The 54,768-nt window shown below is 65.5% G+C and carries 55 protein-coding genes, 1 tRNA gene, 1 pseudogene and 1 other annotated feature (2 of these 58 running past the window's edge); of the genes and pseudogenes, 22 read left to right on the top strand and 35 right to left on the bottom strand.

Going from position 1 to position 54,768, the window contains the following annotated elements:
• Nucleotides 1-328, bottom strand: the 5' portion of a protein-coding gene (locus tag K225_RS0108550) for a pseudouridine synthase (protein ID WP_026436002.1). It extends 473 nt beyond the left edge of the window; 328 of the gene's 801 nt are visible here — the first part of the coding sequence; the start codon lies at nucleotides 326-328; the stop codon falls past the left edge of the window.
• Nucleotides 329-432: 104 nt separating this feature from the next.
• On the opposite strand from K225_RS0108550, the gene K225_RS0108545 reads away from it, so the two are divergent.
• Nucleotides 433-1,362: a DHH family phosphoesterase gene (locus K225_RS0108545; protein ID WP_026436001.1), complete on the top strand. Its 930-nt coding sequence runs from the start codon at nucleotides 433-435 to the stop codon at nucleotides 1,360-1,362.
• 29 nt (nucleotides 1,363-1,391) lie between these two features.
• Here K225_RS0108545 and K225_RS0108540 read toward each other — a convergent pair whose 3' ends face one another.
• The 3 genes from K225_RS0108540 to K225_RS0108530 form a co-directional block, all read right to left on the bottom strand.
• Complete coding sequence (locus tag K225_RS0108540) at nucleotides 1,392-1,826, bottom strand: thermonuclease family protein (protein ID WP_034712144.1); 435 nt, start codon at nucleotides 1,824-1,826, stop codon at nucleotides 1,392-1,394.
• 83 nt (nucleotides 1,827-1,909) lie between these two features.
• Nucleotides 1,910-2,317 (bottom strand): VanZ family protein, encoded by a 408-nt coding sequence (locus tag K225_RS20620; protein WP_202900035.1) that lies wholly within the window; start codon nucleotides 2,315-2,317, stop codon nucleotides 1,910-1,912.
• Entirely contained in the window at nucleotides 2,314-3,411 is a 1,098-nt protein-coding gene (locus K225_RS0108530; RefSeq protein ID WP_369794847.1) for a ketopantoate reductase family protein, read from the bottom strand. Before K225_RS0108530 ends, K225_RS20620 begins: the two co-directional genes overlap by 4 nt.
• 122 nt (nucleotides 3,412-3,533) lie before the next feature.
• Between K225_RS0108530 and K225_RS0108525 the strand changes: the two genes are divergently transcribed.
• Complete coding sequence (locus K225_RS0108525) at nucleotides 3,534-4,061, top strand: DUF2242 domain-containing protein (RefSeq protein WP_034712177.1); 528 nt, start codon at nucleotides 3,534-3,536, stop codon at nucleotides 4,059-4,061.
• Nucleotides 4,062-4,181: 120 nt separating this feature from the next.
• On the opposite strand, the gene K225_RS0108520 is transcribed toward K225_RS0108525, so the two are convergent.
• Nucleotides 4,182-4,766, bottom strand: a complete 585-nt coding sequence (locus K225_RS0108520; protein ID WP_051248807.1) for a pseudouridine synthase — start codon at nucleotides 4,764-4,766, stop codon at nucleotides 4,182-4,184.
• Nucleotides 4,767-4,976: 210 nt separating this feature from the next.
• Between K225_RS0108520 and gltS the strand changes: the two genes are divergently transcribed.
• The gene (gltS, locus tag K225_RS0108515) at nucleotides 4,977-6,173 is read left to right on the top strand and encodes a sodium/glutamate symporter (RefSeq protein ID WP_026435996.1); all 1,197 of its coding nucleotides are present in this window, start codon (nucleotides 4,977-4,979) and stop codon (nucleotides 6,171-6,173) included.
• 79 nt (nucleotides 6,174-6,252) lie between these two features.
• Here the strand turns inward: gltS and K225_RS0108505 are convergent, their stop codons facing one another.
• The 10 genes from K225_RS0108505 to K225_RS0108460 form a co-directional block, all read right to left on the bottom strand.
• Nucleotides 6,253-7,161, bottom strand: a complete 909-nt coding sequence (locus K225_RS0108505; RefSeq protein WP_081679631.1) for a M23 family metallopeptidase — start codon at nucleotides 7,159-7,161, stop codon at nucleotides 6,253-6,255.
• A gap of 283 nt (nucleotides 7,162-7,444) precedes the next feature.
• Complete coding sequence (locus tag K225_RS0108500; RefSeq protein WP_026435994.1) at nucleotides 7,445-7,867, bottom strand: DUF6691 family protein; 423 nt, start codon at nucleotides 7,865-7,867, stop codon at nucleotides 7,445-7,447.
• Nucleotides 7,864-8,337 (bottom strand): YeeE/YedE family protein, encoded by a 474-nt coding sequence (locus K225_RS0108495; protein WP_026435993.1) that lies wholly within the window; start codon nucleotides 8,335-8,337, stop codon nucleotides 7,864-7,866. Before K225_RS0108495 ends, K225_RS0108500 begins: the two co-directional genes overlap by 4 nt.
• A gap of 77 nt (nucleotides 8,338-8,414) precedes the next feature.
• On the bottom strand, nucleotides 8,415-9,686 hold the full coding sequence (locus K225_RS0108490; RefSeq protein WP_034712139.1) for an OmpP1/FadL family transporter: 1,272 nt from the start codon (nucleotides 9,684-9,686) through the stop codon (nucleotides 8,415-8,417).
• 224 nt (nucleotides 9,687-9,910) lie between these two features.
• Entirely contained in the window at nucleotides 9,911-10,159 is a 249-nt protein-coding gene (locus K225_RS0108485) for a hypothetical protein (RefSeq protein ID WP_026435991.1), read from the bottom strand.
• Nucleotides 10,160-10,356: 197 nt separating this feature from the next.
• Entirely contained in the window at nucleotides 10,357-10,674 is a 318-nt protein-coding gene (locus K225_RS0108480) for a DUF2322 family protein (RefSeq protein ID WP_026435990.1), read from the bottom strand.
• Nucleotides 10,675-11,087: 413 nt separating this feature from the next.
• Nucleotides 11,088-12,194 carry a lactonase family protein gene (locus K225_RS20615; RefSeq protein ID WP_051248804.1) on the bottom strand — a complete coding sequence of 369 codons (1,107 nt, stop codon included), beginning with the start codon at nucleotides 12,192-12,194 and terminating at the stop codon, nucleotides 11,088-11,090.
• 9 nt (nucleotides 12,195-12,203) lie between these two features.
• Nucleotides 12,204-12,947, bottom strand: a complete 744-nt coding sequence (locus tag K225_RS0108470; RefSeq protein ID WP_026435989.1) for an ABC transporter substrate-binding protein — start codon at nucleotides 12,945-12,947, stop codon at nucleotides 12,204-12,206.
• A gap of 26 nt (nucleotides 12,948-12,973) precedes the next feature.
• Nucleotides 12,974-13,954: a GntR family transcriptional regulator gene (locus K225_RS20610; protein ID WP_081679630.1), complete on the bottom strand. Its 981-nt coding sequence runs from the start codon at nucleotides 13,952-13,954 to the stop codon at nucleotides 12,974-12,976.
• Nucleotides 13,955-14,001: 47 nt separating this feature from the next.
• Entirely contained in the window at nucleotides 14,002-16,656 is a 2,655-nt protein-coding gene (locus K225_RS0108460; RefSeq protein WP_081679629.1) for an aconitate hydratase AcnA, read from the bottom strand.
• 150 nt (nucleotides 16,657-16,806) lie between these two features.
• Between K225_RS0108460 and K225_RS0108455 the strand changes: the two genes are divergently transcribed.
• Nucleotides 16,807-17,841: a tripartite tricarboxylate transporter substrate binding protein gene (locus K225_RS0108455; RefSeq protein ID WP_051248818.1), complete on the top strand. Its 1,035-nt coding sequence runs from the start codon at nucleotides 16,807-16,809 to the stop codon at nucleotides 17,839-17,841.
• Nucleotides 17,842-17,997: 156 nt separating this feature from the next.
• Nucleotides 17,998-18,912: a tripartite tricarboxylate transporter substrate binding protein gene (locus tag K225_RS0108450; RefSeq protein ID WP_238323209.1), complete on the top strand. Its 915-nt coding sequence runs from the start codon at nucleotides 17,998-18,000 to the stop codon at nucleotides 18,910-18,912.
• Nucleotides 18,910-19,007, bottom strand: a sequence feature (AL1L pseudoknot). (Overlaps the previous gene by 3 nt.)
• On the opposite strand, the pseudogene K225_RS20605 reads toward K225_RS0108450, so the two are convergent.
• The 4 genes and pseudogenes from K225_RS20605 to K225_RS0108430 all read right to left on the bottom strand — a co-directional run.
• Nucleotides 18,939-19,280 (bottom strand): annotated as a pseudogene (locus tag K225_RS20605) (transposase); the annotation flags it as partial. Its footprint overlaps the feature before it by 69 nt.
• A gap of 118 nt (nucleotides 19,281-19,398) precedes the next feature.
• A complete protein-coding gene (locus tag K225_RS0108440) occupies nucleotides 19,399-20,115 on the bottom strand; it encodes a phospholipase D family protein (RefSeq protein ID WP_026435985.1) in 717 nt (238 codons plus the stop codon).
• A 37-nt stretch (nucleotides 20,116-20,152) separates the two neighbouring features.
• Entirely contained in the window at nucleotides 20,153-21,034 is an 882-nt protein-coding gene (locus K225_RS0108435; RefSeq protein ID WP_034712136.1) for a GIY-YIG nuclease family protein, read from the bottom strand.
• Nucleotides 21,034-22,857, bottom strand: a complete 1,824-nt coding sequence (locus K225_RS0108430) for a glutamine--tRNA ligase/YqeY domain fusion protein (RefSeq protein ID WP_026435983.1) — start codon at nucleotides 22,855-22,857, stop codon at nucleotides 21,034-21,036. The genes K225_RS0108435 and K225_RS0108430 overlap by 1 nt, the downstream gene beginning before the upstream one ends.
• Nucleotides 22,858-23,030: 173 nt before the next feature.
• On the opposite strand from K225_RS0108430, the gene K225_RS0108425 reads away from it, so the two are divergent.
• The 6 genes from K225_RS0108425 to K225_RS0108400 all read left to right on the top strand — a co-directional run bounded on the left by K225_RS0108425 (nucleotide 23,031) and on the right by K225_RS0108400 (nucleotide 27,091).
• Nucleotides 23,031-23,396 carry a hypothetical protein gene (locus K225_RS0108425; protein ID WP_026435982.1) on the top strand — a complete coding sequence of 122 codons (366 nt, stop codon included), beginning with the start codon at nucleotides 23,031-23,033 and terminating at the stop codon, nucleotides 23,394-23,396.
• Between the two features lie 104 nt (nucleotides 23,397-23,500).
• Nucleotides 23,501-23,950 (top strand): type II 3-dehydroquinate dehydratase, encoded by a 450-nt coding sequence (aroQ, locus tag K225_RS0108420; RefSeq protein WP_034712134.1) that lies wholly within the window; start codon nucleotides 23,501-23,503, stop codon nucleotides 23,948-23,950.
• 17 nt (nucleotides 23,951-23,967) lie between these two features.
• Nucleotides 23,968-24,822, top strand: a complete 855-nt coding sequence (locus K225_RS0108415; protein WP_026435980.1) for an alpha/beta fold hydrolase — start codon at nucleotides 23,968-23,970, stop codon at nucleotides 24,820-24,822.
• Between the two features lie 28 nt (nucleotides 24,823-24,850).
• Nucleotides 24,851-25,258, top strand: a complete 408-nt coding sequence (gene arfB, locus K225_RS0108410; protein WP_026435979.1) for an alternative ribosome rescue aminoacyl-tRNA hydrolase ArfB — start codon at nucleotides 24,851-24,853, stop codon at nucleotides 25,256-25,258.
• Nucleotides 25,259-25,531: 273 nt separating this feature from the next.
• Nucleotides 25,532-26,368 carry a class III extradiol ring-cleavage dioxygenase gene (locus K225_RS0108405; RefSeq protein ID WP_026435978.1) on the top strand — a complete coding sequence of 279 codons (837 nt, stop codon included), beginning with the start codon at nucleotides 25,532-25,534 and terminating at the stop codon, nucleotides 26,366-26,368.
• Nucleotides 26,369-26,419: 51 nt separating this feature from the next.
• Nucleotides 26,420-27,091 carry an alpha/beta hydrolase gene (locus tag K225_RS0108400; protein WP_026435977.1) on the top strand — a complete coding sequence of 224 codons (672 nt, stop codon included), beginning with the start codon at nucleotides 26,420-26,422 and terminating at the stop codon, nucleotides 27,089-27,091.
• A 377-nt stretch (nucleotides 27,092-27,468) separates the two neighbouring features.
• On the opposite strand, the gene K225_RS0108390 is transcribed toward K225_RS0108400, so the two are convergent.
• The 5 genes from K225_RS0108390 to K225_RS0108370 all read right to left on the bottom strand — a co-directional run bounded on the left by K225_RS0108390 (nucleotide 27,469) and on the right by K225_RS0108370 (nucleotide 31,154).
• The gene (locus tag K225_RS0108390) at nucleotides 27,469-28,302 is read right to left on the bottom strand and encodes a zinc-dependent peptidase (protein WP_026435976.1); all 834 of its coding nucleotides are present in this window, start codon (nucleotides 28,300-28,302) and stop codon (nucleotides 27,469-27,471) included.
• A 42-nt stretch (nucleotides 28,303-28,344) separates the two neighbouring features.
• Nucleotides 28,345-29,151, bottom strand: coding sequence for a UDP-2,3-diacylglucosamine diphosphatase (locus K225_RS0108385; RefSeq protein WP_051248800.1), 807 nt, complete (start codon nucleotides 29,149-29,151; stop codon nucleotides 28,345-28,347).
• A gap of 163 nt (nucleotides 29,152-29,314) precedes the next feature.
• On the bottom strand, nucleotides 29,315-29,842 hold the full coding sequence (locus tag K225_RS0108380; protein WP_026435974.1) for a peptidylprolyl isomerase: 528 nt from the start codon (nucleotides 29,840-29,842) through the stop codon (nucleotides 29,315-29,317).
• A 23-nt stretch (nucleotides 29,843-29,865) separates the two neighbouring features.
• A complete protein-coding gene (locus K225_RS0108375; protein WP_026435973.1) occupies nucleotides 29,866-30,450 on the bottom strand; it encodes a peptidylprolyl isomerase in 585 nt (194 codons plus the stop codon).
• 140 nt (nucleotides 30,451-30,590) lie between these two features.
• A complete protein-coding gene (locus K225_RS0108370) occupies nucleotides 30,591-31,154 on the bottom strand; it encodes a tetratricopeptide repeat protein (protein ID WP_026435972.1) in 564 nt (187 codons plus the stop codon).
• Nucleotides 31,155-31,368: 214 nt separating this feature from the next.
• Between K225_RS0108370 and cysS the strand changes: the two genes are divergently transcribed.
• The 7 genes from cysS (at nucleotide 31,369) to K225_RS21635 (ending at nucleotide 37,703) form a co-directional block, all read left to right on the top strand.
• The gene (gene cysS, locus K225_RS0108365) at nucleotides 31,369-32,745 is read left to right on the top strand and encodes a cysteine--tRNA ligase (protein ID WP_026435971.1); all 1,377 of its coding nucleotides are present in this window, start codon (nucleotides 31,369-31,371) and stop codon (nucleotides 32,743-32,745) included.
• Nucleotides 32,746-32,763: 18 nt separating this feature from the next.
• Entirely contained in the window at nucleotides 32,764-33,465 is a 702-nt protein-coding gene (locus K225_RS0108360; protein WP_369794845.1) for a DNA-3-methyladenine glycosylase, read from the top strand.
• Nucleotides 33,466-33,547: 82 nt separating this feature from the next.
• Nucleotides 33,548-34,525: an acetyl-CoA carboxylase carboxyltransferase subunit alpha gene (locus tag K225_RS0108355; protein ID WP_026435969.1), complete on the top strand. Its 978-nt coding sequence runs from the start codon at nucleotides 33,548-33,550 to the stop codon at nucleotides 34,523-34,525.
• 135 nt (nucleotides 34,526-34,660) lie between these two features.
• Complete coding sequence (gene tilS, locus K225_RS0108350) at nucleotides 34,661-35,599, top strand: tRNA lysidine(34) synthetase TilS (RefSeq protein WP_155885244.1); 939 nt, start codon at nucleotides 34,661-34,663, stop codon at nucleotides 35,597-35,599.
• An 80-nt stretch (nucleotides 35,600-35,679) separates the two neighbouring features.
• Nucleotides 35,680-36,948, top strand: a complete 1,269-nt coding sequence (locus K225_RS0108345; protein WP_026435967.1) for an aspartate kinase — start codon at nucleotides 35,680-35,682, stop codon at nucleotides 36,946-36,948.
• A 43-nt stretch (nucleotides 36,949-36,991) separates the two neighbouring features.
• A tRNA-Ser gene (locus K225_RS0108340) sits at nucleotides 36,992-37,084 on the top strand.
• Nucleotides 37,085-37,541: 457 nt separating this feature from the next.
• Complete coding sequence (locus K225_RS21635; protein WP_202900034.1) at nucleotides 37,542-37,703, top strand: hypothetical protein; 162 nt, start codon at nucleotides 37,542-37,544, stop codon at nucleotides 37,701-37,703.
• 60 nt (nucleotides 37,704-37,763) lie between these two features.
• Here K225_RS21635 and K225_RS20595 read toward each other — a convergent pair whose 3' ends face one another.
• The 11 genes from K225_RS20595 to K225_RS0108285 all read right to left on the bottom strand — a co-directional run bounded on the left by K225_RS20595 (nucleotide 37,764) and on the right by K225_RS0108285 (nucleotide 50,337).
• Nucleotides 37,764-40,220 (bottom strand): tetratricopeptide repeat protein, encoded by a 2,457-nt coding sequence (locus K225_RS20595; protein WP_051248796.1) that lies wholly within the window; start codon nucleotides 40,218-40,220, stop codon nucleotides 37,764-37,766.
• Between the two features lie 30 nt (nucleotides 40,221-40,250).
• A complete protein-coding gene (locus K225_RS0108325) occupies nucleotides 40,251-40,688 on the bottom strand; it encodes a spore coat protein U domain-containing protein (RefSeq protein ID WP_026435966.1) in 438 nt (145 codons plus the stop codon).
• A gap of 44 nt (nucleotides 40,689-40,732) precedes the next feature.
• Nucleotides 40,733-43,393, bottom strand: coding sequence for a fimbria/pilus outer membrane usher protein (locus K225_RS0108320; RefSeq protein WP_162143891.1), 2,661 nt, complete (start codon nucleotides 43,391-43,393; stop codon nucleotides 40,733-40,735).
• Nucleotides 43,368-43,532, bottom strand: a complete 165-nt coding sequence (locus K225_RS22375) for a hypothetical protein (RefSeq protein WP_162143890.1) — start codon at nucleotides 43,530-43,532, stop codon at nucleotides 43,368-43,370. The genes K225_RS0108320 and K225_RS22375 overlap by 26 nt, the downstream gene beginning before the upstream one ends.
• 73 nt (nucleotides 43,533-43,605) lie before the next feature.
• The gene (locus K225_RS0108315; protein WP_155885243.1) at nucleotides 43,606-44,334 is read right to left on the bottom strand and encodes a molecular chaperone; all 729 of its coding nucleotides are present in this window, start codon (nucleotides 44,332-44,334) and stop codon (nucleotides 43,606-43,608) included.
• A complete protein-coding gene (locus K225_RS0108310; RefSeq protein WP_026435963.1) occupies nucleotides 44,331-44,825 on the bottom strand; it encodes a spore coat protein U domain-containing protein in 495 nt (164 codons plus the stop codon). The genes K225_RS0108315 and K225_RS0108310 overlap by 4 nt, the downstream gene beginning before the upstream one ends.
• Nucleotides 44,826-45,084: 259 nt before the next feature.
• Nucleotides 45,085-45,741, bottom strand: a complete 657-nt coding sequence (locus tag K225_RS0108305) for a response regulator (RefSeq protein WP_369794844.1) — start codon at nucleotides 45,739-45,741, stop codon at nucleotides 45,085-45,087.
• Nucleotides 45,738-47,483: an ATP-binding protein gene (locus K225_RS21455; RefSeq protein ID WP_162143889.1), complete on the bottom strand. Its 1,746-nt coding sequence runs from the start codon at nucleotides 47,481-47,483 to the stop codon at nucleotides 45,738-45,740. The genes K225_RS0108305 and K225_RS21455 overlap by 4 nt, the downstream gene beginning before the upstream one ends.
• Nucleotides 47,484-47,789: 306 nt before the next feature.
• Nucleotides 47,790-48,200, bottom strand: a complete 411-nt coding sequence (locus K225_RS0108295; RefSeq protein ID WP_026435961.1) for an RNA-binding S4 domain-containing protein — start codon at nucleotides 48,198-48,200, stop codon at nucleotides 47,790-47,792.
• Between the two features lie 11 nt (nucleotides 48,201-48,211).
• Nucleotides 48,212-49,657, bottom strand: a complete 1,446-nt coding sequence (locus K225_RS0108290) for a sensor histidine kinase (protein WP_238323208.1) — start codon at nucleotides 49,655-49,657, stop codon at nucleotides 48,212-48,214.
• Nucleotides 49,654-50,337, bottom strand: coding sequence for a response regulator transcription factor (locus tag K225_RS0108285; RefSeq protein WP_238323207.1), 684 nt, complete (start codon nucleotides 50,335-50,337; stop codon nucleotides 49,654-49,656). The genes K225_RS0108290 and K225_RS0108285 overlap by 4 nt, the downstream gene beginning before the upstream one ends.
• Nucleotides 50,338-50,463: 126 nt before the next feature.
• Here K225_RS0108285 and K225_RS0108280 point away from each other — a divergent pair, with 126 nt between their 5' ends.
• The 4 genes from K225_RS0108280 to K225_RS0108265 form a co-directional block, all read left to right on the top strand.
• Nucleotides 50,464-51,423, top strand: a complete 960-nt coding sequence (locus K225_RS0108280) for a tripartite tricarboxylate transporter substrate binding protein (RefSeq protein ID WP_026435958.1) — start codon at nucleotides 50,464-50,466, stop codon at nucleotides 51,421-51,423.
• Nucleotides 51,424-51,551: 128 nt separating this feature from the next.
• Nucleotides 51,552-52,115, top strand: coding sequence for a tripartite tricarboxylate transporter TctB family protein (locus tag K225_RS0108275; protein ID WP_026435957.1), 564 nt, complete (start codon nucleotides 51,552-51,554; stop codon nucleotides 52,113-52,115).
• A complete protein-coding gene (locus K225_RS0108270) occupies nucleotides 52,115-53,635 on the top strand; it encodes a tripartite tricarboxylate transporter permease (protein ID WP_026435956.1) in 1,521 nt (506 codons plus the stop codon). The genes K225_RS0108275 and K225_RS0108270 overlap by 1 nt, the downstream gene beginning before the upstream one ends.
• A gap of 155 nt (nucleotides 53,636-53,790) precedes the next feature.
• Nucleotides 53,791-54,768, top strand: partial view of a sigma-54-dependent Fis family transcriptional regulator gene (locus K225_RS0108265; protein WP_026435955.1) — the 5' portion only. 525 nt of this gene lie beyond the right edge of the window; 978 of the gene's 1,503 nt are visible here — the first part of the coding sequence; its start codon is at nucleotides 53,791-53,793; its stop codon lies beyond the right edge, outside the window.

Below are 54,768 nucleotides of genomic sequence, written 5' to 3'. Positions count from 1 at the left end.
CGGGCTTGAGCGCGTGGTCCACTTCGATGGCTTCAGGAGCCCAGCCACGCACCAGGGCCAGGTAGCGCTTGGTGGTGGCCCCGTGCTCGAAGGCCTGCGACAGTGCGCGGGCCGCATCGCTGTGCAGTGCCATCACCAGCACGCCGCAGGTGCCCTTGTCGAGCCGGTGCACGGGGTACACATGCTGACCCAGCTGGTCGCGCAGGGTCTGCATCACAAAGCGTGTCTCGCCCGCGTCCAGCCCCGTGCGGTGCACCAGCCAGCCCGCGGGCTTGTAGACGGCCACCAGGTGGGCGTCGCGCCAGAGGATGTGCAAGAGGGGTGTCATGGGGACTGTCATGGTGGCAAGGCTGTGGCTGGGCATTGTGCTGCCAGCGTGGCGTGCATTCGGGTCATGGCGCTTTCGCCACGCACGCGACAATCGCAGGCACCATGAAAACCATTCTCCCCCTGCAACTGCTGGTTGCCCCCGACAAGAACGACCCCGCGCCCCTGGTCCTGTACCACGGCCGCAATTGCCCCGATGGTTTTGGCGCCGCGCTGGCCGCATGGCTGTACTACGGCGAGGGCGCTGAATACCGGGGGCTGGACCATGGCGAGGTCCAGTCGGTGCAGGACCTGCCGGCCCTGGACGGGCGTGCTGTCTACATCCTCGATTTTTCATTCGAGGCCGGCATCCTGCGCGCCATCGAAGCGCGTGCCGCCAAGCTGGTGATGCTGGACCACCACAAAAGCGCCGCCGAAAAACTCACCGGTTTTGCCTGCCGCTGCGGCGTGGTGCACTTTGACATGGGCAAGTCGGGCGCACGCCTGGCGTGGGAGTTCTTCCACCCCGACCAGCCGGTTCCGGAGCTGCTGAAATACATCGAGGACCGCGACATCTGGAAATGGGAGTTCCCCGAAAGCGCGGCCTTTCTGTCGGCCCTCGACATGGAACCCCAGAGCTTTGCGCGCTGGCGCGAGATTGCGGCCTTCACCCCCGACCAGGTCGCGGCCTTCATGGCGCGGGGTGCGGCCATGGATGAAAAATACCGCAAGCTCGCCGCTGACCTGGCAGAGGGCGCGCAGCCCCTGGTGTTCAACGGCATCGAGGGCCTGATGGTCAACGCGCCCGGCATGTTCCACAGCCTGGTGGGCGACATGCTGTCGGCCAAGACGGGCACCTTTGCGCTGATGTGGAGCGCGGGCGCCAAGGGCGTGAAGGTGGGGCTGCGTGCGCAGCGCAATTTCGACTGCATTGCGCTGGCCGAAAGCATGGGTGGCGGTGGCCATGCACAGGCCTGCGGTTTCAAGATGGGGGCCGAGCGGCTCACCGAACTGCTCAGCGGCGTGTTCAACGCCCAGCCTGGGGCCATCGACTGAAACCTGCCCGAGGGCATGGCGCAGCGTGCTCAGCGCTGGTGCCGGTGCCGATAGGCCCACGGTGCCTGCGGGCGTGGCTGCGCCCACAGGCCCCTGCGGCTGGCGCGGGCCTGCTGCTGCAATGGCGCCAGGTGCGGGTGCTGGTCGGCATAGGGCGTGTACACCCACGCCAGGCCGGCGCTGACCTGCGCCGCCGCGGCATCGGTGGTGCCGCAGCGCACGTTGGCCACGGTGCGGCCATAGGCGTCGTGTGACAGGCGGTGCAGCGTGGCGCGCTGCCGAAAGCAGATCTGCGCCAGGTGCTGCCGTGAGGTCTGGCCAAAGGCTTGTTTGCGCTCAGGGGCGTCGATGGCCGCGATGCGTACCTTCACCTGGTGGTAGGCACCGGGCGCGCCGCAGCGCGCGGTGAGGGTATCGCCGTCGCTGATGGCGACGACCAGGCAGAGCAGGACAGAAACGGGCACGGGTACTGGGGATGGAGCAAATCAGGCCCATGGCGATGGGCGCGTGGCGGCCGGCGCAGGCAGTGCGCGCAGCGAGCAGGCGACTATAAACCCCTCGTACCGCCCCGTGGTGATGCCGCAGGCGGGGCCCTCCGGTGCCAGGGGCGCCAGGCCAGCGCGCTTCCCGCCGCCAGGCCCAGGGCGTCGGCCAGCCAGTCGCCCCATTCGCCATAGCGCCAGCCGGTGGCGGCCTGCGCCAGTTCGATGGCGCCGCCAAAAGCCAGCAGGCCCACGGCCAGGCGCCAGGGCCGGCGCGGATAGGCCAGCAGGCCCAGTGCGGCCAGCGCGGTAAATGCCAGGGCGTGCTGGGCCTTGTCCCACAGGCTGAAGACCGGCGGTGGCAGGTAGGCAACGGGCATCAGTGACAGCACCGCAACGCACAGCGCCAGGGCCCAGAACCCCACCACCAGCGCGCGCTGCAGCCAGCGCGGATTGCCGGTGTGGCCCCTCACGCGGCACCGCCTTGCGCAGCGGGCAGGTTTTTCTCCAGCAGCCGCACCAGCGTGTGCAGCAGCCGGTTGACGGGCGTGGCAATGCCCAGCGCCTCGCCCCGGCGCACGATGAAGCCGTTGAGGTGGTCGATCTCGCTGCGCTTGCCGCGCGCCAGGTCCTGCGCGGTGGAGGACATCTGCGCGGGCATGGTGGCCGCAAGTTGCAGCACGGCATCTTCGGTGCCCGCCGGCAGCGTGACGCCGCTGGCCTGCGCCACCTGGCGGCATTCGCGCACGATGTCCTGCATCACCTGGGGCACGGCCAGGCCGGGGCTGTCCATGATTTCGCCATAGGTCAGCCGGGTGATGGCCGACAAGGCGTTGTAGGCGCAGTTGAGCACCAGCTTGGCCCACAGTGCGCCCGCCACGTCGTCGGAAATCTGCACCGGCACGCCCGCTGCGCCCAGGGTGGTGGCGATGTCCGCGCTGGCGGGCGAGGGGGCGATGACCAGCTCGCCGCGCCCATGGTGGCGCACATGGCCGGGGCCGGCCATTTCCGTGGCCACGTACACCACGGCCGGGATGACGGGGCGCCCAATAACCGCCTGCAGCCGATCGGCGTTGTCCACGCCGTTTTGCAGGCTGAGCACCACCGCGCCCTCGGCCAGGTGCGGGGCCAGGGCGCGGCCCGCGCTTTCGGTGTCGGTGGACTTGACGCACACCAGCACCCACTGCGCGCCGCGCGCGGCGCTGGCATCGGTGCCGGCTGCCACACGCACCCGCTGCGCAAAGGCCTGCGTTTCGAGCAGCAGGCCCTGGGCGTTCACGGCCTCGGCGTGGTGCGCGCGGGCAATCAAGGTGACCTCATGGCCTGCGCGCGCCAGCATGCCGCCGTAGTAGCAGCCCACGGCGCCTGCGCCCATTACCGCAATCTTCATGGAACCCCCTCTGTCTGAAGCCCGGCGGGCGCTGGTGGCGGCATCCTGCGACGCTGCACCAGCCCGCCCGGGCACAATCGCCATTGTGCGATGCCGTTGGCCCGGACCTGGTTTCGGGGAACCGGAGCCCCGCTTGCTGTCTGAACAGGTTTTGCGCAGCGGGGTGGCATGATCCATGATTCCGCGATGCCCGAGACAATTTTCATCCCGAGGAGTGCCCGATTTTGAGTCTGCCCTGGATGCCCCAACGCACCCCTTTTCACACTGCCGCCCATGTGCCCTTGGCGCGCTGGAGCCAGATGATTGCTCTGTGCCTTGTGGCCCTGTCGACCCTGCTGGCCGGGTGCGCCGCACCGTCCAAGGTGTTCTCGCCGCAGGAAAGCTTTGATTCGGTGGCCACCTATTCGCGCCTGTTCGACGCCTCGCCCGCGCAGACCTGCGAGGCCGCCCGGCGCGCCCTTCTGAGCCAGGGCTACATCATCAACACCCATGTGGCCGAGATGGTGGAGGGGAAGAAGAACTTTCAGCCCGAGGCCGACGCTCACCTGCAGATGATGATCCGTGTGGTGTGCGTTCCCGAAAGCGCCCAGGGCAAGGTCAGCCTGGGGTTTGTGACTGCCGTGCAGGAGCAGTACACCCTCAAGAAGAGCAACAACTCCGCCAGCCTGGGCGTGGGGGGCGTGGGCTCGGTGTCGCTGCCGCTGCTGTCCAGCGACGAAGCCTTGGTCAAGGTGGGCAGCGAAACCATTGCCTCGGACACCTTCTACGACAGTTTTTTTGACCTCATCAAGCGCTACCTGGTCCTGGGCGAGCCTTTGGTGGAATAGTGCGGTAAGTCCATCTGGTTTTTCATGGTGCGCTGCGCCACCCGCGCCCCATGAAACGGGCGTGGCCCAGGCCAGGGCAGCCAAGCAAGGGCCGCAAAGCCGCGCAGGGGGGGTATCACGTCATTCTGCCCAGGTGCCCGGCGCCAGCCCCTGCAGCGTGTAGGGCCCGATGGCCGCGCGGATCAGCCGCAGCGTGGGGTGGCCCACGGCGGCCGTCATGCGGCGCACCTGGCGGTTGCGCCCCTCGCGGATGACGAGCTCGATCCACGCGGTGGGAATGGCCTTGCGCTCGCGGATGGGCGGGTTGCGCGTCCACACCGCCGGCGGTGGCTCCAGCAGGCGCGCCTTGGCGGGCAGGGTGGAGCCATCGTTGAGCTGCACCCCGCTGCGCAGTGCGGCCAGCGCGGCTTCATCCGGCACGCCCTCCACCTGCACCCAGTAGGTTTTCTCCATCTTGAAGCGCGGGTCGGCAATGCGGGCCTGCAGCTTGCCGTCGTCGGTCAGCAGCAGCAAGCCCTCGCTGTCGGCATCCAGCCGCCCGGCCACGTACACGCCGGGCAGGGCGATGTAGTCCTTGAGCCCCTGCCATTTGCCCTCGGCCGTGAACTGGCTCAGCACGCCATAGGGTTTGTTGAAACGGATCAGGCGGACAGTCATGAACGGGGCTCTGTGGCGCGGTGGTGCGGTGACGGGGTGGCCGAGCATAGCGCGCTGCGCCGGTGCGGGTGCCGCCAGGCCCGCACGCTGCAGGCGGGCGGATTGCCCGCGCCAGGTCGGAGCGGAGGGCTGATTCTTGAAGGTTAAAATCGCCAGGTTGCGCTACTGTTGTTTGCGCTATTTGCTATTTAATCAGTAGCAAAATCATCTGGGCAAGTGTTGCCTGACCCCCCATCAAGGAATCAAGGAGGCACCGCCATGGTCACCATTCAACTCGATATCGCCCAGACCGTCGGCATCGCCGCCGTGTTGCTGGTGGTCGGCGAGTTCGTCAAAAAGCGCGTGGACATGCTCTCGCGTTACTTCATCCCCGGCCCCATCATCGGTGGGCTGGTGTTCTCGGTCATTGCGTTGATCGGGCACCAGACAGACCTGTTCGCATTCCAGTTTTACGACAACATGCGCGCGTTTTTGCTGCTGGTGTTTTTCACCACCATCGGCTTTTCCGCCAGTTTTGAGCTGCTCAAAAAAGGCGGCGTGGGTGTGGCGCTGTTTCTTGCGGCAGCGGTAGGGCTGGTGGTGCTGCAGAACCTGCTGGGCGCCGGGCTGGCTGCAGCGCTGGGCGTGCATCCGCTGATTGGTGTGGCGGCGGGGTCCATCTCGCTCACGGGCGGGCATGGCACGTCCGCCGCGTTTGGTCCGCTGCTGGAGCAGGCCGGTGCCGCTGGCGCGCTGCCCGCCGCCATTGCGGCGGCCACCTATGGCCTGGTATCTGGCTGTGTGATTGGTGGCCCGCTGGGCACCCTGCTCATGCGCCGCAATGGGCTGCGCCCCAGCGGGGCGGTCGCGGGCGCAACACCTGCGGTATCCATCCTGCCAACACCCGCCTCCGCCCTCACCGGTGATGCGGTGATGTACGCCAGCATCCTGATCACCGTGTGCATCGGCGCGGGTACGTTGCTGGTCAACTGGCTCAAGGGCATGGGCATCACGCTGCCCTCGTACCTGGGGCCCATGCTGGTGGCGGCTGTGGTGCGCAACATCATTGACTGGCGCCAGACCGAGCTGCCGCTGCGCCAGTTCGAGGTGGTGGGCAATGTCTCGCTGGCGTTCTTTCTGGCCATGGCGCTCATGTCGATGAAACTGTGGGAGCTGGCCGAGGTGGCCGGGCCGCTGCTGGTGATCCTGCTGGCGCAGACCGTGCTGATGTTTGCGTATGCCTACTTCATCACCTTCCGCATGGTGGGGGGGGACTACGACGCGGCCGTCATCGCCGCTGGCCACTGCGGCTTTGGCATGGGCGCCACACCCAACGCCATGGCCAACATGCAGGCGTTCACCGCAGTCAATGGCCCGTCGGTGAAGGCGTTTTTTGTGATCCCGCTGGTGGGTTCGCTGTTCATCGACTTCTTCAACGCGGTGATCATCACCGGCTTCATGAATTACTTGAAGTAGCCCGCCGAGGCGCTGTGCGGCGTGGCGGGCTGCTGGGGTTCATGGCACTGCGCGCCACCCACCACCGTGAATGCCGTAATCACGCGGGAATGAACAGTGACGGGTCCACCATGGTGCGGTTGAGCATCACGCCCCAGTGCAGGTGCGGGCCGGTCACGCGGCCGGTGGCGCCCACCTGGCAAAACGCTTCACCCGCCTGCAGCACATCGCCTACACGCGCATCCATGCTGCTCAGGTGGCAGTACATGCTGAGCAGGCCCTGGCCGTGGTCCAGCCACACCGTGCCGCCGTTGAAGAAATAGTCGCCCACATCAATCACCCGCGCAGGCAGCGGCGCCACCACGGGTGTTCCGGTGGCGGCGGCAATGTCCATGCCGCTGTGCGGATTGCGCGGCTGGCCGTTAAACACGCGCCGCAGCCCGAACGAACTGGACCGCCGCCCCGGCACCGGCACCTGCATGCGCAGCGACTGCAGGGTGCCGCCTGCTGGTTCGGAGAAGGTGGCCATCACCACGGCCTGGTGGTCGCGTTCACGCTCGTAGCGGGCCTGGTCTTCGGGCGACAGGTCTACGGTGCGCGGCGACACCTTCAGCTGCTGCTCGGCATAACGCTTGGAGGCCACGGCGTAGGGCACCCGCCGCGCGCTGCTGCCATCGGCCTGCACCACTGTGATGTGTGCTTCGCCCAGCGCCGCTGCCAGCGGTATGCCGACCAGGGCCGTCCATTCGATGGCATCGCCCACCACCAGAACGGGCACATCTGCATCGCCCTGGCGCACATGCGCCAGCGGGCGCTTGGCCGCCGGGCCCAGCGACAGGCGTGCCACCCCCCCCGGCACGGCCAGCGCCTGGGGCCACACTGTGGGGGCTGCTGGCTGCGCAGCGTGGCCCAGGGCAGGCAGTGCAAGCAGGCCGCCCGTGCCCAGCAATGCGGCACGGCGGGTCAAAAGGGGTAGGGCGGTGGGGACGGGCAAGGCGGGGAGAGACATCGGTGAAGCGAACAAAAAAACAGACAGGGCCGTGGCACTTGCGCACTTCGGCGCTGGGGCATGGAGGCGGCCCGCCATTGTGCCGCTGCTGCGGGCTGGTGCCCCGGCCCCGCGACGCCAGCCCGACGCAGAGGGCCGCAAAATCGCGGCGGTAAAGCCCGGCTCGCCGGGCCGGGGTGCACCTGCGCGGGCTTGGCTGCGCTCAGGGCTTCGTGCTCTCAAGCGGCTTCTGCAGCGGGTCATCGATGGTGCACCGCTGCGCGCCATCGGATGGCGCCAGTACTTACCTGGCGCGCAGCCCCTGTACCAGTGCGCCCAGCGCGATGCCGCCCAGCGCCCACAGCAGGCTCCAGTTGCCCAGGCCCAGGCTGGCAATGGCCGGGCCGGGGCACACGCCGCACAGGCCCCAGCCCACGCCAAACAGCGCCGCGCCCAAGGCGGTGTCGCGGTTCCAGGCGCTGGCGTGGTGGTGAAAGCGCTCGCCCAGCAGGGGGCGGCCCAGCAGCCGGGGCAGCAGCCCGTAGGCCAGCATCGTCACCGCCACGGCGCCGCCCATCACCAGCATCAGGCCAAAGTTCTGAAAACGCAGAAAGCCCAGCACCACCTCGGGCCGCACCATGGTGGACAGCGCCAGGCCAAAACCAAACAGCGCGCCGGCCAGCAGCACTGCGGCAAAGCGCGGCAGGGTCATGCGCTCGGCGCTCATGCCAGCCACCTTGCCACGAGGTTGGCCGTGAGGAAGGCCGTTGCCATGAAGGTCAGCACCGCCAGCAGCGAAGGCCATTGCAGCGAGCCCAGCCCGCAGATGCCGTGGCCCGACGTGCAGCCGTTGCCCAGCCGCGCGCCATAGCCCACGAAAAAGCCGCCCACCAGCAACTGCCACACCGGCACGCTGGTGGATTGCGGGGCGCCGTCCGCAAAGCCCAGCCACCACACCAGCGCGCCCAGGATCAGTCCCAGCGCATACACCAGCCGCCAACCGCGCGAATCGGTGAAGCGCGCTTGTTGAAAGAATGGCCGCCGCACCACGAACGACCAGGTGCTGGAGAACACCGTGCTCATGCCACCCACCAGGCCTGTCAGCACAAACAGCAGCGCCACTCCAGCGCCTATGAACACCCCGCCGAGCAGATAGTGCTGCCAGCCGAGGGGAAAGAGGGAAAGGGTCAGATTCATGGCAGCGGATTATCCCTGCGCGGAGCGCAGTCGTCGGGCGCGGGCTTCAGGAAGTGGCAAGGCTGGTGTGCCGGCCTTTACAGCCGCCAGCCATACGACACACCGATCACCGTCTGCTTCATGTGCAGGTTGGCGTTGCCCCCGCCCAGGCCGCCCGGCGGTGTGCCCGGCGGGATGGAGCCTGATCCCTGCACCGTCTGGCCGAACGCGTGGGCGACAAAACCCGTCAGCTCGCCGCCGCCGGGCCGCGCCCAGGTGGCGCCGAGGGTGAGGTGGTTGCGCACCACACCCGGCGCCAGGATGTTGAAAAAGGTTTCGCCCGAAGGCACGGCCTGGGTGGCAAAGCTCACGCCGCCGCGCAGCGTCAGGTCGGGGCGTGTCTGGTGCACGAAACCGAGCTTGAGCACATGGACATCCTTCCAGCCAAAGCCGGGGCCATGGGCCGCCCCCAGGGGCTGGCCGGCAAACAGGCTGGCAGCCGAGTTGCCTACAGCGCCCACCCGGCTGTAGCGGATGCTCTGCACATCGGCGGCCAGCGTCAGGGCTGGCGTGGCCTCGAGGGCCAGGCCCACGCCATAGTTTTCCGGAACATTGAAGCCGCCGCCATCGGCAAACAGGCCCTGGTATTTGTCAAAGCGGCCATGGATGCGCGACGCCCAGGTGGCGCCCAGCGTGACGCCGGGGGCCAGCTTGCCCGTCCAGCCCAGCCGCAGGCCCGCACCCACGGTGCTGTCCGTGCCCTGGTCGCTGACGTTGGCAGGCGCGTTGGAGAAGCCGCTGAATAGGCCGATGCCCTTGGCCGAAAAGCGCTGGTAGGCCACATTCAGCGCCACGCCCACCGTGTGGACGTCATTGATGCGGTGCGCCACCGAGGGGCTGATGAACAACTGCTCCAGGTTCACGCCCGCAGAGCCGCTGGCGCCGAAGCGCGCGTAGGGGTTGCTGGCGTAGTCGGTGTTCATGCCGCCATTGCCATACACGGCCAGGCCGACCGAGGTGGTCGGAGTCACCTTGCGCGTGTAGCCCAGGTCGGGGATGAAGAAGTGCTTCTTGCCGTCGCCGCTGTAGTGGGCGTCCGCGCCAAAAGCGTTGCCGGCAATTTCTGCCTCGCGGCGCGGTGCAAACCAGGTCAGGCCCAGGTCGGCACGATCACCCACCAGGGCCGTGCCTGCGGGGTTGGTGGCGGCGGCCAGCGCATCCTGCGACAGCGCAATGCCCACGCCGGCCACACCCTGGGACTTGGCCCCATAACCGGCAGAAAAATAGCCGTTGGTTGCCAGGGCCAGCATGGGCGACCACAAGATAACGGCCAGGGGCAGATGGCGGATCGGGAGCAGAGATTTTTTCATGTGCGATGACGAGGTAAGACGGCGACGGACCGCCCCTCGAAAAGGGACGGAGCGTGCAGTTTCCCGGCGTCAGCCGCGCAGTGCAACGAAGAAAAACAATTTTGCTTATAGGGTGCGCGTGGCCTATGCACAGACCCTGGGCACCGAGCCCGGCCTTTCGTTGGCTCGGGGGGCAGACCGCATCGCCCGGGGGGGCACGGTGTGCCCTACCGGCGCGCGCAGGCTCAGTGGGTAATGAACTCGTAAGTCACGGCCTCGCTCTCCACCATGTCCAGAATGTCGTTGAGCACATTGTCGTCATCGGTGCTGCTCCAGGTTTCCTCGGGGTCGCTGGCAAACAGCGGCTCAATGGCAACGTCCATGAACACCCCATTGGGCAGCCGGAGCACCGGTGTTCCTTCGGATGTTTCCACCAGCTCCCAATCGTCCGGCACGGACATTTCAAGCTCGATGGTGACGTTGAGTTTTTTCATGGTGGGCTCCTTGGTGATAAGGCGGCGAGGGTAACCCAATTTGGTGACAAGCGGGCATTTTGCACAGCAGGGGTAAGCGCTATTTGCTATTAAAAGAATAGCATATGACGACCGCTCAATGGGATACGGATGCATGGCCCGGCCTGCCATTGCCATGTTCGACGCGCGCAACGAACAAGAGACCAGTCGCTGAACCGTTATGCAGCGATGGAGACGGCCCGGTAGCTTTCACTGCCCTCGGCCCAGGCCAGCAGCCGGTCGATATTGGGGTGCTTGCCCGGAAACGCCCTTGCATCCGCCACATGTTCGGCATACCACTCCAGCCCCAGGCCGGCCGCCGCAGGCGTGATGCTGCCGCCATACAGCGCAGCCAGCGCGGCATACACCACCAGAGAACCGGTCTGGCCGGGCTTGTTCTCGATGGTGGCCAGCACCTGGCCATCGGCATCCTGCAGCTGCAGGGCGGCGAGGTGGCTGGCGGAGGGGAGTTGTTTCAGTCGGTCTGCGAAGTTCATGGAAAAGTCAATGTGAATGAAATAGCCTGATTAGCGACACTCAGATAAAGCCCGTTCGCCCTGCGAGGTCGTAAACAGGCTCTGAGCCCGTCGCAGGGCTGTATCCGGTGCGTGCAAGGCTTCGACAAGCTCAGCCCGAACGGATGGGCAGCAATGTATCTGAGGTAAGTAGCTAATCAGGTGACATAGGTCATCAGCGCTTGATGGATAAGCGCTAGCAGCTATGAAAACAGGAATTTGATTGTACTTTCCGTTGCCCGTGCAACAGGTGCCCGCCTGGTGCTTGTCAAACCGCACGTCCGGGGCCAGGCCTTCATGCCCACCTGCACGCAGGGCTTGCGGTCGATGTAGCCCGGGCTGTCCTTGCGAAAGCGGGGCCCGGTCAGCGTGTCTTGGGAGGGTTCGATGACAAGTCAGGATCCGGATCGGCCCTCGCCATATTCCGTTGGCGACAACGGCAGAAATACCATGCACACGGGGCTGCCGCAAGACACCGCCCGACCCGTGGGTTGAGGCAGGCCCGAGTCGCGATCCACCTGCCAGCACTCAATGGCGTCGCTGTCTTCGTTGAGTACATACATCCAAGGCGCTAGCGGCGCGAGCGTGAAGAACCGCGGCGTCTTTCCCTGACTGGCTGTGGTGCCCTGCAGTGCGATGCGACCTGTGTTGGCGTCGATGCGGAAGGTTGCGATGCTGTCGTGCCCTCGGTTGGATGCATACACATGGCGGCCAGTGGGCGCCATCTGGATGCCCGCTGCGCGGCTGTGGCCCACATAGTCGTCGGGCAGGCAAGGCACGATCTGGAAGGGATGCAGCGCACCGGTGGTGGTGTCCACGTGGCAGGCGGTCACGGTATTGTCCAGTTCGTTGACCACATACACCCAGGGCTGGTGCGGGTGCAAAGCCAGGTGGCGAGGGCCTGCATTTTCGCGAGTGGTGTACCAAGACTGAGGTTTCGCCAACGCCGGAAGCCCACCATTCCAATCGACGCTGAAAACGCGGTCCAGCCCCTTGTCGGGCACCAGCACAAAGCGGCCGTCTGGCGTGAAGGGGTTGAAATGCGGTTTGGAAAACGGCTGCTCCTTGCGGTGTGGGCCGGGTTCACCTGGAAAGGCCACCGTGCGGCTGACCGGGGCCAGCGTGCCATCGGGCAGCACGGGCAGCACGGCCAGTTGGCCGCTGAGGTGGTTGGAGACCACGAGGTGTGTTTCACCCGGAGACAGGGCCAGGTGCACGGGGTTGCGCCCGCCGCAGGAGATGGTTTGCAGCCGTGTAAGGTGGCCCGTGGCGGCGTCCACCGCCAGCACGCTCACCTCGGTCTGGTCGCCGTGCACGGTATAGAGCCGGTCGCCGCGCTGGTTGAGCACCTGGTAAGAGGGGTTGACCAGATCGCCCACCACCTGCTCCAGCGTGAGCTGGCCGGTGCCGGCATCCACCGCAAACACGCTGATGCCGTCGCCGCGCGCATTGCGTTCGCGCGTGGTGCGGCTGCCCACATAGGCCATCCATCGCGTTGCCATGCCGTGCCTTCAGTTCGACAAGGTTTGCGCGGGGGCCACGGATGCACCGTGGATGCCGTGGCGCGCCAGGGCATCGGCCACAAAGCCACTGGCCTTCATGTCTTCCACAAACTGGGCCAGTGCGACCTGTGCGGCTGTGCCCCGGCTCTTGGGTGTGCCCATGGCCTGCTGAATAACCATGAAGCGCCCCGGCAGCAGGCGCAGACCGGCGATGCGCTGCGCATCGGCTTCGAGCTGCTGCTTCACGCCCGCCGCTACGTCGTGACCTTGGGCCACAAAGGTGTCCACCACGGCGGGCGATGTGGGCGCGCGTTCGATGGAGGCCTGTTTCAGCTCACGGGTCAGGAACAGGTCGTAGGCACTTCCCTTGCCCACCGTGACGGTGCGGCCGTGTTGGTCTACTTCGTCGTTCGATTGCAGTGGAGAATCGGCCCGCACCAGATAGCTGCCTTCGATCAGAACATAAGGTGCCGTGAAAGAGATGCCCTCGCCGCGCAGCGGATCGATGGCAAAGAAGCCAATGTCGGCCTGTTCGGCGCGTACGGCCTCTACAGATTTTCCCGCCGCATCAAAAACCACCAGCTCCAGCTCCACGCCCAGGCGCTGGGCAAAGCCACGGGCCAGGTCCACTGAAACGCCTTGGGGCGCGCCCTGGGCGTCCACACCGGCGAGGATGGGGTTGCCCAGGTTGATGGAGGCGCGCAGGACGCCCTGGGGGGTCAGGGCGCGGGTGGCTTCGGCGTAGACAGTCATGACAGTAAGGAAAGAAAGGTGACGCGCTAACGGGCACGGGTCCGCCGGGTCGTCCGGGGGGAGGGGGAAATGGGGGGCGTTTTCCCGGTGGCAGTCGGTGTTGCGGCTGGCGCACCTTGCAGCAAGCCCGCAATCTGCTCCAGGTTGCGCAGCGTGCTTTGAAGATGGGTACGTAGCGCCTCGGCCGCCTCTGTCTGGCGCTCGCGTTCGATCAAGCCCAGGATCTCCAGGTGTTGGTTGCAGTGCTCACGGTATCGCTGGCGGTTCTTCATGGAGCGGTACGACAGCAGCCGTCGTACACGGTTGACACGCCGGATGGTGTCAATGAAAAACGGATTGCCCGAGGCCTCGACCAGCGACTCGTGAAAACGCACACCCCGCTCGTGCAACTGGTCGGCTGTGTCGGTCTCAATGCCTCCGTCCAGCAAATGCTGCTCTGCCGCGCGGCAACGCGCAATCACTTGCGGGTCGAGCCGGTAACCTGGTTCCATCAGTGCGGCGGGCTCCAGCGCCAGGCGCAGACGGTACGACTGCAGCAGGCTGTCCGAGGTGGTGAGCATGGATGAGAACGCCCAGCCGTAGCCGGGTCGCTTCTCGATCCAGCCCTCGTTGGCCATGCGCGAGAGCAGGGTGTTGAGCTGCGCGGGTGTGAGGCGGTAGCGCTGCTTGATCAAGGTCTCGGTAAATTCATCGGGCAGTTGGCCGCGCAGGCGGTCGTCGGCCAGCTCGAAGTACACGGCAGTCACCTGGTCTTCGGCCTCCAGGCCCAGCGATTCGGCCAAAGCGGCCACGGGCTTGTCCACCGGCCGGGCCAGGAAGTAGCCCCGGTTGGGCTCGCGCACCAGCACGCCCTTGTCGTGCAGAAGGGCCAGGGCGTCGTTGACGGGGGAGCGCGAGACGCGCAGCTGGTCGGCCAGCCTTTGCGCGCCCAGGTGGGTGCCCGCAGGCCATTGCTGGCTGTGCGCCATCTCCAGCAGTTGCAAAGGAATAGGTTTTTCCGGTGTCATCTGCCAAGTATGCATGGCGCTTGGACGCTCCATGGCGGTGGCATTGCTCAGGCGGCGAAGGCCAGGCGCTCGCGCGTCTGGTGCAGGATGCGGGGCATCACGCCACCCTGGCGCAGCAGCTCCACCTCCAGCCGTGTCTCCACCGCCGCCGTACAGGGCAGGGGGTCGATGCGCCCATCGGCGCGCAGTACGCGCACGGTGATGGCGCCACGCGGCAGCAGTGCAGCGGGGTCCGCATGAATCTCTAGCCGGTCTCCGGCCTGCAGGGCCAGCGTATCGGGGTGCACGCCAGGCGGCAGCTTCACGGGCAGGATGCCCATGCCAATCAGGTTGGAGCGGTGGATGCGCTCAAAGCTGCACGCCACCACGGCGCGGATGCCCAAGAGCCGTTGGCCCTTGGCCGCCCAGTCGCGCGAGGAGCCCGTGCCGTAGCGCTCGCCTGCCAGCACTACCACCGACTCCCCTGCATCGCGGTAGCGCTGCGCCACCTCCCAGATGGGTTGCACCTCGCCGCTGGGCACATGGAGCGTGTGGGCCACTGGCAAGTTCGGGTGCAGGCGATTACCCACGGTCTTGCTGTGGAAGGCGGCGCGCACCATGACCTCCCAGTTGCCACGGCGCGAGGCGAACACGTTGAGGTCGTTGCGCGACTCGCCGCGCGCCACCAGGTAGTCGGCCACCAGGCTGTCGGGCGGGATGGCGCTGGCGGGCGAGAGATGGTCGGTGGTGATGTCGTCGCCCAGCAGCATGAGCGGCCAGGCCGTGAAGGTGCCCAGCTGGCTGCCTTCGCTGAACGATGCAAACGGCGGGCGGCGCAGCGCGTTGGAGGCCGCATCCCATGGAAAACGTGGCGTGCGCGGGGCCTCCAGCGCGTGCCACAGCGGGTTTTGGCTGGCGATGGCGAAGTCGCGCCGGTAGTCGGCGGGCTCGGCCGATTGCGCCAGGTGCTGCGCAATCTCGGCATCGGTGGGCCACAGGTCGCGTAGGTAGACGGTGCGGCCCTCGGGCGTGGTCTGCACGGGCTCTTTGCGGAGGTTCACATCGGCACGGCCCGCCAGGCCAAAGGCGATGACCAGCGGCGGCGACATGATGAAGCTCAGCTCCAGATCGGGGTGCACGCGGCCGGGAAAGTTGCGGTTGCCCGAGAGGATGGCCACGGGCAGGCTCTCGCCCGCCGCAATGGCCTCGCGCACGGGGGTTGTGAGCGGGCCGGGGTTGCCGATGCAGGTGGTGCAGCCAAAGCCCACGATGCCAAAGCCCACGGCGGCCAGGTCGTCCACCAGGCCCGCGCGCTGCAGGTAGCTGGCGGCGGCGGGCGAGCCGGGCGCCATCGAGGTCTTGACCCAGGCCGGCGCCTTCAGCCCCAGCGCGCGTGCCTTGCGCGCCAGCAGGCCTGCGGCAATCAGCAGCTTGGGGTCTGATGTATTCGTGCAGCTGGTGATGGCCGCGATGGCCACGGCATGCCGAGGCAGGGCGCCTTCGCACACCGCGCGGGGCACAAAGCCCACGGCCGCCAGCGCCTTGGCGGTGTCGCCATGGTCCATCTGGTCTTGTGGGCGGCGCGGGCCGGCCACATGGTGGCCGATGGTGGACAAATCCACCGTGATGCTGCGCGTGTAGCGCGGTGTGGCGGTGGGGTCAAACCACAGGCCCAGGGCGTGGGCACCGACCTCCACCAGGGCCACCTGCTCATTGCTGCGGCCCGTGGCGCGCAGATAGTCCAGTGTGGCCGCATCGATGGGAAAGAAGCCGGTCGTAGCGCCATATTCCGGTGCCATGTTGGCCACTACGGCACGGTCACCTGCCGTGAGCGTGGCCACCCCGGGGCCATAGAACTCCACAAACTCGCCGGAGACGCCGATCTCGCGCAGGCGACGCGTCACCGTCAGGGCCAAGTCCGTCGCCAGCACCGCAGGTGGTAACGCACCAATGAGCTGCACGCCAATCACGTCGGGAATGCGCAGCATGGTGGGCATGCCAAACATTACGGTCTGGGCCTCAAGACCGCCCACGCCCCAGCCCAATACGCCGATGCCATTGATCATGGGAGTGTGGCTGTCGGTGCCGATCAGCGTGTCGGGCACCAGCCAGCGGTCACCACCGCGTTCTTCGGTCGTGATCACCGTGGCCAACTGCTCCAGGTTGAGCGTGTGCATGATGCCCGTGCCCGGCGGGTGGATACGCACGCCCTTGAGCATCTGAGAGGCCCAGCGCAGAAAGCGGTAGCGCTCGCCATTGCGGCGGATCTCATGCTGCATGTTCCGCTGCGGTGCATCGGGCTGTGCATACACCTCCACCGCGAGCGAATGATCCACTGACACATCCACGGGCAAACCAGGGTTGAGCACCGTGGGGTCTATACCTGCTTCCGCCAGTGCGTCGCGCATGCCCGCAATGTCCACCAGCGCCGGGGTGCTGGTGGTGTCGTGCATCAGCACGCGGCCCGGCTGAAAGGCCACTTCGGCCTCACTGCATCCCGTCTCCATCCAATCGACCAAGGCCTGAGCGGCGGCGGCCCGCTCATCGCCCTGCAGGTGGCGCAAGGCGTTCTCCAGCAGCAAGCGCAACACCGCAGGCCAGCGCTGCAAATTACCCCCCAACAAAGCGGGCAAGTTCACAAAACGAAGCGGCTGCCCCTGCAGCGACAGGCTGCCGGTGGAGTGCTCCAAATTCAGTTGCGGTGTAGGTGCTGGGGAATTCATGCTTGCATTATTGCATTTGTTGTTTATAAAATGCAATACAAGTCGACGCCATTCTCAGTGAATTCAGGACAGATCGATGCGGACCAAAGCCCTGTACGGGCGGCGGTGATCACCCAACCAAAGGGGCCTTTGCGGCCCATGGAAGAGACCATGCCTTTCGCTTTTCAAGCCCGCTACCAATCCCTCAACGAGTCATCGCGCTCACGCCGCGCATTCACGGGCCTGGCTGCCGCGCTGGCGTTGTGCGCCCCGGTGCTGGCCCAGCCCAGTACCCCGCCTTATCCCACCAAAACCATCACCATCGTGGTGCCCTTTTCGGCCGGCGGTGGGGTGGATTCCGTGGCCCGCATGCTTGCCGACAAGCTACGCGTCAGCCTGGGCCAGGCCGTGGTGGTGGACAACAAGCCTGGCGCCAGTGCCATGCTGGGTGCGCAAGCCGTGGTGAAGGCGCCCCCAGACGGGCACACGCTGCTGTTGGGCACGGCGGGAGAAACCGCCATCAATCCCCATGTCTACAAGGAGCGGATGGCCTACAAGCCTGAGCGGGACCTGGCTCCCGTCTCACTCGTGGTGCGGGTGCCCAATGTGCTGGTGGCCCAACCGGGCCTGCCGGTCAAGTCGGTGGAAGAGCTGGTGGCCTACGCCAAGAAAAACCCGGGAAAACTCAGTTACGGCACCAGTGGTGTGGGAAACCCCCAGCACCTCAACGGCGAACTGCTGGGCTTGCTGGCGGGCGTGAAGTTGAACCATGTGCCGTACCGGGGCGCGTCCAATCAGCTGGTGGACGTGGCTGCGGGGAATGTGGATCTGACCTTTGTGAGTCTGGCCGGAGCGCAGGCCTTCATCAAGGCGGGGCGGGTCAAGCCGCTGGGCATCACGTCTGCCAAGCGCTTGCCGTTTGCGCCCGACCTGCCTGCCATTGCGGAAACGCCCACCCTATCAGCCTACACGCTGGAGAACTGGTTTGGCCTGTTCGCCCCAGCGGCAACGCCAGAGCCGGTGGTGCGCAAGCTGCACGAGGCCGTGAGCGCCGCGCTCAAAGACCCCACCCTTCAGGCCCGTCTGCGTGAGCAAGGCGCTGAACCGGCCGCGATGGAGCCTGCTGCTTTCCGCGAATTCGTGCGCACCGAGTCAGCCAGGTTCGCCAAGATCGTGGCGGCGGCGGGTATCACGCCCGACAACTGAGCCCAGCAGCGCGCCGTTATGCAGAGAGCGCCGTCAAAACCTGTTTCACCTCGTCAACCACCCTCACTACCGAGAAAAAGAGAGACAAATATGAACCCTCGCCACCTCATTGCGTGCACTGCCGCGCTGGCTGCTGTCTTGTCCGCACCCGCGGCCGTGCAAGCCCAGGCCACGGACTATCCGGCCAAGCCCATCACGATCATTGTTCCATTTGCAGCCGGTGGCAACACCGATGTGAAAACACGCCTCGTGGCGCTGCAGTTGAGCAAGCTGCTGGGTCAGCCCGTCATCATCGACAACAAGCCCGGGGCGAGCGGCAATATCGGCATGGAGTTGCTGGCCAAGGCTCCGGCCGACGGCTACACCATCGGAATGGGTAGCTTCGGGCCGCTGGCGGTGAACCCTTCGATCTACCCAAAGATCAACTTCGACCCGAAGGGCATGGTGCCCATCTACTTGCTGGAGAAAAGCCCGCTGGTGCTGGTGACCCCGGCCGACCGGCCGTTTCGAGCTGTAAAAGACGTAGTGGCCGCTGCAAAGCAAAAGCCCGGCGTGCTGAGCATTGCCAACGCAGGCCCCGGTGGCGCGCACCACTTGTCGGCGGAGCTGTTTGAACAATCAGCTGGCGTCGAAATGCTGGGGGTGCCTTACAAGGGCGGTGGTCCTGCATCAACCGCTCTCCTGGCAGGTCAGGTGGACTTGATGTTCGAGCAGACCGGCGCAGCATTGCCTTCCATCCAAGCCGGCAAGATACGGCCCCTGGCCGTGACATCTCCAAAGCGTTTGAGCAGCCTTCCCGACGTGCCCACATTCACTGAACTGGGCTTCCCGCAGGTGCAGGTCTCCAACTGGATGGGCTATGTGGCACCGAGAGGTACTCCCAAGTCCGTCATCGACAAATTGAGCGGGGCCTTTGTGCAGGCTGCAGCGCACTCAGAGGTGAAAGATCGCATCCTCTCTCAAAGTAACGAGCTGGGAGGCGGTACACCTGCTGACTTTGCGGCGTTCATCGACGCTGAGAGCCAGAAGTGGTCGCGGTTGGTGAAAGAGCGCAATATCCGTATTGAATGATTCGAGTCGGCGCAAAATCAGGTAGCGCGATGCTTGTCGATGAAGTCCTTCAGGACTTGAGTCGGCGGTCAAGCTCCGCCTGAGCGAAAAACGCGCTGGCCAGCTGCAATATCTCGTTGGCTCGGCGCAGTTCCTTGACCTCGCGCTCCAGTTGCTTGAGGCGTTCGCGCTCGCTGCTGCTCAACCCCTCACGCTTGTCGGCATCGACTTCCTTGCGCTTGACCCAGTCGAGCAACGTCTGCGGCACGCAGCCAATCTTGGGTGCAATCGATTCGACGGCTGCCCACAGCGACGGGTAGTCGCCCCGGTGCTCTGCACCATGCGCACAGCTCGCGCACCTCGGGTGAGAACTTTGTTGACTTGTTCATGGCTCCATCTTCTCAAATGTTGGAGCCTCCTTAAAACCCAGTGCCGTTCAAACAGGTGCCGTACGTGCCGCACGCACAGCGTCATGTTTGGGCAGGTGCCATGCGCAACGCGGACGTATCAAACTGGGTGGAAATCCAGTGGCCAAAGGAAATAGGGCCCAAATCGTCCTTTGGCTACGTATTCGATTCCCGCTTGCTCGCCTTTGCCTGTCAGCACGTGCTTGTCTCCGTTGAGCGCAAGATAACCCTGCTCTGTAGCGCGACTTAATAGGTCTCCAGTCTTCATTCCCAACTTTTGCGCCAGCTTGCCGGATGGTAATTTGCTACCTGGCTGTTCAGCCTCTTCGGAAGGATCCGAAGAGGAGGCGACCTCGTTTGGCGGATCGACTACACGTTCCATCGAAATGCGGATCTCCTCACTGATGCGAATAATTCGCTGCGCCTCTTCGTAGGCATCTTTATAGAGTTGGCCGTCTTCGCTGCGCTTAATCAAGATGCCCATCTCGTTGTTGTTCACTTGGCTGAACTCGTACAGATTCAGGCTGGTGATGATGCACATCTCTTCATTCATGTAGCATTTTGCGTGCAAGTTCCTGCAGAAGCTGGTGCGTATGTAGGTTAGGCCGCGCAGCCACTCAATCTCTTGCGGCTGTAACTCGCTTTTGCCGTAGACGATGCGGACGTCAATTTTCAGGCGATTCTTGTCTGCCAGCAGCTCCTTCATCCGGTCGTTCAGCTTGAGGAAAGGGCTGATAAGAATCAGGCGATCTGACGCTCCCTTAATTAACTCTTCAAGGTGGTAGTTGGTACCAGTGGTGGATAGAAACTTTGCCATTTTCGTTCTGCCTGGAGGAGTATCGGGGCGCTCGCTTTTAGTTCACCGCATTCATCACTTGACGCTTAGCGCCATCAAGCGTTTGTCCCTGTTCTGTTTTCCATTCCATCCAGCCGTTGGCCGAACGACCCAGCACGGCAATCGCTGCCATGCTAGGGCTGGAGAACAAGTAGTCGCGAGTGAAAACATACTGCGTGCCTTGCAGTTTAAGCACGCCATCCGTTACCAATTGCTCGCGGAAGCGTTCCTGTGATGTGCCTTGAATGGAGGCCACGTTACCAATGCGCGCCGTCGAACCCTTGTGCACTACAAAGCCTTCAGGGGTGTATTCACCCACACCGCTGGCATCGGGGCCTTTGCAATAGAACAACTCTGTCGGCTGCGGTTCGCCGTTGCTGGCACTTGCGTTCTGGGTCAGCGGCTCAAAAATCGGGTGCCCCAAAGTCGCCAGCAGTGTGGCTGAGGTTTCGTGGACCTCGTGGCAATCAGCTTGCAGTGGCGCAGGTGTGTAGGGCTGAGAACCCGTATTGCCATTTTCCAGGCTGTAGCGCCCAGCCTTGATTGCCTCGGCGATGGCAAACCATTCTAAAAACAGCGCGTGCGTTTGCGTCATGCTGTTCGTGAGCGATATCACCACCAGCGCCCGGTTCCAGAAATCCTTGTTCAGGTTGTGCTGGGCCAGGCGGCTGCCTACGTTGCCAGACTGGCCGATGTACGCGCGGGGCAAACCGGCTTCGGACAAGTCACCCACCAAGAAGTACACACCCACTTGTTGTGCTTCGGGCATTTTCAGAAAATCTGCCAACTGGCTGCGAGGCACTTCTACCACCCGAACAATACGGGTCGTAATTTCTGCAGTGCGCATGCCACGCGGATCACCGGTCGGCAGAAAAATCTGAATGGTCTGCGGGCGAAGCATTACTTGCCCCAGCTGTCCTTCAGCCCCACCGCCAGGTTAAACACCGGCTTCCCCGCCGCGTGGTCCACCCGGTCCGCCACAAAGTACCCATGCCGCTCGAACTGGAACTTGTCGTCCGGCTTGGCATTGGCCAATGACGGCTCCACGATGGCCGTCACCACCTTCAGGCTGTTCGGGTTCAGGCTTTCGATGAAGTCCTTGCCGCCCGCGTCGGGCTGCGCGTCGAGGAACAGGCGGTCGTACATGCGCACTTCGGCGTTCACGCCGTCGGCCACGCCCACCCAGGTGATGGCGGCTTTCACCTTGACGCTGTCGGCGCCGGGGGTGCCGCTCTTGGTGCCCTCCACCACGGTGGCCAGCACTTCGGTGATGTTGCCGTCAGCGTCGCGGGTAGCACCGGTGCACTCGATGACGTAGCCGCCCTTCAGGCGCACCTTGTTGCCCGGGAACAAGCGCTTGTAGCCCTTGGGCGGCACTTCTTCGAAGTCTTCGCGCTCAATCCATACTTCCTTGCCGATGGTGAAGTGGCGCACGGGGCTTTCTGTGCCTTCGGGTGGGTGGGGCAGGGCGGGCAGGCTGCAAGGCTCCAGGTGGCCGGCGCCCATCACCTCGTCCCAGTTGGTCAGCACCAGCTTGACGGGGTGGAGCACGGCCATGCCGCGGTGGGCTTTCAACTCCAGGTCTTCGCGCAGGCAGCCTTCCAGGGTGCTGTAGTCGATCCAGCTGTCGCTCTTGGTCACGCCAATGCGTTCGGCAAAGGTCTGGATGGCGGCGGGGGTGTAGCCACGGCGGCGCAGGCCCACGATGGTGGGCATGCGCGGGTCGTCCCAGCCGCTGACCTTGTGGTCGTACACCAGTTGGGCGAGCTTGCGCTTGCTGGTGATGACGTAGGTGAGGTTCAGGCGCGCAAATTCGTACTGGCGGGGGGGCGGGGCGGTGAGCAGGCCACCTTCGGCCAGGCGCTCCAGCAGCCAGTCATAAAACGGGCGCTGGTCTTCAAACTCCAGCGTGCACAGGCTGTGGGTGATCTGCTCCAGCGCGTCCTCGATGGGGTGCGCGTAGGTGTACATGGGGTAGATGCACCAGGTGTCGCCCGTGTTGTGGTGCGTGGCGCGGCGGATGCGGTAGATGGCCGGGTCGCGCATGTTGATGTTGGGGCTGGCCATGTCGATCCTGGCGCGCAGCACCATGGAGCCATCCTCATGCTGGCCGTCGCGCATCTCGCGGAAGATGCGCAGGTTGTCGGCCGGGGTGCGGCTGCGGAAGGGGCTGTCCACGCCGGGTTTGCCGAAGTCGCCGCGGTTCACGCGCATCTGCTCGGCGGTCTGTTCGTCCACGTAGGCGTGGCCGGCTTCGATCAGGGTTTCGGCCGCGCGGTACATGAAGTCGAAGTAGTCGCTGGCCTGGTAGGGCTTGTCGTTGCCGGGCTGGCTCCAGTCAAAACCCAGCCATTTCACGGCGTCGATGATGCTGTTGACGTATTCGGTGTCTTCTTTTTCGGGGTTGGTGTCGTCAAAGCGCAGGTGGCACACACCGCCGTAGTCGCGTGCCAGGCCAAAGTTGATGCAGATGCTCTTGGCGTGGCCCACGTGCAGGTAGCCGTTGGGCTCGGGCGGGAAACGGGTGCGGATCTTGGCGGGGTCGGGCTGGCCGGCCGCGTGGTGGGCGGCATCGCCGGGGCTGCCGGCCCAGCGGCGGGTGGCGTAGGTGCCTTTGTCGAGGTCGCTCTCGATGATCTGGCGCAAAAAGTTGCTGGGGCGGGCGGCTTCGGTGGCGGCGGTGCTGGTTGCGGGCGTGGTGTTGGCAGGGGTGGGGGTGCTCATGCGGCCATTTTAGGGGGCGGCTTGTGGCTGCGATGCGCGGGCGCAGATGGGGGGTGTACGTCCAGAAACAATATCGGGCGCGTTTCATGACATCCTTTGGGGGGTGTGGTGCGTTGTGTACCTGTGAGGCCTGTCCAATGGGTTGGTGGCCTCTGTTCCCCAAGGAGATTTCCATGACGAAAACCCGTTCTATCTATGCCATGGCTGCTGCTGCCGGTGTGGCGCTGGCCCTGCTTGCGGGCGCTGGCACTGCCCAGGCGCGCGACGTGTATTGGTCGGTGGGCGTGAATTCGCCAGGCGTGGCGTTGGGCGTCAGCAATGGCGGCTATCCCGTTTACGTGGCCCCCGCGCCGGTGTATGTGGCGCCAAGGCCTATTTATTACCAGCCACCGCCTCCGGTCTATTACGCACCGCCGCGGCCCGTGTATTACGCCCCTCCGGCCTACTATGCGCAGCCACCGGGCTATTACTACCGTGATCGCGGACACCGCCATGGGCACCGCGGCCGTGGTGATTGGGGCGACCGCTGGGATCGATGATGCGGCTTCAGCGGTGCGGTCACTGCTGACTGCGACCACTTGGTCGGGCACCGCATAATCCGGCGTCTGGCCTGCCGGTGTGGCAGGCGGACCGCCCGGAGTGCATGCCTGTGAAAACCGTTTTTGTCCTGAATGGCCCCAACCTGAACCTGCTGGGCACGCGCGAACCTGCCATGTATGGCGCCCAGACGCTGGCCGATGTAGAGCAACTGTGCGCCGCCGCCTGCGCCCGCCACGGGTTTGCGCTGCGCTTTCACCAAAGCAACCACGAGGGCGCGCTGGTGGACTGGATCCACGAGGCGGGCCGCCTGCACGCTGCGGGCGAATTGGCGGGCGTGGTGCTCAATGCCGGGGCCTACACCCACACCAGCGTGGCGCTGCTCGATGCCATCAAGGGCACGGGCGTTGCGCTGATCGAGTTGCACATCAGCAACGTGCATGCGCGCGAGAGCTTCCGCCACCACTCCTATATTGCCGCTGCCGCCAAGGCGGTAATGTGCGGTTTTGGCGTCAAGGGCTACGGCCTCGCCATTGACGGCCTGGCCGGACTGTGAGGGAGCGGGTTTCTCGCATGACCGATTTGTCTCTTCCCCCCGAGGTGCAGCGCCTGGCTGCGCAAGCCGAGTGCCACACCACACCCTGCGGCGAGGGCAACATCCTCTGGCATGTCTGGGGCCAGGCCCGCCCGGATGCGCGCCCGCTGGTGCTGCTGCATGGCGGCAGCGGCAGCTGGACGCATTGGGTGCGCAACATCGACGCGCTGCTGGCTGCCGGGCGCCAATTGTGGGTGCCCGACCTGCCCGGTTTTGGTGAATCCGCCGCGCCGCTGTCGGGTGGTGATGCCGATGCGCTGGTGGCGCCGTTGTGCGCGGGGCTGCACGCTTTGCTGGGCAACGCACCCTGTGATCTGGTGGGGTTCTCGTTTGGCGGTTTGACGGCCGGCCTGCTGCTGGCGGCCCACCCCGAACTGGCCGAACGGCTGGTGCTGGTGGGGGCGCCGGCCATGGGCGTGGTGCCCCACCGGCAGTTCGAGCTGAAAGCCTGGCGCCACCTGACCGACCTGGACGAGCAGCTGGCCATTCACCGCTACAACCTGGCCGCGCTGATGTTGCATGACACGCGCCTCATCGACGGCCTGGCCCTGCAGACCCATGTGGCCAACGTGCTGCGCGATCGCATGCCCCGCCGCCGCCTGGCGCACACCGACATCCTGGCGCGCTCGCTGCCCCAGGTGGCTTGCCCGGTGCATGCCATTTATGGCGAGTACGATGCGCTGTACAAAAGCTGGATCCACCAGCTCGAAGACGCCTTTGCCGCGGCTGCTCCTGATTTCCGGGGCATGCACCTGGTGCCCGATGCCGGCCACTGGGTGCAGTTCGAGCAGCCCGAGGCGTTTGATGCGGCGCTGCTGGCGGCGCTGGCCTGAAAGCCTGCGCGATGCCGCAGGGTGTTCCATGAGCGCCGCCCTGCTGCAGGTGGCCGAAGCCGAGGTGGAATTCACGGCCATGCGCGCCCAGGGCGCCGGCGGCCAGAACGTCAACAAGGTTTCGAGCGCAGTGCACCTGCGCTTTGCCGTGGGCGCCTCCTCGCTGCCTGAAGATGTCAAAGAGCGCCTGCTGGCCCTGCGCGACAGCCGCATCACGCAGGACGGTGTGGTCGTCATCAAGGCCCAGCAATACCGCAGCCAGGAGCAAAACCGGGCCGACGCGCTGGCGCGGCTGAACGCGCTGGTGCAATCGGTGGCGCAGCCACCCCGCACGCGCCGCGCCACCAAACCCACCTATGGCTCCAGACAGCGGCGATTGGAGTCCAAAACCCAGCGCGGTGAAACCAAGGCATTGCGCGGCAAGGTGCGTGACTGAGAGCCTGAGAGCCTTTCGTCCATGCCCGCTCAACACGCCAAAACGCCCCCGCGCGTTGTTGCAAATGCTCGCCATAGCCCGAGCTATGGCTGCGCTTTGCGCCTAGATCGGGGGCGTTTTGACGCGCTGCACGGACACGGCCAAAAAACGCTCAGGCTCTGAGCGGTGCGGCAGTGCCATTGGTAAGGTTTTTGGAACGATATGTCGGATGGCAGGGGAATTGAATCGCTGCTTATTAGCTACTACATTCTGGGTATTCACTGAAAGACTGCCATGTCCACTTCTGCTCCTGTCTCCAGCCACGTTCACAACCCCGCCCTCGTTCCGTCTCTCTATGTTTCGCATGGCGCGCCCCTGTTTGCGCTGGATGCGGGCGAAACCGGTCCTGCGCTCACCCGCTGGGGGCAGGCGTTGCGTGCGCAGTTTCCGGCCTTGCGCGGGGTGGTCGTCATGTCGCCGCACTGGATGGCCCGCACGCCGCAGGTCATGACGGGCCCGCAGCCTGCCACCTGGCACGACTTTGGCGGCTTCCCGCCCGCGCTGTACCAGTTGCAATACCCCGCGCCCGGCGCACCCGCGCTGGCGCAAGAGGTACTGGCCCTGCTGCAGGCGGCCGGTGTGCCTGCCCAGGGCGATGCCCAGCGCCCGTTTGACCATGGCGCCTGGGTACCGCTGATGCACCTGTTCCCCGAGGCCGACCTGCCCGTGGTGCAGGTGGCGTTGCCCGTGGGCGCAGGCCCCGCCGAGGTCTATGCCATGGGCGCGGCGCTGCGCGGCCTGCGCAGCCAGGGCGTGCTGGTGCTGGGTTCGGGCAGCATGACGCACAACCTGGGGGAATTCTTTGGTGGGGCGCGCGAGCCTGCGCCTTATGTGATCGAATTCAGCCGCTGGGTCGAATCGGCCCTGGAGCGGGGCGACCTCAAGGCCTTGCTCAACTACCGCAGCCTGGCGCCGCACGCCGAGCGCGCCCATCCCACGGATGACCATTTCTTGCCGCTGTTTTTTGCGCTGGGTGCCGCGGGTGACGATTTGCACGCAAACTACCTCAGCCGCGAGGTGATGTACAGCATGCTGGCGATGGATGCCCTTGCTCTGCAGCCCGCAGCATGACCGTGCCCATCTACTCCGTTTTTTAACCAAAACCGCCTCTGGGGATTGACCATGCTTGACCTACCGCTCACTTTTTTGCAGCGTCCTGCCGCTGCGGGTATTCCCAAGCCCTGGCTGCTGGTGCTGATGCATGGCGTGGGCAGCAACGAGCAGGATCTTTTCAGCCTGGCTTCGCAGCTTCCCGAGCGCTTTCATGTGCTGAGCCTGCGCGCACCCCACCGCATGGGCCCGGGCTCGCACGCCTGGTTTGATTTCTCGGTGGAGCCCAGTGGCGCCCGCAGCATCAACGAGGCGCAGGAGGCCCACAGCCGTGCCCTGTTGGCGCAGACCGTCGAGGCGGCCTCGGCCCAGCTGGGTATTGCACCCGAGCGTGTGGTGGTGGGGGGCTTCAGCCAGGGCGGCATCATGGCCTTGTCGCTGCTGCTGACGCGGCCCGAGCTGCTGCATGCCGCCATGGTCTGGCACAGCCGCCTGCTGGCCGAGGTGGTGCCGCTGCAGGCCTCGCACGAGGCATTGCACGGCAGGAAGCTGTGGCTGAGCCACGGCACGCACGACAACGTGATTCCGCTCGCCAATGCCCAGGCCATTGCGCACCACATGGCAACGCTGCCCGTGTCGGTGACCTACCGCGAGTTTCCGGGCGCGCACGAGATCCGCCCGTCCGAGCTGGCCGCCACGGTGGCGTGGCTGGAGTCACTCTCGACCACGCCCGTGCCCTATTGAGGTATTGGGGTTGCCATTTAAGATCCTGTTGACGATCTCGCAGGGGATCGCGTTGGAGCGCCATCGGGATGGGTGGATGCTTCGGGTGCGCCGCATGGGCTGGTGCCCATGCCAGCAGCCGGGGCGCCAACACTCCAAGTACATCGGCCCGATTTCGCTCCAACCCTTGGGGCAGCGGTCTTTGCGGGCGGTCTGCGGCGTTGCGGCGCTGGTGGATAGCCGGGCTATCCACTGCGCACCGCGCCTTGCATCCCATCGCGCAAAGACCGCTGCGCGACCCCTGGGAGATCGTCAACAGGCTCTAAGGAGATAGCTATTGGCGCTTGCTGGTAAGGCGCTAGACGGTTATTTCTTGCGAATCATCGGATCGGGCGGAGTCATTCTGGCAATGACAGCCCCGGCAGGAAGAACGCATCGAGCACCGGCATCAGCGCCGGAAATTCCTGCGCAAACTGCGCCCGGTTCACAAAATACGCCTCGCATGCCACCGCAAAAAACTCGGCCGGTGCCGTGGCGCCATAGGCATCGAGCCAGGGTTGGGGGGCGCCAAAGCGCTCGGCCATGATCACGCGCTCGCGAAAATCCGCATAGGCTGGCTCCCACGCCGCCCACCAGGCCTCGTGGGCAGCGCGGGCCGTGCGGGTGCCCATGAAGCCTGCTGGCAGGGGCGGGCAGCCGTTGGGGGCACCGCTGCGCATGTCGAGCTTGTGCACGAACTCGTGCACCACCACGTTGGTGCCGCGCGCCGTGTTGTGGCTGGCATCCGCCACATGCCGCCAGCTGAGCATGATGGGGCCGTGTTCCATGGCCTCGCCCAGCAGCACCTCGGTGTGCTCGTGCACCACGCCGGCTTCGTCCATCGTCTGGCGGCGCGCCACTGCTTCGCCCGGGTGCACCACAATGCCCACGAAGTCGTCATACCAACCCAAGGCTGCGGCCGCATCGCCCCAGTGCAGCAGTGGCAGGCAGGCCTGTGCGGCGATGTCGATGGCCATGGCATCGGTCACCACCAGACCATGGGCGCCATGGAACTGCTTGTGGTGCAAAAAGAGGGCGCTGAGCGCGCGCAACTTGGCCTGGTCGTGCAGAGGCAGGGCCGCCAGAAACGGGTAGCGCTGCAGGGTTTGCAGCCACAGCGCGGCCGAGATGTCAGGCACGGGCGCCACCGTGGCGCGAACGCGGCTCCAGAGCCGGTCAAGAAAGGGGGGCATGGCGATCGGGCAGGGGGAGGTCGAGCCCCGCACAATTCAGGATCACTCGCACCTGGGGGTCAAAGCCACGCGTTCCAGGCCCGCGTTAGACAAACGCAGTGTTTCCAGGCGCGGGGGTTGTGCGGCGGCGTCCCAGTCGCTCAGCACCACCCGCTGCAGGCCCGGTGCCAGAGTGTGGTTCGCCGGCTTGTGGGTGTGTCCGTGGATCAGGGTGTGCGCCTGGGCGGCGGTGAGCCAGTCGATGGCGGCGGGGCCGTCCACATCGGCGTAGATGGCGCCCGATTGCTTGTGCGCCTCGCTCTCCTGGCGGATGCCGCGTGCCTGCGCCCGGCGCGTGGCCAGGGGCTGGGCCAGAAATTGCGCTTGCCACTGGGCACTGCGCGCCTGCACGCGAAAGCGCTGGTAGTCCACATCGTCCAGGCACAGCAGGTCGCCATGGCTGAGCACGAAGCGCTGCTCAGCAAAGACCAGCACGGTGGGGTCGGCCAGGCCGGTGATGCCGCAATGCGCAAGAAACGCCGGCCCCGCCAGAAAGTCGCGGTTGCCGTGCATGAAGTAAAGGGGCAGGCGCTGCGCGGCCTCGCGCAGCGTGGCGCAGGCTTGCGCTTCAAAGCTGCCGGGCTCCTGCAGGGCATCGTCGCCCACCCATACCTCGAACAGGTCGCCCAGAATGAAGAGAGCATCGGCTGGCGTGGTCTGCAGGTAGTGCCGCCAGGCGGCCACGGTAGCGGGCTCGCTGGCCTGCAGGTGCAGGTCGGAAATGAAATCGACCGTGCGCCAGTGCGAGGGAGCGGCAAGCTCCTCGAACCGGGGCACGGTCGGGGTCACGGTGTGACCGGGATCGTTCATCCCTAGCGCTGAGATTTGGGCATGGAGCATGAATTTTGCACGGCCTCAGCGCGGGACGGCGAGCCAGGGCCACCCCGCAGCGAGGGCGTCGTCCCCCTTCCCGCAACGCGCAGCGATGCGAGAGAAGGGGGAAGGCGCGCAGCGCCACAGGGGGGTGTCATGCTCAAACTGCAACCGCCTTGTCGATCACCACAGCGTCAAAAGGCACGTCGTCGTGGAAGCCCTTGCGCGTGGTGCGGACGGCCTTGATGGCGTCCACGACATCCTGCCCCTTCACGACCTTGCCGAACACGGCATAGCCCCAGCCCTGGGGGGTGGGAGAGCTGTGGTTCAGGAAGGCGTTGTCCACCGTGTTGATGAAGAACTGTGCCGTGGCCGAGTGCGGGTCGCCCGTGCGCGCCATGGCCACGGTGTACTTGTCGTTCTTCAGGCCGTTCTTGGCTTCGTTCTCGATCGGGGCCTGGGTTTCCTTTTGCTTCATGTCGGCCGTCATGCCGCCGCCCTGGACCATGAAGTTCTTGATCACGCGGTGGAACACGGTGCCGTTGTAGAAGCCGCTGTTCACGTAGCTCAGGAAGTTGGCGGTGGACTTGGGGGCTTTCTCGGCGTCCAGTTCGATGGTGATCACGCCTTGGGTGGCCGTTTCAGCCACGTTGATGGTGACGTGGAGTTCAACTTGTGGATTGCTCATTGCAGTGCTTTCTTCAAAAAAATTCACTTCACCACGGTGGCGGAGTGGATGGTGACGGGGGTGGTGGGCACGTTCTGGTGGCCGCCCTTGTTGCCGGTGGCGACCATCTTGATCTTGTCCACCACGGCGGTGCCTTCGATCACCTTGCCGAACACGGCATAGCCGTGGCCGTCAGGCTGGGGGGCGTTGAGCATGGCGTTGGCCTTCACGTTGATGAAGAACTGCGCGGTGGCCGAGTTGGGGTTGGCCGTGCGGGCCATGGCGATGGTATAGGTGTCGTTCTTGAGGCCATTGGCCGCTTCGAGCGGGATGGGAGCCTTGGTGGGCTTTTGCACCATGTCGGCCGTGAAGCCGCCGCCCTGGATCATGAAGCCGTCGATGACGCGGTGGAATACCGTGCCGTCGTAGTGCTTGTCGTTCACATACGCCAGGAAGTTCTCGACCGTCCTGGGCGCCTTGGCGGGATCGAGCTGCAGCACGATGTCGCCCATCGAGGTGGCCAGCTTGACCTTGGGGGCATCCTGCGCCTGCACTGGGGTAGCTATCGAAAACATGGCTGACAGTGCAATACCAGCAAGCACAGCGGTCGATTTTCTTTTGGAAATCATGCAGAACTCCTTGGTTGGATCAGAACCGCAGACCATGGAAGCTTGGGCGCTGCGGTGATGAAAAAGTTGGCGCTGAAGTTACCACCGGCCCGCCAGCGAGGCTGGCGGCATGGCCACAAGCCCCTGCCCGCGAACGGTTGTCAGGGGCGTGAAGCCGCGGGCTTGGCCGCTGCGCGGGCAGCGGCGGGCTGGAACAGCTCGCGCAGCTGGGCCTGCTTCAATTTGACGGTGGGGTTGTTGGCCTCCATCTGCTGCGCCTTGGCGTAGGCCTGGTAAGCCAGCCGGGCGTAGATGTCGCCCAGGTTCTCGTGCGCCGCCGCGTACGAGGGGTTGTTGCGCACCGCCATCTCCAGCGCCGTGCGGGCCTTGTCCAGCTGGTTCTGGCTGGCGTAGATCACCGCCAGGTTGTTGTAGGGCTCGGGCAGCTCGGGGTATTCCTGAATGAGCTGGGTGAAGGTGGTGATGGCCGCGTCGGTCTGGCCGAGGTCGGTCTGCGCCACGCCGCGCAGAAAGCGCAACTGCGGATCGCGCGGGGCGGCCGTCAGGCGCTGGTCTGCCTTGCCCAGGGCTTCGGCGGCCTTGCCGGTCTTGAGCAACTGGGTGATCTCGGCGTAGTCACTGGCATGGGCCATGCCAGCGCCCAGCCATGCGGTCAGGGCCAGCAGGCGCAAAAGTCGGGAAAGGGTGCTGCGGACTTGCTTCATGGGGGAGGGAGGAGATGGGCACCGTCCGGTGCCGGGCGGGGCTTATACTTCGGCGGATTGTAGCTGAGGGGGTTGCCAGGGCGGTACGCTGTTGCCGCTGGCGATTTTGCCGGGCGCCCAGGGCTGGGCGCATCCCCTTGCGGGGCACGTACCTTTCGCTACCGGGTGAACCGGCTTCACCCGTCTCCCATCCAGTTCCCGTTACAGAAACCCCATGAGCTTGCGCATCTACAACACGCTGTCGCGTGCATTGGAGGATTTTTCCCCGCTCGAACCCAGCCATGTGCGCATGTATGTGTGCGGCATGACCATCTACGACCTGTGCCATATCGGCCACGCCCGCATGATGATGGCGTTCGACGTGGTGCAGCGCTGGCTGAAAAGCAGCGGCTACCGCGTCACCTACGTGCGCAACATCACCGACATCGACGACAAGATCATCCGGCGCGCGCTGGAGCGCGGCATCACCATCCGCCAGCTCACCGACGAGATGATCGTCGCCATGCACCAGGACATCGGCGCTCTGGGCATCGAGCCGCCGGCCCTGGAGCCGCGCGCCACCGAATATGTGCCCCAGATGCTGTCGCTGATCGGCCAGCTCGAGGGCAAGGGCCTGGCCTACCGTGCCACCAATGGCGACGTGAACTACGCGGTGCGCAAGTTTGCGGGCTACGGCAAGCTCTCGGGCAAGTCGCTCGACGAGTTGCGTGCAGGCGAGCGCGTGGCCGTGCAGGATGGCAAGGAAGACCCGCTCGACTTCGTGCTCTGGAAGTCTGCCAAGGAGGGCGAACCGCCCGAGGCCAAATGGGACAGCACCTTCGGCACGGGCCGCCCTGGCTGGCACATCGAATGCTCGGCCATGAGCTGCGCCACGCTGGGCGAGACCTTCGACATCCATGGTGGCGGGGCCGACCTGCAGTTCCCGCACCATGAGAACGAGATCGCCCAGAGCGAAGGCGCCACCGGCAAGCCGCTGGCCAGGTTCTGGGTGCACAACGGCTTCGTGCGCGTGGACAACGAGAAGATGAGCAAGTCGCTGGGCAACTTCTTCACCATCCGCGATGTGCTCCAGCAGTACGACGCCGAAACGGTGCGCTTCTTCATCGTGCGTGCCCACTACCGCAGTGCGCTCAACTACAGCGACGCCCACCTCGACGACGCGCGCCAGTCCCTCAAGCGGCTGTACACGGCGCTGAGCCTGGTAGCCCCGGCCCAGGTTTCCATCGACTGGAACGAGCCCCATGCCGCACGTTTCAAGGCGGCCATGGACGAAGACTTCGGCACGCCCGAGGCGATTGCCGTATTGTTCGACCTGGCCAGCGAGGTCAACAAGACCCGTTCGCCCGAACTGGCAGGATTGCTCAAGGCGCTGGCAGGCTGCCTGGGGTTGCTGCAAGGTGATCCGCAGGCCTTCCTGCAGGCTGGGGCGGGCTTTGACGAGGCCGCCATCCAGGCGCAGATCGCCGCCCGCGCTGCCGCCAAGGCGGGCAAGGATTTTGCGGAGGCTGATCGCATCCGCAACGCCCTGCTGGCCCAGGGCATCGTGCTCAAGGATTCGGCCGCTGGAACGACCTGGGAAGCCGCACAGTGATTTTTTTGAATATGAAATATGCCCCCAGGGCATACGGGGCGAGCAGTGGTAGCTTCTAAAAATGTAGCGACCGAGGTGCTCGCTTCGTCTGGCCCGGCGTTGGCCACGCCCGATTACTGGGCCGAGGCCTGCAAGCACCTGATGAAGAAGGACCGGGTGATGAAGCGCCTGATCCCCCAGTTTGGCGACGCGGCCCTGCAGACACGGGGTGATGCGTTCACCACGCTGGCGCGTTCCATCGTCGGGCAACAGATTTCGGTGAAGGCGGCGCAAACCGTGTGGGAGCGTTTTGCCGCACTGCCGCGCAGCATGAAGCCCGGCCATGTGCTCAAGCTCAAGATCGACGACATGCGGGCCGCCGGCCTGTCGGCCCGCAAGGTCGACTATCTGGTGGACCTGGCCCTGCACTTCGAGGGCGGCAAGCTGCATGTCAAGGACTGGGCGGCCATGGACGACGAGGCCATCATCGCCGAGCTGGTGGCCATCCGTGGCATCGGCCGCTGGACGGCCGAGATGTTTCTGATCTTTTATCTGATGCGGCCCAATGTTCTGCCATTGGACGACGTGGGCTTGATCAACGGCATCAGCCAGAACTATTTTTCGGGTGATCCCGTCAGCCGCAGCGATGCCCGCGAGGTGGCCGAGGCCTGGAAGCCATGGTGCAGCGTGGCGACTTGGTATATTTGGCGATCGCTCGACCCGTTGCCCGTGGCCTACTGAGGCCCGTTTCATCAGTCATGAACCGGTTGCAACATGGGCCTCGCACCAGAGGCACCCAGGGCGCGACCCAAGGAGAAATACGTTGGCGAAAAAGACCTTTCTGGATTTCGAGCAGCCGATTGCCGAACTCGAATCCAAAATCGAAGAACTGCGCTACGTGCAGACGGAAAGCGCGGTCGATATCTCGGAAGAAATCGACCAGCTCAGCAAGAAGAGCCAGCAGCTCACCAAGGACATCTACAGCGAGCTGACCCCCTGGCAGATCACCAAGATTGCCCGCCACCCCGAGCGCCCTTACACGCTCGACTACGTGCGCGACATCTTCACCGACTTCGTCGAGCTGCACGGTGACCGCCACTACGCGGACGACCTGTCCATCGTGGGTGGGCTGGCGCGCTTCAACGGCCACGCCTGCATGGTGCTGGGCCACCAGAAGGGGCGCGACACCAAGGAGCGCGCCATGCGCAACTTCGGCATGAGCAAGCCCGAGGGTTACCGCAAGGCCCTGCGCCTCATGAAGACGGCCGAAAAGTTCAAGCTGCCTGTGTTCACGTTTGTCGATACCCCCGGCGCCTACCCTGGCATCGATGCCGAGGAGCGCGGCCAGTCCGAGGCCATCGGCCGCAACATCTTCGAGATGGCGCAGCTCGAAGTGCCCATCATCACCACCATCATCGGCGAAGGTGGCTCGGGCGGTGCGCTGGCCATCAGCGTGGCCGACCAGGTGGTGATGCTGCAATACGCGATCTACTCGGTCATCAGCCCCGAAGGCTGCGCCTCCATCCTCTGGAAGACGAGCGACAAGGCACAGGAAGCCGCCGACGCGCTGGGCATCACCGCCCACCGCCTCAAGGCCCTGGGCCTGGTGGACAAGATCGTGAGCGAGCCCGTGGGTGGCGGCCACCGCGATCCCAAGCAGATGGCGGCCTTTCTCAAGCGTGCGCTGGGCGATGCCTTCCGCCAGGTGGTGGACCTCAAGACCAAGGATCTGCTCGACCGCCGCTATGACCGGCTGCAAAGCTATGGCCGTTTCACCGACACCAAGGCCGACAGCCGCTGACTCCGTGCTGGAGAAGGCTGCAGCCTTCTCCTTGCACCCGTGCCATGGCCCCGCAAGGGGCCTTTGCATTGGGGCGGACGCTTTTGCGCCACGGTCGCAGAAGGGCGCGCAGTGACGCTGCCGTTTGACACCGCCATGGCGGCCTTCTCGCCCGCCTTGCCATTGGCCGTGGGTCTGAGTGGCGGTGCCGACTCGACGGCGCTGCTGCTCGCCTGTGCCCGCAAATGGCCGGGGCAGGTGCAGGCCATTCATGTGCACCACGGCCTGCAGGCCGCGGCCGATGAATTCGAGCAGCATTGCCGGGCATTGTGCAAGCACCTGCAGGTTCCACTGACCGTGCAGCGCGTCGATGCACGCCACGCACCGGGCGAAAGTCCCGAAGATGCTGCGCGCCGGGAAAGATACAAGGCTTTTGAGGCTGTGGCGCACGCCAGTGAAACGCAAAATGCTATTTATTCAATAGCATTGGCCCAGCATGCGGATGACCAGGTCGAGACGCTGCTGCTGGCCTTGTCGCGCGGCGCCGGCGTGGCGGGGCTGGCCGCCATGCCCGCTGACTGGGAGCGGGGCGGCGTGCGCTGGCACCGGCCCCTGCTGCGCGTGGCGGGGGCGCAGGTGCGTGACTGGCTGCGTGCGCAGGGGCAGCATTGGGTGGAAGACCCCACCAACACCGATGAGCGCTTCACGCGCAACCGCATCCGGGCGCAGCTGCTGCCCGCTCTGGACGCGGCTTTTCCGGCCTTTCGCGACACGTTTGCGCGCTCTGCGTCCCATGCAGCCCAGGCCGCCGAGTTGCTGGACGCGCTGGCGCAGCAGGACCTGGCCCTCACGGGGTCGCCCCCGGAGATTCGGTTCTTGCAGGGGCTCAGCCGTGCGCGCCAGGCCAACGTCCTGCGCCACTGGCTGCGCGTGGCGCATGCCACGACCCCCTCCGCCGCGCAGCTGGGGGAGCTGCTGGACCAGCTGGCGGCCTGCACCACGCGTGGCCACCGCATTCACATCAAGGTGGGGCGGGGGTTCGTTGTGCGCTCGGGGCTGCGGCTCGATTGGTACAATCCCGAGGTTTTGGTCTAACAACGGCACGAAAAACGGCGGCGCACCAAAACAGTGTTTAACCCGCGCTGCGGTTCCAGTTTCGTCACCCCCGATATCCCATGGCATTGATCGTTCACAAATACGGCGGCACCTCGATGGGCTCTCCGGAGCGCATTCGCAACGTCGCCAAGCGCGTGGCCAAATGGGCGCGCGCCGGCCACCAGATGGTGGTGGTTCCCAGCGCCATGAGCGGCGAAACCAACCGCCTGCTCGCCCTGGCCAAAGAGCTGGCTCCCCCACGCGCCACCCCTGCGTACCACCGCGAACTCGACATGCTGGCGGCCACCGGCGAGCAGGCTTCGTCTGCATTGCTGGCCATTGCGCTGCAGGCCGAAGGCATGGGCTCGGTCAGCTATGCCGGATGGCAAGTCCCCATCCGCACCGACAGCAGCTACACCAAGGCGCGCATCGAATCCATTGACGACCAGCGCGTGCGCGCCGATCTGAACAATGGCAAGGTCGTCATCGTGACCGGTTTCCAGGGCATCGACGACGAAGGCAACATCACCACGCTGGGCCGTGGCGGCTCGGACACCTCGGCGGTGGCCGTGGCGGCCGCCATGAAGGCCGACGAGTGCCTGATCTACACCGATGTGGACGGCGTCTACACCACCGACCCGCGTGTCGTGCCCGAGGCACGCCGCCTGCAAACGGTGAGCTTCGAGGAAATGCTGGAAATGGCCAGTCTCGGCTCCAAGGTGCTGCAGATCCGCTCGGTCGAATTTGCGGGCAAATACAAGGTGCCCATGCGCGTGCTCTCCAGCTTCACGCCCTGGGACATCGACATCAACGAAGAAGCCAAGTCCGGCACGCTGATCACTTTTGAGGAAGACGAAAAAATGGAACAAGCCGTCGTATCCGGCATCGCTTTCAACCGCGACGAAGCCAAGATCTCGGTGCTGGGCGTGCCCGACAAGCCTGGCATCGCCTACCAGATCCTGGGCGCCGTGGCCGACGCCAATATCGAAGTGGACGTGATCATCCAGAACGTCAGCAAGGACGGCAAGACCGACTTCAGCTTCACCGTCAACCGCAACGACTACGCCCGCACGGTCGAACTGCTCAAGGAAAAAGTGCTGCCCGAACTCGGTGCGCAGGAAGTGGTCGGCGACACCAAGATCTGCAAGGTGAGCATTGTCGGTATCGGCATGCGCAGCCACGTAGGCGTGGCCAGCAAGATGTTCCGCACCCTGAGCGAAGAGGGCATCAACATCCAGATGATTTCCACCTCCGAGATCAAGACCTCGGTGGTCATCGACGAGAAATACATGGAACTGGCCGTGCGCACCCTGCACAAGGCCTTTGAACTCGACCAGCCAGCCGCCTGAACCCGCCAGAAATGCCTCGGAAATGAGGCATAATAGCGGGATTGGAAACGTGACCGAGTGGCCGAAGGTGCTCCCCTGCTAAGGGAGTATGGGGTGTAGAGCCTCATCGAGGGTTCGAATCCCTCCGTTTCCGCCAAGATAAGCCCTAAGTAATTGATTTGCTTAGGGTTTTTTCTTTCTGGCTCAATATCCCACGCAGCAAAACGGGGATGGAGTAGGTCAGGCACAGCGCGCTCTGGCGTTTTTTCGCTCTGACACTTCCCGGCAGATGGCCGACCGAAACCGATTTGACTTACATAGCCTACTCGGCCTGCGCTGCCTCCAGCGTCTTGCCGCCGGGGAATGTCAACCGGGCATGTACGGCAGCAGTGTGCCCGCGATCTTGAGGCGCTGGCACAGCGTGAAGGCTGGGTGATTCATCGCGGCTAGAAGCCATTGCAGCGGGTCGGTAGTCTCGGGCGGGTCAGCTATCAGGCGGGGTCGGTTGCGCGAGCCTAAGCCCTTGCTTCGCCAACGGCAATCCAAGGCAGGCGCTTAACCGGCTGCTCGAGGCTGACATCGTCTATGTTCGGGATTTTTCCGATCCTGACGGTATGAGCGATGAACAGTTGACGCATCTGGCCCTTGTCGCGCATCACTGCTACGGTTCATTCGATCTCGCGTTGCACTGCGTCATGTTGCTCGAAAAGCGAGGCGCACTGCCATCTGGCGCCCAAACGGATTATCTGGCCTTGCTGTCCCGGCCTGCGGCATAGACCGGGGAGGGGCGCGGTAATCGAGGAGTGGGGCACTGAGGCCATGTACCGCAGAGGTCGTCATGACGTTTGTCCGCTGCTATTGGCTGGTGGTCGTGGCGGCACATCGAAGCTCGCTGGCGCCTCGCCTTCGCAGTACCGCTTCCACATCATCCGATAGGCGTCCTCCATGTGGCGGGTGTAGCGCTCCGAGTCGAACAGTGGGGCTGTCCGGCGCGAGTCCTGCAAGCGCTGGCGCAACGCGGCCAATTCGTTTCTCCGGGTAGCCAGCTGCACGGCTTTTTCCTCGTAGTCTGCGAAATTTTCGGTGACGAGCTCGGGCATGGCCGCTGCCCGGAGCAGGCTGGCAGCGACTCGTCCCGCGAAAGCATGGCCCATGCAGGTCAGCAGGGGCAGGCCGGCCCACAGGGCATCACTGGCGGTGGTGTGGGCGTTGTAGGGCAGGGTATCGAGCGACAAATCGGCCAAACGGTGCCGCGCCAGGTGCTCGGCCGTGGAGATGCGCCGGGCAAAAACCAGTCGATGTCCCTGAACGCCGCGTTTCTCGGCCTCCCGGCGCAAGTTCCTTGCAGCCTGCTGGTTGTCGGCCAACAACCACAGAACGCTTCCCTCGACACGGTGGAGAATGCGCATCCACACGTCGAACATCGGCGGCAGAATCTTGTAGTTGTTGTTGAAGCAGCAGAAAACGAATGCTTTTGGAGGAAGGCCGACCTCCGTGCGTGTGGGGGTACGCGCGGCAATTGGCCGGAGCGCATCGTTGGGCTGATAGGTGTCGGGTAGGCGGACGATCTTTTCATCATGGAAATGTTCGTTTTCTGGCGGCACGACGGTATGGTCCGCGATGAGGTAGTCCATGAACTCAGCACCCAGGGTTCCGGGATAGCCTAGGTAACTTACTTGTAATGGGGCAACTCGCCGCGCAAAAATACCGATTCGGCTGTCGGCCGTGTAGCCTTTCAAATCAATGGCAATGCTCACCTGCATGGCGCGCAACTTTTCCGCAATTTGATCGTCCGTCAAACTGGACACGTCAAGAAACTCGTCGAAGGCTTGTTTCAGGCGTTTGCGCTGGGGGCTACCGTCTTCAGGTCCAAACGACACGCCGATGACCTCCATCTGTGTCCGGTCATGCAGTTCAAACAGCCGTGTCACCAATTCCGCGGTGGCATGCCGGTGAAAGTCGGCCGATAGATAGGCAACACGGAGCCGGCGGCCAGGATCGGGAAGGAATCCCGGCGCCAACTGCTTTTTCAGATCATGATTGCGCAATGCTTTTGCGTACATGCGCGCTGCCGCCTGGTGCACAGCGGCCTCGCCCGTCAGGCCTAAGAGGATGAACGAGTGCACCGCTGGTTCGCCTCTTTGCGTCGCGTCGACTGCCTGTTCCACACGCTCGTCCAAATCGCGCCAATCGCAGCCGTGTACCTGGCACAGAAGTGCATCGCCCGCCGCATAGGGCTGCTTGGGGTCGATCCGCAGCAAGGCCTCCAAGTCCTTGCGGGCTTCGCTGTAGCGTTTGAGTCTGCGCAACGCTTGCGCGCGGTTCTTGAGCGCATGGACGTCATCGGGTTTCAGCGCCAAGGCGCGGCCGAGGGTGGCCACGGCTTCTGCCATGCGGTCCAGGGCCATCAATGCCACACCCCGGCTCTTCAGCACCTCCGGCACATTTGGCTTGGCGGCCAGCGAGGCGTCGAAAGCGCTCAAGGCCTCGCCGGGACGGTTCAGGTCACAAAGCACCTGGCCGCGGTGGTTCATCGCCGCAGTATTCGTGGGATCGAGGACGAGTACCCGATCCAATTTTTCCAGCGCTGCCTTGAAGTGCTTCAGTGCCGCTTGCGCCAATGCGCAATGAATCAGCGCCTCCGTGTCGTCTGGCATTGCACGGAGCGAATCGCTGAAGCAGGAGTTCGCTTCCTCGAAGCGTCCCAGCGCAGCCAGGGCCATGCCCCGTTCGCGCAGCACCCTTGTGTTGTCAGGCTCGAGGGCAATGACCCGATCGAGACTCGCCAATGCTTCAGGGTAGCGTTTCAGCGTTCCCAGCATCCGCCCGCGGTTGTGCAGCGCTCCGACATGGTCAGAGGCCAGGCTCAATGCGGCGTCGAAATCCATCAAGGCTTGCGCGGAGCGACCCAAGGCAGCCAGGGCGATGCCCCGGTTGTTCAGGGCCTCCACGAAGTCGGGCTTGATGGCCAGCGCTCGGTCGAAACGCGCCAGCGCCTCCTTGTACCACCCGAGATGATGCAGCGCGAGGCCATGGTTGGCGAGTATCGATGCCCGATCCGGACGCAAGCGCAACGCGGCGTGCAGTACGCGCTCGGCCGCCTCATACTGGTCGCGCTGCAGGTGCAGTGCGCCCAGCATTGCCAGGACTTCTGCACGTGCCGGTTCGTCGCTCAGAATGGCTTCGTAGCGCAGCGCTGCCGCATCCAGATCGCCGGCCCGGTGCAGGTCGAGGGCTTCGTCGAATCGATCGTGCGGGGACGAAGTTGCGGGTGGCTGGTGGTAGCGGTTCATGGGGTCGCTCGCGTTGCGAAGATGCGGTGATCAGTACTCAAGAGTCAGCGAAATCGTGGCTGTGTAGCTGCCTGCCGGCAGTGCCTTGAAGTCGGAAGTTGCGATCCTTCCGTACAGGGGCACGGTGTTGTTGCTGCCGTCCCGCGCGATATTGAGCGCTTCTCCAGGGCTGCTGGCGGGGAGGTCGGTACCGAGGGCGGCATTGAGGCTGAGCCGGAACGGAAGGTTGTCGGCGCCGGAAGTCATGATGCGAGGACTTGCGGAATACAGTTTCGGCGCGGTCGTCACCTCCGCGTTGCAGCTGACCCAGAAACTCGCTCCGCTGTTTGTGGTCTGGTCCGGCGTGCTGGCCAAGGCTATGACCGGGCCGAAGGCCAGCGTAGCCCCCGAAGCCACCGTGCATGTCGGCGCGGACCAGGCCGGTGGGTTGCAGTTCGTCAAGGCCGCCAGCGCGAAGACGCGAATCATTCGGCGTGGGTGGCGTGTCGGCCGGCATGGCCAGGAGAGTGGTTTCATGGTCCGTCCGCGCAAGTCAAAGGACCGATGCGAGGTTCTTCGCCTTCGGATCCGGTCAATCGCAAAGGCAAGGTGCAGGAGCTACCCTCCCAGGCCACGGCCAGCTGGTTCTCGTTCTGCAAGTCGCTGAGGTATACCTCGCCGCGCCTGGCGACGCTGAATTCGCGGCCGGCCGGGGTCAGGCGCACTCGTGCACCGCTCGGCACGGGGCTGCCGTCCGCTTGGCGCAGGATCACGAGTGCGTTGCGCGCACGCTGCACCGGAATGTCGACGAAGACGCCGCTGCGGGCGTAGGGTGTTACGGTGCTCTGGACCTGGCTGATCTCGGCGCTCATTGGAAGAAGTGCTGCGTCGATGGTCAGCAGATTCTTTTGGTAGGGAAGCAAGCCCGGTATCACTGCCGCGCCATTGCGCTCGGTCAGGGCCGCCGCTTGGTGGCTGCGCATCACCGGCACCCCTTCGAAGTCGCCCACGCGCACCACGGCGAAGGCGCCTTGGCCGATATGGCGACTGGCGAACGGCACGCCCTGCAGCCAGCCCAGCGAGCCGCTTGCCCCCAGCCGCACGGCGTTGTTTCCCTGGCCTGCATTCGATTCGGCGCTGAACTGGGCCTGGTTGGTATTGAGTGTGACCCCCCCTTGCGCGGTTTGGCCGGGCGAGTCGCTGGTCTTGACACGCCAGCCCCAGCCCGGTCCTGCCGGCGCGCTGCGGCTGGCCTGTGCACTCGTGGTCCAGCGGCCGGTCGAGTCGCGAATGCCTTGGCCGGACAACACGGTCTGCGGTTGAAGCGGCAGGGTCAGGCTCAGGCCGCCGCTCCAGCTCCTGTTCGGCGCCAATTGTTTGCTGACATAGGCCGAGAGATGCAGGTTGGAGGTCAGGGCCCAGCTGAAGTTCACGGCAGTGAGACTGAAATCGTCACCATCCCATGTGGTCTGGCGCGCATAGCTGATGCCTAGCGACATGCCGTGACCCAGCGGCAAGCCTCCGCCTGCCGTGAAGCGGGTTTTCGGCCGAGGCTCCGTCGACGCTGCGGCGAACTGACGGAACTTCTCTCCAAAATAGTCCCAGTTCAGCGCCCAGCTGCCACGCCTGCTGCTTCGCTCGAGTCCCAACAGGTAGCGGCCACCGCTGATGGTTGCCGACGATTCGGTGTCCTCGTTGCGCGACCAGGCGGCGCCGACCCGCGCCAGAGCCACCGTGCCCAGCAGTCCCGACAACTCCAGTCCGGCGGCCCGGCGCGTGGGCTGCAGCTCAACCCGCCCTTCGGCCGTCAGTGCGGATGTGAGGCCTCGGCGGTAGGTGCTCGCTGCGAATCGCTCCCCATAGTCGGCGCTCTCCGAACCGTAATTGAGCCTCAAGGCACCGGCTTCGAACGAGAAGTCGGCGAGGCCGGGTGCCAGCAGCCGGGGGGCTCCATAGTATTTTTGCGTCACCAAGGTGTCAGCGCCGCGCAGGTCGCGCACCACCAGGGTCAGCTCGCCTTCGCCGTTGACCACAGGGATGTTGCTCAGCGTGAACGGACCCGCTGCCATCTGCCGACCTGCGATGACACGCTGGTTGTTCACCAGCAAGTCCACCGAGGATGGCAGTGCGGCCGAGCCTGCCAAGGTCGGCATCGGGTGGGTGATGTAGCCCGGAGCGAGTGAAAAGTCCCGACCCCAACGAATGCCGCCAAAGCGCACGGGCCGGCTCCCGGCGCCGCCACTGCCCAGGGTGTCGCCGATCGTCAGGGAGGCCATGCGATCGGGAAAGTCCTGGCGCCAGAAGGTTTCGGTGCGGACCGACCTGTTTCCCCCTTCGTTGCCTCGGACGAGGGCTCCTGTCATGAAGGAACCCCAGCGACTGAAGGCGACGGCTTCCACCAGTCCGCCGTGGCTGTTGGTGCCGGCCTCGCCACGAACGGCGAACATGTCGTAATTCAGGTACAGGCCCGGCGGTGCCGCGTTCGGCGGTATTTCACCGCTGCCCGCCAGTGCCATCCCCGTGGCCTCGAACGCTTCGGCGGGGACGGTCAAGGCCAGCTTGAGCTGGCGCAGATCCATCGTGTAGCGCAGGCCGGGCAAGGCATCGAGCGCGTGACCGGTCTCGCCATCGAGGAGCGGCAATGCTTCGCCATGCGGGCGCAGGCGGGCCGCTTTCCAGGCGGCCAGAGGCAGCACCAGGCGCCCGTCGGGCCGACGTTCAGCGCTAACGATGTCTGGCAGGGGCTGGCCATTGACGCTTAACTCCAGCAGCAGCATCTGTACCGGGTCCTGGCCATGCAAGCCTTCGGCTTTCTTGCCCGCCGGCCCCGCTGGGGGGATCGAGGACGCCGGGGAAATTGCCATCGGCGGAGCATCATCGTCCGCCAGGCCGAGCACCACTTCGGCGCCCTTGAGTTCAAGCCTGGGGCGTGCGCTCTTGCGCAGCGTCAAAATCAGGCGGGTGCGCTCTTCGGTGCTGATCAGCATGAGCGATTCGATCATGCCCGATGCAAAGGACTCCTTGCGCCGGGGCAGGCCCGTGACGCCCGGAAAATCCACGAGTATGCGGCTGCCCAGGGCATGAACGAGCGGCGGGCCGGCGGCTGGTTCGCGCAGCGTCAGTCTCAGCGTGTCTTCGGCCCTTGTCGTCGACAGCACAGCGATGCGCTCAATTGCCGCGCCGGGAAAATTCAAGGTGATGGCGGGGCTGGAACCTGCGCTCAAGGCGAGCGCGGCAGCGACAGAAAAGTTGCGCCAGCTGGCGACCGAAGGAGGACTCGAAGGACCGTGACTGTTCTGGAATATCGGACAGGCGAATCGCATCGGTGATCATGCTTTTCTCAGGGTGAATCCCATGTGCGCGGAAATTCCGGCACATGGACGATTCTCACTTGTGTCACGTGACATCAAGGCGCGGGCAGGACAGTCGTGGCCGGGCCTGCCGAAGTTTCCGCCCGGACATGCACAGGGCCCTGGAGCCGGGCCGGTCGCTCAAAGACCCATTGGCGCCAGGCGCCAGCCAGGACGCGGACGCCTGCTGCGGGCAGCTCCTTGCGTCCCTCGGAGGTTTCGAGGGTCAGGCGCTTGAGTTGCAGGTAGCGCTGGCCTTCATTGTCGAGCCGGACGCACAGGCTGGCCGCAGGCGCCATGCACGGCCTGAGCCGGGGCAGGGGAGCAGCGATCCCCTTGTCGGTGACGAACACCGGGAGGTTGTGGCGAAAGCGGAACGTCAAGCCGACTCCCGATGCGGCGGGTGCTTCAGGCGTCACGTCTTCCAGCACCAGCCGATAGGCTTTCTCCCTCATGCCGAAGGTCCGCCGACGCGGCGTGACGCGAAAGATCTGGCTCGCCCGCGGCGCAATCTCGGCAAGCGGCGGTACGATCATCAACTCGTCGGTGGCCTCGTAGCGGTCCGCGCCCTCGGTCTGGTTCCAGCTCAGGGTGTCGCTCTGAAGATTGACGGGCCGATCGGAAGGGTTGGAGATGGTGATCGTGACCACAGGTCGGTCCGGCGAAATCTCCAGCAGCACTGGCGAGATGGCGACACCATGGGCCGCGCCGGCGAACGCGGCGCCGGCGACCAGGCCCCAGCGTTTCAGACGCCGGGGCGATGTCATCGCGTGCTCGGTGCTCAATAGTCGACGCTCAAGGTGACGGCGCGCGTGTAGCTGCCAGCGGGCATGGAGCCGAAGTTCGAGGCCAGGATCTTGCCGTAGACGGTGACCGTCTGGTCCGAGCCGTTCGGTGCAGCGATGTTGGAGCTCACCGGGGCGGCGGTCGGGAGGTCGTCGGCCGCGGCGCCGCTGGTCAGGCTCAGATTGAACGCGAACGAATCGGTGCCGTTGACGAGGGTGCGGGGGGTTGCCGAGTAGAGCTTGGGAGCGGTTCCGGTCGTGCACGCAACCTGCAACGAGGTTCCGGTGTTCGCCGTCACATCGGCGGAACTCGCCAAGGCGGCGGTGGAGGCAAACGTGAGCGTGGATGCAGACACGGTGCAGGAATTCGTCAGCGTGGCGGACGCGTCCATGGTGCCTGTTGCCGTGGCCGCCTGGGCCGCGCCGGCGCCCAGGATCAGCCCTGCTGCCACCGAGGTTCGAACCAGTGTGGTCTGTGTGAATTTCGTCATTTCAAGCTCCTTTCGGGATGGATGGTGCGGGATGCACATGTGGGTCGGCCCGGTGGACGAGTGCCGACGGCGCCTGTGCACTGGTGCCGACGCATGCCGCATGGTCCGAAGGGCGAACGTACAGATTGTTACCGGGGCAAACGAAAAACGGTATCGGGAGGGCCTGATTTGCGGCTCGGAAAATTCCCATGGAACAGGCGCTGCGGCCTCGGCTTGATGGCCTGGTGGCGCGGCCCCGTCCTACCCGCGCCTACCTGCTTTAGGCTCCAAGGTGCTGGTCGGCGTAGCGCACCAGGTCGGCCATGTTCTGCAGGCCGAGCTTGGCCATCAGATTGGCCTTGTGGGTGCTGATGGTTTTCTCGCTGAGGAACAGGGTGCGTGCGATCTCGGTGTTGCTCTGGCCAGCGGCCAGGTGCTCGAGGACCTGGCACTCGCGCGGTGAGAGTTTTTCGCGCGCGGGCGGGGGTGCTGCCGGGGAGAAGACCAGCGTGTCCATCAGGCGCGGGTCGACGTAGCGGTTGCCGCCGGCGAGGCGGCGCAGGGCCTGGAGCAGGGTGTCGGGCTCGCTGTCCTTGGTGACGTAGCCGCTGGCGCCGGCCCGCAGCGCGGCGCGCACGATGGCAGCGTGGTTGTGCATGCTGACCACCAGGATCGGCAGCTCGGGCCTGAACGCGCGGATCTGGCCGATCAATTCGGGGCCGTTGGGGGCTGGCATGGTCAGGTCCAGCAGCAGCACGTGACAAGGCGTGTCCTGCAGGCGCGCCAGGGTACTGGCGCCGTCCACCGCCTGGCCGCTCACGCGCAGGCCGGGTTCGCCGTCGATGATGCGCTGCAACCCGCTGCGCACCATGGCATGGTCGTCGGCAATGATGACGTGTATCACGTCGGGCAAAGGAACCGTGGCGGTGCTGTTCACAGGTTACGCCCCGTGGTCAGGGAGGCATGGTCGAGGAGTGGGATCATGCAGGAGGGTTGCAGCAGGCCGTGCAGCGGTATGCGTGCCCGCACGGTCGCGCCATGGTCCGGGCTACTGTCGATATGCAGCTCGCCGCCGAGGGCGGCTGCGCGCTCGCGCATGCCCGACAGGCCGAACGAGGCCCCGGCGTTGGGGGAAACGACAAAGCCGCGGCCGTCGTCGCGCACGCGCAGATGCAGCCAGTTGTCGCGCAGGGCCAGTGCGACATCGATGCGGCTCGCGCGGGCGTGGCGTGCCGCGTTGGTGAGGGATTCCTGCAGGATGCGAAAAATGCCGGTGGCGCGTGTGTCATCCAGCGTCAGGCCGGGGGGGAGCTGGTTGTCGAGCTCGCAAGGTATGCCGAAGCTGGTCTGGAACTCGGCGAGCAGTTCCTCGGCGGCTTCGGCCAGGCCGATGTCCAGCGTGGCGGGGCGCAGCTTGCCGGCAATGTCGCGCACGATCGCCAGGATGTCGTCGATGCCGCGTTTGAGTGCAGCGACCTGCGCCGGCAGCAGGCCGGCCGGATCGGCCTGTACCGCTCGCGGAAGTGTGGACATGTCCATGCGCAGCACGGTCAGGCGTTGTCCAAGCTCGTCATGGATCTCGCGCGCGATGTACCTGCGTTCGGCCTCCTTGACCGCCATCTCGTGCGAGGAAAGCTCACGCAAGGCCTGCTGCGACGCGCGAAGCTCGGCATTGCTGTGGACCATGTGCTCGGACAGAAGGCGCGAGGCACGCAGGCGGATTCTGTCGGCCTGGGTGCGCCTGCGGGTGCTCAGCAGCAGCAGGCAGAGCGCCAGCAGCAGAAGCAGGGAGCCAATGGCGCTGCCAGTCAAATAGTAACGGCGATGGTCGGCTATTCGCTGATAAAGCGTGCCGTCCGGTTGCCCAACGAACAAGGTCAGGGGATAGCCGTCGAGCTTGCGCCAGGCGTAAGTGCGCTCGACCTGGTCCACGGACGAGCGCAGGCGCTCCAGGCCGTTGCCGGGCAGGCCTGGCCTCAGCTGCAACACCGTGGGAGCACCGCTACCGGCATGGGGGCTTTGCGGCTGACTCAGGCGCAGCACGATCGCCCCGTCGTCGCGCACCACGCTCAGGGCACCGTCCTTGCCGAGGTCGAATCCCCTGTAAAGGCGTGACAGATATTCCGGCGCGACCGCGAAGCCCATGAACCCCGCGAACTGCCCCGCCGGCGTGCGCATGGGGCGGGTGAAATAGATCAGCGTGCGACCGGCCAAGCGGGCCCGTCTCGGCGGGCTGGCGAGGAAGGCGTCGTCCGCGCTGTCGCGGTGCGTCTTGAATGAGGCGGTGTCGCTCAGGTCCAGCCCCGCGGCCTGGGGGTTGAAACTGCTGTAGCGCAAGCGGCCGTTCTCATCGATCGCGACGATGTCGAATTCGAACTCCAGGCGCGCCTGGGTCTGGCGGCGCCGCACCGTATCGGCAAAGCCGGTGGGGCGGCTCAGCCATTCCTCACGCAGGTCGAGCAGGATGAGGTCGGCCGCGCGTACAGCCGACTGCAGTGCCTGTGCGCCGATGTCGGCCACGGATTCGAGGCCGCGTTGGGCGTGGCGCCGTTCATCGCGCTCGTGCTGCTGCAAGTCCCACAGCAGCAGGCTCCACAAGGCGCCCAGCAGCAAGCCGCCCGTGATCGCCCACTGGGCGGCCAGCGGCCATCTGGACCAGAAAACGAAAGCTCGGCTCAAGGTGTTGGGGCGACCGGGCGCGGCTCCCAGGCCACATCCTATGGCGGCACGGGGCGCGGCCGGTACTTTGCGAAAAGAGTCGCTTGCGGCGGCGATTCTAATCGCGGCAGTCGTCTCGAACCGGCGCAGGCCGGCCATGGCCGCTGAACACGGGGCGGGACAGGTCACGGCGCCGGCCTGACGGAGCGCAATGAAGCGCCGTGCCCCCGCGCTGGCGAAAACCGGGGAGAGCATGCCGAGGAGCAGCTCTTTCTACGGATGGGTGCTATAGCCAATGCCAGGTGCAACCAGCGACGGCTCTGCACCTCAGTCGTCGAGCGAGGCGCTCCAGCGGTCGTTCCAGTCGCGCGCCTGCTGCTGCTCGCGCCGCTCGCGCTTGGTCGGGCGCCCCTGGGTGAGGCTCAGCGCCGGCTCGGGCGCCAGGCGCCGCTGCTCGGCCGCGCGCTCGCGCGCCGCGATGCTGTCCGCGGTTTCCTCGTAGAGCTGCTGCGCCACCGGCGCCGGGCCGCGCATCGCGCTCAGCCCCTTGACGAGCACCCGGCGCTCGACCGGCCCCTGGCGCAGCGTGACCGTGTCGCCGGGGCGGATTTCGCGCGAGGGCTTGGCGTCGTGGCCGTTGACCTGTACCCGGCCCTTGGCCGTCTCCTCGCTGGCCAGCGCGCGTGTCTTGTAGAAGCGCGCGGCCCAGAGCCACTTGTCGATGCGCTGTGTGTCCATGGATGGCGATGCTACGCCGGCTGCGGCGCCAGCGGCAGGCGCACCGTCGCGTCCAGGCCGGCCACCCGGCCCTGGTCGAGCCGGTTGTCCAGCGCAATGCGGCCTTGCAGCGCGTCGGTGATCTCGCGGCAGATGGCCAGGCCCAGGCCCGAGCCGTGGCGCACGTCGCCGGCGGAGAAAGGCTGGAACAGCCGGCCCGCAAGGTCCGCCTCCAGGCCGGGACCAGTGTCGCTGATGGCCAGCGTTGCGTGCTGCGCGTCGCGGCCCACGCGCACCGACAGCGGGGCGCCGGCCGGCGTGTGCCTGATCGCGTTGTGCAGGAGGTTGCGCGCGAGCTCGCGCAGCATCCATTCGTGCGCCGCCACCTGCGCCGGCTGGGTCTCGATGTCGAAATCGATGTCGCGCTCGGCCAGCAGGGGTGCCAGGTCCAGCGCCACCTCGCGCACCGCGGCCGCCAGGTCCACCACGGGCGGGGCGCTTTGCTGGCGCAGCTGCTCGACCTTGGCCAGGGCCAGCATCTGGTTGGCCAGCAAGGTGGCGCGGTCCACCGTGCCGTTGATCTCCTCGAGCGCCTGCAGGGGCGCGACGTCGCCGCGCAGCGCCGACTGCACCTGGGTCTTGAGCACGGCCAGCGGCGTGCGCAGCTGGTGCGAGGCGTCGCGCACGAAGCGCTTCTGGTGCTCGAGCAGGTGGGCCAGGCGGCCCATGACCTGGTTGGTCGCATCGATCAGCGGATGCAGCTCGCGCGGTGCCTCGGGCGCGGCAATCGGCGTGAGGTCGCCCTCGGCGCGTGCGCCGAGCTGTTGCGAGAGCGCGCGCACCGGCCGCGTGGCGCGCTGCACCACCAGCACCACCACGGCCGCGATCACGGCCACCAGCAGCAGCTGACGCCACAGCGTATCGAGCAGCAGCTGGCGTGCCAGCGTGTGGCGCAGCTCCAGGGTCTCGGCCACCTGGATCAGGGCCATGCCGCGTCCGTTGGCACTGGCCACGGGCTGCAGCAGGGCGGCCACGCGCACCGGCTCGTCGCGGTAGCGGTCGTCGTAGAAGTCGACCAGGGCCGCGTAGGCCGGGCGCGGCGGGATGCGGCCGCGCCAGGCCGGCAGGTCGGCAAAACCCGACACCGGTTGGCCGTTCAGGCTCGAGACCTTGTAGAAGATGCGGCTCTGGTTGTCGGCCTCGAAGGCCTCGAGCGCGGAGTAGGGGACCAGGGCGCGCAGCTGTGCCTGCTCGTCGTAGCCCTGCACGTCGAGTTGCTCGCTGATGGTCTTGGCCGAGGCCAGCAGGGTGCGGTCGTAGGCAGTGTTGGCGGCGACCAGCGCCTGGCGGTACAGGCTCCAGGTGTTGAAGGCCACCACCAGCCCCACCGGCAACAGGATGCCCAGCAGCAGCTGGCGCCGCAGGGACTGGGGGCGCAGCGCGGCGGCCAGGCGTGCGCCGAGCCCGCCTGGCTTCACGCCGCCACCTTGAGCAGGTAGCCCAGGCCGCGCAGCGTGACCAGGGCGACGCCGGTATGGGCCAGTCTCTTGCGCAGCCGGTAGGCCACGACCTCGATGGCCTCGTACTGCACCTCGGCCGCGCCGGGAAACACCAGCTCGAACAGGCGCTCCTTGGCCACGGCCTGGCCGGGCCGCGCCAGCAGCGCCTGCAGCAGCGCGAGCTCGCGCGGCGGGATGTCCAGCGCCTCGTCGCGGCAGTAGACGGCGCCGCTGTCGCGGTCCAGGCGCAGCGCGCCGAACTCGGCCGTCGCGGGCGCGGACGGCGCGGCATCGCGTGCCGTGCCGCGGCGCGCCAGCGCACGCACGCGCGCCTCCAGCTCGTCGAGGTCGAAGGGCTTGGGCAGGTAGTCGTCGGCACCGCTGTTGAGCCCGATGATGCGGTCGCCCACGGTGCCGCGCGCGGTCAGGATCAGCACCGGCTGGCGCCAGCCGCTGGCGCGGGCCTGCTGCAGCACCTGCAGGCCGTCCAGTCCCGGCAGGGTCAGGTCCAGCAGCACCACGTCGGGCTGGACGGCCGACCACTGGCGCAGCGCCTGGCCCCCGTCGCCGCAGGCAGTGACCTCCATGCCCCGGCGTGTCAATGCGCGCTGCAGCGTGATCTGCATGGTGGGGTCGTCTTCAACGAGAAGCAATTGCATGCGCGGCACCATAGCACCGACCACCAGCGGTTGCGGCATTGGTGTTTTCCCTGAGCGTCAGGACAGCCGTTTGACAGGCTGCGCGCGCATCATCGGGCAGTTCGCCAACCCTACAAGGAGACATCGATGCGTCGCGACACCTTTCTCAAATCCCTGGCTGCGCTGGCCGCTGCCGGAGCCTTGCCCCTGTCGGCCCATGCCGCCAGCGCCGTCAAGATGATGCTGCCAGCCAACCCGGGCGGTGGCTGGGACTCCACCGGGCGCGCCCTGGGCAAGGCATTGCTGGAATCGGGGGCGGCAGCGTCGGTCACCTATGACAACAAGGGCGGCGCCGCAGGCGCCATTGGCCTGGCGCAGTTCGTCAACTCCAGCAAGGGCGACCCGAACGCGCTGATGGTGATGGGCGCCGTGATGCTGGGCGGCATCATCACCGGCAAGCCGCCGGTGAGCCTGTCGCAGGCCACGCCCATTGCGCGCCTGACCAGCGAATACAACGTGTTCGTGTTACCCGCCAATTCGCCTTACAAGAGCATGGCCGAGGTGATCGCCCAGCTCAAGAAAGACCCCGGCAGTGTGAAGTGGGGTGGCGGCTCGCGCGGTTCCACCGAGCACATCGCTGCCGCGATGATTGCGCGTGAGGTGGGTGTGGACCCGGCCCGGATCAACTACGTGGCCTTCCGGGGGGGCGGCGAGGCAATCGCGGCCATCCTGGGCGGCAACGTGACGATTGGCGGTGGCGGCTACAGCGAAATGGCCGAGTACATCGCCACCAAGAAGATGACGCCCATTGCCGTGACCTCGGGCCAGCGCCTGAAGAACTCGACCGTGCCCACCCTCAAGGAGCAGGGCATCAACGTCGAGATCGGCAACTGGCGCGGCGTGTATGCCGCCCCCGGCATCACGGCCGAACAGCGCAAGGCGCTGACGGAGATGGTGGCCAAGGCCGTCAAGAGCAAGAGCTGGGCCGAATCGCTGGAAAAGAACGATTGGACCCCGGCCTGGATGGCGGGCGACGAGTTCGCGAACTTTGTCGACAACGAGTTCGCCAGTCTGCGCGCCACCATGGTCAAGGCCGGAATGGTCTGAGCACTGCCCCGGTACCGTGCACCGCCGCCGCCGGCGGCGGTGCACATTTTTTTGCGCGTGCCCATTGCGGTGCGCGCCGTGATGCGCGTACCTTGGACCTTTGTTCGAGGACTTGAGAAAACCCAAGCATGTCTGATCCGACAACTCCCCTTTCTTCTGATCCGGGTGCAATGCCCGGCATTGCCAGCAACCTGCCGGCCGTGCGCATGCAGACCGTGGTCGGCGCCGGCGTGCTGCTGACGGCCCTCGCACTGGCGCTGGGCGCCCTGGATATTCCATCCAACGCGGGCTATGGCGGCGTGGGCCCCAACTTTTTGCCGTGGCTGGTGGCGGCCGTACTGGGGCTGTGCGGCTGTGTCCTGCTGTGGGAGGCCCGCACCGGCGGGTTCCACGCCATGGAGGAGCCTAACGGCGCTGCGCGTGCGGACAAGCCGGCATGGGTGTGGGTTTCGACCGGCCTGCTGCTGAACGCTGCCCTCATCACCACGGTGGGCTTCATTCTGAGTTGCACGCTGTGCTATGTGCTGGCCGTGCAGGGGCTGCGCCGGGCTGCGGGGCAAAACGCAGGCACCGCGCGCACCTGGGCGGTGGACGGGTTGACGGGTGTGCTGATCTCGGCGCCCGTCTATTGGACATTCACGCAGTTCCTGGCCATCAACCTGCCAGGGCTCACGCAAACCGGGTGGTTGTGATGGAAATCTTTGATGCACTGATGGCGGGCTTTGCCACCGCCGCCACGCCCGCCAACCTGCTGTGGGCCCTGGTGGGCTGCGCTTTGGGCACCGCCGTCGGCGTGCTGCCCGGCATCGGCCCCGCGGTGGCGGTGGCGATGCTGCTGCCGATCACGGCCAAGGTCGAGGTCACGGCCTCGATGATCTTCTTTGCCGGCATCTATTACGGCGCGATGTATGGCGGCTCCACCACCTCCATCCTGCTGAACACGCCGGGCGAGACCGCCAGCATGGTCACGGCGATGGAAGGCAACAAGATGGCCAAGAGTGGCCGGGCCGGGGCGGCGCTGGCCACATCGGCCATCGGCTCGTTCGTGGCGGGCACCGTTGCCACCGTGGTCGTGACCCTGTTCGCGCCCTATGTGGCTGACTTTGCCGTCAAGCTGGGTCCGCCCGAATACTTCATGCTCATGGTGCTGGCCTTCACCACCGTGAGCGCGGTGCTGGGCAAGAGCACGGTGCGTGGCATCACGGCGTTGTTCGTCGGGCTGGCGGCTGGCTGCATCGGCATGGACCAGATCTCGGGTGCGGCGCGCTACACCGGTGGCAAGTCCGAACTGCTGGACGGCATCGACATCGTGCTCGTTGCCGTGGGCTTGTTCGCGGTGGCCGAGGTGCTGTATGCAGCGATGTACGAAGGCCGTGTGGTCGAGTCGCGCAACACCATGAGCCGCGTGCACATGACCAGGCGCGACTGGAGACGGTCCATTCCGGCCTGGCTGCGCGGCACGCTGATTGGCACGCCGTTTGGCTGCATCCCGGCCGGCGGCACCGAGATCCCGACCTTTCTGAGCTACGCCACCGAAAAGAAGCTGGCCAAGGGCGGCGACAAGGCCGAGTTCGGCACCGCGGGCGCCATCGAGGGCGTGGCCGGACCCGAGGCCGCCAACAATGCCACCGTGACGGCGGCCATGATTCCGCTGCTGACGCTGGGCATCCCCACCTCCAACACCACGGCGGTGCTGCTGGGCGCGTTCCAGAACTACGGCATCAACCCTGGCCCGCAGCTGTTCACCACCTCGGCCACGCTGGTGTGGGCGCTGATCGCCTCGCTGTACATCGGCAACGTGATGCTGCTGGTGCTCAACCTGCCCATGGTGGGCCTGTGGGTCAAGCTGCTGAAGATCCCCAAGCCGCAGCTGTATGCCGGCATCCTGATCTTTGCCACGGTGGGAGCCTACGGCATGCGCCAGAGCACCTTCGATCTGTTCCTGCTGTATGGCATCGGCATGCTCGGGGTTCTGATGCGGCGTTTTGACTTCCCTACGGCACCTGTCGTGGTGGGCATGATCCTCGGGCCATTGGCCGAGGCGCAGATGCGCAATGCGGTGTCGATTGGCGAGGGCAGCTGGCTGATCTTCGTGCAGCGCCCGATGTCGCTCACGCTGCTCATCATCGTGCTGGCGGTGCTGGTGCTGCCGCGTCTTTTCAAGCATCTGGCGCAGCGCAAGCTGGCGCGGCTGCGGCAGCTGGACGACTGACCGGCAGTCCGTCCCCAGCCACTGAAACGCCTGGCCCTGCCAGGCGTTTTGCCTTGTGCGGACCCATCGATAACAAGCGACGGCGCTGGGGAAGGTTTCTTTCTGCGGACCACCGATCGATGCATTACCCGTGATGCGCCGGGTACCATTGGCCCATGCCATTGCACTCCGAAGCCTCGCCCCTGCCGCTGGATGCCCAGGGCATTCTGGAACTGGCGGCGCGCTCCATGTTCCAGCTGTTCTCCAGCGTCAGCCAGGGCATGTTCCTGGTGGATTGCAGCGGGCGCATTGTGTGGGTGAATGAGGGTTACCAGCGCTTTCTTCCGGACCTGGGCTTTTCGTCGGTGGACCAGTTCGTGGGCCGCACCGTGGAGGAGGTGATCCCCAACACGCAGATGCGCAGCGTGCTCGAAACCGGCCAGCCGGTGCTGATCGACCTGCTCACCAACAAGGCGGGCACCTTCGTGGTCAGCCGCATTCCCTTGCGCGACGAGGCCGAGCGCGTGATTGGTGCCATCGGCATCGTGCTGTTCGACCACCCCGAGACCACGCTGCAACCCCTGATCGGAAAATTTGCCCTGCTGCAGCGCGATCTCGATGATGCGCGGCGCGAGCTGGCCAGCCAGCGCAGCCGCTCGCTGGCCGTGTCGGGCGACGGTGAGCGGCGCGCCAAATACACCTTTGCCAGTTTCATCGGGTCGAGCCCCGCGGCGGCCGAGGTCAAGCGCCAGGCGCGCCGGGCCGCGCAGTCGTCCAGCCCCGTGCTGCTGCTGGGTGAAACCGGCACTGGCAAGGAACTGCTGGCCCATGCCATCCATGCGGCGTCGAGCCGCGCCAGCGGCCCGTTTGTCAGCGTCAACATCGCCGCCGTGCCCGACACGCTGCTCGAGGCCGAGTTCTTCGGCGTCGCGCCCGGTGCCTACACCGGCGCCGACCGCAAGGGGCGCGATGGCAAGTTCAAGCTGGCCGACGGCGGCACGCTGTTCCTCGATGAAATCGGCGACATGCCCCAGAGCCTGCAAGCCAAGCTGCTGCGTGCGCTGCAGGAGGGCGAGATCGAGCCGCTGGGCTCCAACAAGCTGGTGCCTTTCAATGTGCGCGTGGTGGCTGCCACTTCGCGTGATCTGGGCGCC

This window comes from Acidovorax sp. JHL-9, from assembly GCF_000426205.1.
Classification (GTDB): domain Bacteria; phylum Pseudomonadota; class Gammaproteobacteria; order Burkholderiales; family Burkholderiaceae_C; genus Acidovorax; species Acidovorax soli.
The sequence above is the reverse complement of the archived record's forward strand: the minus strand, read 5'-3'. Positions and strand labels throughout refer to the sequence as shown.

Excerpts from the sequence above, each read along its gene's own strand:
- K225_RS0108440 (WP_026435985.1), bottom strand. The coding sequence starts at position 20,115 with ATGGCAAAGTTTCTATCCACCACTGGTACCAACTACCACCTTGAAGAG.
- K225_RS0108485 (WP_026435991.1), bottom strand. The coding sequence starts at position 10,159 with ATGAAAAAACTCAACGTCACCATCGAGCTTGAAATGTCCGTGCCGGAC.
- K225_RS0108345 (WP_026435967.1), top strand. The coding sequence starts at position 35,680 with ATGGCATTGATCGTTCACAAATACGGCGGCACCTCGATGGGCTCTCCG.
- K225_RS22375 (WP_162143890.1), bottom strand. The coding sequence starts at position 43,532 with ATGATCACCGATGCGATTCGCCTGTCCGATATTCCAGAACAGTCACGG.
- K225_RS0108545 (WP_026436001.1), top strand. The coding sequence starts at position 433 with ATGAAAACCATTCTCCCCCTGCAACTGCTGGTTGCCCCCGACAAGAAC.
- tilS (WP_155885244.1), top strand. The coding sequence starts at position 34,661 with ATGGCGGCCTTCTCGCCCGCCTTGCCATTGGCCGTGGGTCTGAGTGGC.
- arfB (WP_026435979.1), top strand. The coding sequence starts at position 24,851 with ATGAGCGCCGCCCTGCTGCAGGTGGCCGAAGCCGAGGTGGAATTCACG.
- K225_RS21635 (WP_202900034.1), top strand. The coding sequence starts at position 37,542 with ATGAGCGATGAACAGTTGACGCATCTGGCCCTTGTCGCGCATCACTGC.
- K225_RS0108505 (WP_081679631.1), bottom strand. The coding sequence starts at position 7,161 with ATGTCTCTCCCCGCCTTGCCCGTCCCCACCGCCCTACCCCTTTTGACC.
- K225_RS0108385 (WP_051248800.1), bottom strand. The coding sequence starts at position 29,151 with ATGAACGATCCCGGTCACACCGTGACCCCGACCGTGCCCCGGTTCGAG.
- K225_RS0108500 (WP_026435994.1), bottom strand. The coding sequence starts at position 7,867 with ATGAGCGCCGAGCGCATGACCCTGCCGCGCTTTGCCGCAGTGCTGCTG.
- K225_RS0108435 (WP_034712136.1), bottom strand. The coding sequence starts at position 21,034 with ATGCTTCGCCCGCAGACCATTCAGATTTTTCTGCCGACCGGTGATCCG.
- K225_RS0108400 (WP_026435977.1), top strand. The coding sequence starts at position 26,420 with ATGCTTGACCTACCGCTCACTTTTTTGCAGCGTCCTGCCGCTGCGGGT.
- K225_RS0108370 (WP_026435972.1), bottom strand. The coding sequence starts at position 31,154 with ATGAAGCAAGTCCGCAGCACCCTTTCCCGACTTTTGCGCCTGCTGGCC.
- K225_RS0108405 (WP_026435978.1), top strand. The coding sequence starts at position 25,532 with ATGTCCACTTCTGCTCCTGTCTCCAGCCACGTTCACAACCCCGCCCTC.
- K225_RS0108360 (WP_369794845.1), top strand. The coding sequence starts at position 32,764 with ATGCCCCCAGGGCATACGGGGCGAGCAGTGGTAGCTTCTAAAAATGTA.
- K225_RS20595 (WP_051248796.1), bottom strand. The coding sequence starts at position 40,220 with ATGAACCGCTACCACCAGCCACCCGCAACTTCGTCCCCGCACGATCGA.
- K225_RS0108490 (WP_034712139.1), bottom strand. The coding sequence starts at position 9,686 with ATGAAAAAATCTCTGCTCCCGATCCGCCATCTGCCCCTGGCCGTTATC.
- K225_RS0108470 (WP_026435989.1), bottom strand. The coding sequence starts at position 12,947 with ATGACTGTCTACGCCGAAGCCACCCGCGCCCTGACCCCCCAGGGCGTC.
- K225_RS0108310 (WP_026435963.1), bottom strand. The coding sequence starts at position 44,825 with ATGACGAAATTCACACAGACCACACTGGTTCGAACCTCGGTGGCAGCA.
- K225_RS0108520 (WP_051248807.1), bottom strand. The coding sequence starts at position 4,766 with ATGCTCGGCCACCCCGTCACCGCACCACCGCGCCACAGAGCCCCGTTC.
- K225_RS0108390 (WP_026435976.1), bottom strand. The coding sequence starts at position 28,302 with ATGCCCCCCTTTCTTGACCGGCTCTGGAGCCGCGTTCGCGCCACGGTG.
- K225_RS0108415 (WP_026435980.1), top strand. The coding sequence starts at position 23,968 with ATGACCGATTTGTCTCTTCCCCCCGAGGTGCAGCGCCTGGCTGCGCAA.
- K225_RS0108460 (WP_081679629.1), bottom strand. The coding sequence starts at position 16,656 with ATGAATTCCCCAGCACCTACACCGCAACTGAATTTGGAGCACTCCACC.
- gltS (WP_026435996.1), top strand. The coding sequence starts at position 4,977 with ATGGTCACCATTCAACTCGATATCGCCCAGACCGTCGGCATCGCCGCC.
- K225_RS0108480 (WP_026435990.1), bottom strand. The coding sequence starts at position 10,674 with ATGAACTTCGCAGACCGACTGAAACAACTCCCCTCCGCCAGCCACCTC.
- K225_RS20610 (WP_081679630.1), bottom strand. The coding sequence starts at position 13,954 with ATGACACCGGAAAAACCTATTCCTTTGCAACTGCTGGAGATGGCGCAC.
- K225_RS0108280 (WP_026435958.1), top strand. The coding sequence starts at position 50,464 with ATGCGTCGCGACACCTTTCTCAAATCCCTGGCTGCGCTGGCCGCTGCC.
- K225_RS0108285 (WP_238323207.1), bottom strand. The coding sequence starts at position 50,337 with ATGCAATTGCTTCTCGTTGAAGACGACCCCACCATGCAGATCACGCTG.
- K225_RS0108455 (WP_051248818.1), top strand. The coding sequence starts at position 16,807 with ATGCCTTTCGCTTTTCAAGCCCGCTACCAATCCCTCAACGAGTCATCG.
- K225_RS20615 (WP_051248804.1), bottom strand. The coding sequence starts at position 12,194 with ATGGCAACGCGATGGATGGCCTATGTGGGCAGCCGCACCACGCGCGAA.
- K225_RS0108495 (WP_026435993.1), bottom strand. The coding sequence starts at position 8,337 with ATGAATCTGACCCTTTCCCTCTTTCCCCTCGGCTGGCAGCACTATCTG.
- K225_RS0108295 (WP_026435961.1), bottom strand. The coding sequence starts at position 48,200 with ATGGACACACAGCGCATCGACAAGTGGCTCTGGGCCGCGCGCTTCTAC.
- aroQ (WP_034712134.1), top strand. The coding sequence starts at position 23,501 with ATGCCTGTGAAAACCGTTTTTGTCCTGAATGGCCCCAACCTGAACCTG.
- K225_RS0108270 (WP_026435956.1), top strand. The coding sequence starts at position 52,115 with ATGGAAATCTTTGATGCACTGATGGCGGGCTTTGCCACCGCCGCCACG.
- K225_RS0108530 (WP_369794847.1), bottom strand. The coding sequence starts at position 3,411 with ATGGATCATGCCACCCCGCTGCGCAAAACCTGTTCAGACAGCAAGCGG.
- K225_RS0108430 (WP_026435983.1), bottom strand. The coding sequence starts at position 22,857 with ATGAGCACCCCCACCCCTGCCAACACCACGCCCGCAACCAGCACCGCC.
- K225_RS0108375 (WP_026435973.1), bottom strand. The coding sequence starts at position 30,450 with ATGATTTCCAAAAGAAAATCGACCGCTGTGCTTGCTGGTATTGCACTG.
- K225_RS0108275 (WP_026435957.1), top strand. The coding sequence starts at position 51,552 with ATGTCTGATCCGACAACTCCCCTTTCTTCTGATCCGGGTGCAATGCCC.
- cysS (WP_026435971.1), top strand. The coding sequence starts at position 31,369 with ATGAGCTTGCGCATCTACAACACGCTGTCGCGTGCATTGGAGGATTTT.
- K225_RS0108380 (WP_026435974.1), bottom strand. The coding sequence starts at position 29,842 with ATGAGCAATCCACAAGTTGAACTCCACGTCACCATCAACGTGGCTGAA.
- K225_RS0108425 (WP_026435982.1), top strand. The coding sequence starts at position 23,031 with ATGACGAAAACCCGTTCTATCTATGCCATGGCTGCTGCTGCCGGTGTG.
- K225_RS0108525 (WP_034712177.1), top strand. The coding sequence starts at position 3,534 with ATGATTGCTCTGTGCCTTGTGGCCCTGTCGACCCTGCTGGCCGGGTGC.
- K225_RS0108325 (WP_026435966.1), bottom strand. The coding sequence starts at position 40,688 with ATGATTCGCGTCTTCGCGCTGGCGGCCTTGACGAACTGCAACCCACCG.